Source organism: Pseudomonas sp. F007, assembly GCF_057814275.1.
Window position 1 is genome coordinate 456554 of record NZ_JBVATA010000004.1, and the last position, 56709, is coordinate 513262.

Below are 56709 nucleotides of genomic sequence, written 5' to 3' on the forward strand. Positions count from 1 at the left end.
GGTGAATGAGAGCAAACCGATCAGGGTCAAACGCAGTGGGGTGAACATAGGAAAACAACCTTGAAAATCCGCGCGCTCGCCGACTGACGAACACCAACACAAAAAATGCCGAGGCCTTGGAGCTTCGGCAGGTTGAGACCGATTGTCGGCGCTCGGCAAAGCGCAGGTTTTGCCCTGCGTGCCAGTTGTGTTGGTGCTTGTGCCAAATCCCCCCAAGGGTTCAGGCCAGCGAACAATCTGGCATGCACAACCAACTAATTGGCAAACAGGGACAAGGGCCGGGAAAAGTCGCGCCTTAGTATCTAAAAAGACCGCAACCCCACGCTCAAGAATAAGAACGGATGCCCCACCATGCTCAAGTCCCCCTTGTTTCGTCTCTCGACCCTCGCGCTGTTGATCGGTGCTGGCCAGGCCAACGCCTATGAGCTGTACGGCAACGACGACGGTCATTTGAACGCCACCCTCGAAGCGGCGTTCGGGATCTTCCACAGCCAGGAAAACTACGCGCCGTCCGGCCGCCTCAGCGAAGGTTCCTCGTCGTGGCGCGAGGGCTACATCAAGTACGGTTTGAGTTTCGACAAGGGCCTGGCGGGTGTGGGCACCGGCTACGGCGCGGCCAACCTGCTGAGTTCCGGCACCTGGGGTGACGGTGATGCCGCCGGCTTCAGCGACGGCTCGGAGCGCACCACCAAGTTTGAAGACGCTTACCTCGGCTGGCGCTCGGACGAACTGTTCGCGCCGTTGGGCAAGGATGGCGTCGACCTGTCCTTCGGCCGCCAGAACATCGCGATCGGTGACGGTTTCCTCATCAACGGCGACGCGTTGAACATGGGCAAGGGCCTGGCCGATGGCGAGTTCAACCGTGGCGGTTCGTACTACCTGGCGGCACGCAAGGCGTTCGACGAAACCGCGGTGTTGCGTCTCGGTGGCAAGGAAGGCTGGCGCAGCGACCTGATGTGGCTCAAATCCAACAACCGCGCCCAGGCCATGACCGAAATGTACGCCGGCACCCTCGAGCACGTGGCCGAAGCCGGCACCGTGGGCCTGACCTACATCAAGACCACCGACATCGACGAACAGTACGCCTCGCCGCTGCAACTGGAGCGCGACGGCATGCAAACCTACAGCCTGCGCGCCACCGGCAACGCCGGGGTCAAGGACCTGTTCCTGTCCGGCGAGTACGCCGAGCAGGACAAGCCCCACGCCAGCAACGAAGACGCCTGGTACCTGGAAGCTGGATGGACCTTCTCCGCCGCGCCCTGGACGCCGTATGTCAGCTACCGCTACAGCCGCTTCTCGGAAAACTACGACACCCTGTTCTACGGCATGAGCCGTGGCTACGGCACCTGGTTCCAGGGTGAAGTGGCAGGCAACTACGCCGGGCCGTTCAACAACAACTCGCGGATCCAGAACGTCGGCCTGAAAGTCTCGCCGCTGGAAAACCTCAACCTCGGCGCGCTGTATTTCAACTACGACACCATCGACCGAAACCTGGGCAACACCGACGGCCACGAAGTCGACCTGTACGCCGAATGGCACGTCAACGACCACCTGACCGTGATGCCGCTGGTGGGCTTCTACCAGCCGGACAAGAGCTTCGACAACGGCGGCACGCAACTGGGCAACAACAACCAGAACGTCTACGGCCAACTGCTGTTTGTCACCGGTTTCTAACGGCCGCCTGGGGCAACGGCGCATCCGTTGCCCCAAGGCAAAAAGGGATTTGCCATGCACCTCAACCTCCTGACGATCCGTCGCAAGATCACCCTTCTCGCCGGGCTCTGCCTGGTGCTGGTGGTCGCTTTGCTGATGGGCTTGTCGCTGTACCAGACCCATCAGAGCAGCCAGCACGTGGCCACGGCCAGCGGCGAGATGCTCGCCAAGGCCGCCCGCGAGCACATGCAGGCACTGGGCAACGTGCAAGCCATGCACGTGCAACGCACTTTCATGCAGACCCACGAATACGGCCAGGGCCTGTCCCGCTATCTGCTGTACCTGCGACAACTGCACCAACACGGCCGCCTGGACCGCGCGCAACTGCGCCAGCAACTGAGCGACCAGTTGCACCAGGCCCTGATCGACAAGCCCGACCTGCTCGGGCTTTATGTTATTTTCGAACCCGATGCCCTCGACGGCGGCGATGCCGGGTTCGCCAATCAGGCCGAACTGGGCAGCAACGAAACCGGACGCTTCGCCCAGTACTGGGTGCAGGGCAAACCCGGCGAACTGCAAGCGGTGATCGGCGACGAAGGCTTGCTCGCCAACACCGCGCCCGGCCCCAGCGGCGCCCCTTACAACGCGTTCTACACCTGCGCTCGCGACAGCCGTCAGGCCTGTGTGCTGGAGCCGTATTTCGACGAAGCCTCGGGCACGCGCAAGCTGGTGACCAGCATTGCCTTCCCGCTGCTGGAAAACGGCAAGGTGATCGCCGTGGTCGGCCTCGACATCAACCTCGCCGCGCTGCAACAGAACTCCGAGGCCAGCGCCCGGCAACTGTTCGACGGCAGCGGCCAGATCAGCATCATCAGCCCACGCGGGGTGATTTCCGCCAACAGCCAGGACGCCAGCCGGCTGGGTCAGCCGATGGAAAACCGCGAGGTGCTGGACAGCCTGCAGCAGGGTCAGGCGACCGTGTTGGTCGATGCGCAGCAGATCAAGGTGCTGGAACCCTTGGCGCCGATTCCCGGTGCTGCGCCATGGGGTGTGCTGGTGGGTGTGCCGCAGGGCGTCTTGCTGGCGCCGGTCACCAGCTTGCGCACCGCCCTCGACGATCAAGCCGTAAAAAGCACCGTCCTGGAACTGCTGTTGGGCGGCGGTTCGGCGTTGCTCGGCCTGTTGTTGATCGGCTACACCGCGCAACGCATCACTCGCCCCCTGCAAGAACTGACGCGGGTGATGGAGGACATTTCCCTTGGCGAAGGCGACCTGACCCGCCGCCTGCACGTGCAATCGCGGGATGAGATCGGCCAGTTGGCGACCGCCTTCAATCGTTTTGTCGAACGCATCCAGCAGTCGATGCGCGAAGTGTCATCGGCGGCCCAGGGCGTCAACGCCGGTGCGCAGCGGGTGCTGCTGGCATCCAATTCGTCGCTGGAGAATTTCGACGACCAGTCCAGCCGCACCAGCAGCGTCGCCGCCGCGATCAACCAATTGGGCGCCGCGGCCCAGGAGATTGCGCGCAATGCCTCCGACGCCTCGCATCAGGCATCCAACGCACGCCAGCAAGCCGAAGACGGGCGCCAGGTGGTGCAGCGCACCATTGAGGTGATGCACGAGTTGTCGGGCAAGATCAGCGCTTCGTGCGCCAACATCGAAGTACTCAATGACAAGACCGTGGACATCGGGCAGATCCTCGAAGTGATCAAGGGCATCTCCCAGCAGACCAACTTGCTGGCGCTCAATGCGGCGATCGAGGCCGCGCGGGCCGGGGAGGCAGGACGAGGTTTTGCAGTGGTCGCCGACGAAGTGCGCAGCCTGGCCGGACGCACCCAGACCTCGGCGCTGGAGATCCAGCAGATGATCGAGGCCCTGCAGATCGGCGCACAGCAATCGGTCGCGACCATGACCGAGAGCCAGCAGCACAGCGAAGAAAGCGTGAACATCGCCAACCTCGCGGGCACGCGCCTGGGGAGCGTCACCCAGCGCATTGGCGAGATCGACAACGTCAACCAGTCGGTGGCCGCCGCGACCGAGGAACAGACGGCGGTGGTCGAGGCGTTGAATGTCGACATCATTCAGATCAACACCCTCAACCAGCAGGGGGTGGAGAACCTGCAAGCGACCTTGCGCGCCTGTACCGAGCTGGAGCAGCAGGCCGGGCGGTTGAATCAGTTGGTGGGGAGTTTTCGGATTTGAAGCGTTGCCGGCGTTGGCTGTGAGCCTGACACACCGAGGTGATGGGTTCGCTGGCAAGCCAGCTCCTACAGGATCAGGTGCAGGCCCACTGGATTCGTGATCACCACAAAACCTGTAGCAGCTGGCAAGCCAGCGAACCAGGCGCCACGGCGTGTCGACAAGCCTTCCAATCCTGGCACCCACAACCAACCACCTGGCACGCACACTAACAACCCGCGCCGCAGCCCCGACGTAGTATCCAGTCAGCCCTCCACCCGGGGGCGCTGAACCCTTCTTTCCCCATCAAAAAAACAAATCGACCTTCGGGCTGCGGGAGACGCTTGTGCTCAAGAAAAGTGCGTTGGGTTGGCCGAAGATTGCCGGCCTCGGAATTGCGTTGGTGGTGGCCGGGCAGTTTTCCGGCTGGAACTTTGGCCTGATGGCCGGCGGCTGGATCAACATGCTGATCGCCACCGTGTTGATGGCCCTGCTGTGCGGTGGTCTGGCGCTGTGCGTGGCCGAGCTATCGACGGCCTTGCCCAGTGCGGGCGGGGTGTTCGTCTATGCGCAAAGCGCGTTCGGGCCGTTCGTGGGTTACCTGGTGGGCGTCGCCTGTGCTCTGGCGCTGACCATCGGCACCGGCGCTGCGGCGACCTTCATCTGCGCCTACACCGAATCGATCTTCGGCCTCGGCGGCTGGCCGGTGAAGATCGCCCTGTTCGCGGTGATCCTCGGCATTCACATGCGCGGTGTCGGCGAAGCCATGGGCCTGACGTTCATTGCGGGTGTGATTGCGGTCGTCGCCCTGCTGACCTTCGGCGTGGCCATGGCACCCCATGTCGAACTGCGCAACCTGCTGACCTTGCCGGCCAACGTCGCCACCCCGGTCAGCCTCGGCGGGATCTTCGCCTGCGTGCCGTTTGCGATCTGGTTGTTCATCACCGTCGAGCAGACCGGCTCGGCTGCCGAAGAGGCACACAACCCGGGGCGCACCATGCCACGGGGGATTCTCGCGGCGATCGGCACCTTGCTGGTGACCGCGTTGGTGGTGCTGGTCTGCGCCCCGGGTGCCGGCGGTGTCGAGCTGGTGGGTTCGGCGGGCGATCCACTGTACGCGGCAATGTCCGGCAACAGCGCGTTCGGCGACGACTCGTGGCTGGCGAAGGTGATTGGCTGCGGTGCGGTGTTTGGCCTGATCGCCACCTTCTTCTCGCTGGTGTACGCCGCCTCCCGCCAGGTGTTCGCCATGGCCCGCGACGGCCTGTTCCCGCACTGGCTGGGCAAGACCGGCCAGCGCGGCACGCCGTACCCGGCGCTGATGCTGATCGGCGCCATCGGCCTGCCGCTGTCGGCGGTCGACCCGGCCACCGTGATGCTCGCCGTGGTGCTGCTGCTCAACGTCTGCTACCTGCTGATTTTTGCCGCGTACCTGCACATCAAGCGCAATCAACCCGAGCTGGCACGGCCTTTCACCCTGCCCGGCGGCAAGCTGGTGGCATGGCTCGGCCTGGCCCTGACCCTGGTGGTGATCGCCGCCTGCTTCCAGCTCGATTTCAAAATGCTGATCGCCCTCGCCGCGATATTCAGCCTGTGCATTCTCAATTTCCTGTTGCGCAACCGTGCGCCAACCGCCGTCCTGGAGACTCCTGACCATGCTGCCTGAACCGACTCTGCTGCAACGCCGCCATCGCGTGCTGGGCAGCGCCTCGCCGCTGTTCTACGACACCCCCCTGCACCTGGTGCGCGGAGAAGGCGTGTGGCTGTTCGACGTCGATGGTCGACGCTACCTCGACGTCTACAACAACGTGCCCTGCGTGGGGCACTGCAACCCCCATGTGGTCGAAGCCATGCACCGTCAGGCGACGACCCTGAACATCCACACCCGCTACCTCGACGAACAGGTGGTGCGTTACGCCGAGCGCCTGACCGCCACCTTCGGCGAGCCGCTGGACACCGCAATGTTCACCTGCACCGGCAGCGAAGCCAACGAACTGGCGCTGCGCCTGGCACGCTTTGCCAGCGGCGGCACGGGGATCATCGTCAGCGACTACAACTACCACGGCAACTCGGCCTCGCTGGCCGAAGTCACCACCGCCCTGCCCTCGCCGGAACCCTTCGCCGCCCACGCCCGCGCGGTGCCGATCCCGTGCCTGTACCGGGCGCCGGCCGGCACCACCGAGGAACAGTTGGCCGAGCAGTACGCGGCCAACATCGCCGCCGCCATCGCTTCGCTGCGGGCCCAGGGCATCCGCCCCGCCGCGCTGCTGATCGACACCCTGTTCGCCAACGAAGGCTTGCCACGGGTCCCGGCCAGTTTCGTCAACAAGGCCGCGGCACTGATCCGCGCTGCGGGCGGGCTGTTTATCGCCGATGAGGTGCAGTCCGGTTTCGGCCGCACCGGCGATCATTTGTGGGGGCATCAGGCCCATGGCGTGGTGCCGGACATCGTCACCCTGGGCAAACCCATGGGTAACGGCTACCCCCTGGCCGGCCTGATCACCCACAAGGCGCTGGTCGAGTCGTTTGGCCGTCACGCCATGTACTTCAACACCTTCGGCGGCTCGCCGGTGGCGGCTGCGGTCGGCATGGCGGTGCTGGATGTGATCGAACAGCAACAACTGCTGCACAACGCCCAGAGTGTCGGCGCCTATGTGCAGCAACGCCTGCAGGCCCTGGCGCAGAAGCACTCGATTATTGGCGACGTGCGTGGCAAGGGGTTGTTCTTCGCCATGGAGCTGGTGCGCGATCACGCCAGCAAGGAGCCGGCCGGGCTGGAGGCGCGCAAGGTGGTCAACGACATGCGCGACAACGGCGTGCTGATCAGCAAGATCGGCGCCGGCGACAACATTCTCAAACTGCGTCCGCCACTGGTGTTCGGCCGCGAGCACGCCGACCTGTTCGTCAGCACCCTGGATAACGCGCTCAGCGCGATTTGAGGCCCGCCCATGACTGCATTCCACACCCTGCCCCACGACCAGCAAGTTGCCCATCTGCACGATCTGGCCCGCCATGCCCTGCAACATTGGGACGGCCAGTTCGGCGAGATCGAGCTGGTGAAATTCCGCGAGAACGCGGTGTTCTCGGCGCGCCGCGATGACGGTCAGCGCGTCGCCCTGCGCATCCATCGCAACGGCTATCACTGCGCGGCGGCGTTGCGTTCCGAGCTGCTGTGGATGGACGCGTTGGCGGGCGCCGGCATTACCGTGCCGCAGATCATTCGCGCCCAGGATCACAGCCACTTGATCGAAGTCACCCACCAGGCCATCGGCGAATCGCGCCACATCGACATGCTCGCCTGGTTGCCGGGTGCCACCGCCGGCACCTCGGAAAACGGCGTGCAGGCCGACACCGAAATCGATTTCCTGTTCAACGAAGCCGGGGCGCTGGCGGCGCGGATTCACTTGCACTCGGCGCAATGGCAGCAGCCGGACGAGTTTGTCCGGCATGCCTGGGACGAGGAAGGCTTGATCGGCGCCAATCCGTTCTGGGGCCGCTTCTGGGAGCTGGGGCAACTCAGCGCCGAGCAGCGCGACTTGCTGCAAGAAGCCCGGCGCACGGCGCGTCGGGACTTGCGCCAGTACGGTCGGCACCTGGGCAATTTCGGCATGATTCACGCCGACCTGGTTCCGGAAAACCTGCTGATCGAAGGCCCGCGCCTGCGCCTGATCGACTTCGACGACGCCGGGTTTGGCTGGCACATGTTCGAGCTGGCCACGGCGCTGTACTTCTGCCTCGACGATCCGCGTTATGAGCAGATCAAGTCGGCACTGCTCGAGGGCTACCACGCGGTCAAGCCGCTGACCGAGGCCGACCGCCGGACCCTGGCGCTGTTCCTGATGCTGCGCGGCACCACCTACCTGGGTTGGATTCACACCCGCCAGGGCACGCCGACGGCGATTGAAATGGCACCGATGCTGATCGATCGGGCGTGCCGGTTGGCGCGGATGTATCTGCAGGCCTGACCTCTGTAGGAGCTGGCTTGCCAGCGAAACGGACAACTCGGTGCATCAGACGCACCGCCTTCGCCGTCAAGCCGGCTCCTACATCAATCACAACATCCAATCCATCCTCAAACCCCTGTAGGAGCTGGCTTGCCAGCGAACCCGGCTCCTCGGTGTGTCAGACACGCCGCCTTCGCCGGCAAGCCGGCTCCTACAGGGTGACCGATTGCAGGAGCGGGCGAGCCCGCGATGAACAATAACGCGCTCTCAGCAATGCGCCCCGGCATGTTCCAGGCGATGGAACAGGCGGTTGAAATACACCAGGCTATCGCGTGGTTCGCGCACGCCAACCTTGGTCAGCTCAACGAACATCACCGAGTGCGAACCGACTTCCTTGCACTCGCTGATCCGCCCTTCCAGCTGCACCAGCGCATCACGCAACACCGGTACGTCGCTGGCGCCGTCGTCCCACAGGTCCCAGGCAAAACGCTCGGCCATCGGCACCTGGGTCATACCGGCGAAGTGGCGGGCCAGCTCTTCCTGCTCGCCACACAGCACGTTGACGCACAGATGGCCGTTGGTGCGGAACACATCGTGGGTGGCGCTGTTGCGGTTGACGCAGACCAGCACCGTGGGCGGCGAGTCGGTCACCGAACATACGGCGCTGGCGGTGATGCCGCAGCGTCCGCCAGGGCCATTGGTGGTGATGATGTTCACCGCCGCAGGCAGTTGCGCCATGGCGTTGCGAAAGTCGATTTGCTGCTGGCTCAAGTCGGCCATGTCGATGCCCCTCCTCTCAGGAGAGCCGCGCTCTTGCGGCCCGTAGGTGATGGAACAAGACTACGGCGACAGGCTCGACGCGACCATTCTGACGAATCCCATGCCAGGGTTGGCTTTCCGCTAGTCGACTAGGTGGTTTCTTTATCGCATGGGCCGCTGACAGCGGTTATTCTGCTGACTGGCTGCACAAGATCAGCCAACGCTCGCTGCGCGTGCCCGCAGACGACAACAATAAATAGAAAATACCGTGGCCGTCCCGATGGAAACCCGCAAACCGATTGTTTATATCGTTGATGACGACAAAGACCTGCGCACTTCGCTGGCCTGGTTGCTCGAGTCCGTCAGTGTCCAGGCGCAGTGCTTCTCCGGCGCCGAAGAATTCCTCAACCAGTACGACCCCAAGCAGCCCGCCTGCCTGGTGCTCGACGTGCGCATGCCGGAAACCAGCGGCTTCCAGCTGCAGGAAATCCTCAACCAGCGTGGCAGCAGCCTGCCGACCATTTTCGTCTCGGCCCATGGCGACATTCCGATGTCGGTGGCAGCGATGAAAAACGGTGCGCTGGATTTCGTCGAGAAGCCCTACAACCCGCAGCAGATGATCGACCGCATCCAGACCGCGCTGAAGACCGCCGTGCACGCCCAGGCCGATCAGGCGCAGCGGCAGCACATGCAAGGCAAGCTGGCGCTGTTGACCGCCCGTGAGCGTGAGGTGTTGATGCTGGTGATCGATGGCAAGGCCAGCAAAGTGATCGCCCGCGAGCTGGACATCAGCGTCAAGACCGTGGATGTGCACCGGACCAAGATCAAGGAAAAGATGGGCGTGAGCAGCATCGCCATGCTGGTGCGCGAGGTGCTGCATTTACCGGTTGAGGAGCCGGGGAGGCATTGAGATTTTTGGGGGCCTTAAGGGCCCCATCGCGAGCAGGCTCGCTCCTACAAGGGGTCACTCGATCCACTGTAGGAGCGAGCCTGCTCGCGATGAACGATAACGCGGTATTAGATCTGGCTATACCGCTTGCGATACGCCCCCGGCGACACCCCGAAGCGCGATTTGAACGCCGACGAGAAATAGCTCGAATCCGAGAATCCCCAGGCATAACACAGCGCCGAGAGCTTCTGCTCGCCGTCGGCACTGCGCAGGTTTTCCGCGCAGAAATCCAGGCGCCGGTGCTTGATGTACTGCGCCACCACCAGGCCGCGCTTGGAGAACATCCGGTACAGACCGCGCACCGACACTCCCACTTCCCGAGCAATCAGTTCCGGGCACAGCTCCTCGTCGCCAAGATGGGCATCGATGAATGCGATGATCTTGCGGAATTGCCGCTCATGGGGATCGGCAGCGCTGTCACGGGCGCTGATCCCGGGCAACAGCAGGCTGGCCAGGGCATCCAGCACTGCCTCGCTCTCCTGCATTTCCAGGCCTTCCTGCTGGCAGGTATCGAGCACCAGCTTGTTCGCCAGCGCCGCCAGCGGGGTGCTGGCCGACAGACGCGTGGCGCAGTTGATGCTGCTCAGGTGGGAGCCGCGTTCGAGCACCTGGCGCGGCAGGATCAGCGACAGCTGGCGCGAATCCTCGTTGTAGATCATGTCGCTGGGGCGGCTGGCGTCAATCAGGGCGATGTCGCCACAGCCGAGCAAGGCGCGGTTGTCGCCCTGCTCCAGTTGCGAGCTGCCGCGCATCTGGAACACCGCATAGTAATGGCCGTCGCTGCTGGTGCTGACGTCCTTGCTGGTGCGATACAGGTGCACGTGGGCCATGTCGACCACGCTGAGGTTGATCGCACCGCTGTGAAATTCCGTCAGTTCGCCATAGAAATCACTGTCCAGGGCCCGGGCATCGAAACGCCCACAGGCCTGGTTCACCTGGCTCAACCAACTTTCGAACGCCTCATTGCGCACCGTCGATGCTGTAATCATGATCGCAAGGCCTCAAGTCTCTTGTTGTTATTGTCGACCGCTTCAGCGAGCGGTTCGGTCACACGGTTATTGCTCTGGCCATCGCCTCCCTCGATGGCCGCCGGGCGCCTATTCAACAGGCACCGGCGTCGGCTTTCCAGCCTTCCCTGACTTAGATATCCAATACCAGACGAGCGGAGAGCGCCCGGGAAACACAGGCGCAGATCTGCTTGTTGGAGGCCTTTTCCTTGTTCGACAAACAGTTGTCGCGGTGCTCCGGCACGCCGTCGAGTACTTCGACGATGCAGGTGCCGCAGATGCCTTCGCGGCACTCGGTGTCGATGTCGCAGCCGTGGGCTTGCAGCACGTCGACCAGGCTGGTGTTGGCCGGCACTTGCAGGACCACGCCAGAGCTGGCCAGCTCCACTTCGAAGGTACCGGCCGGTGCGCTGTTGGCGGCCGGGTCGGCGGCGAAGTGTTCGAGGTGAATCGCGTCGTCGCTGCGGGTGCGCGCGGCCACTTCCACCACTTTGTTCATGAACGGCGCCGGGCCACAGGTGTAGACGTGGGCGGCGAGACTGGCGCGGTCGAGGCAGGCACTGAGGGCGCCATCGAGGTCAGCCGGTTCGATGCCGTAGTGGAACTCGACGTGATCGGCAAACTCGCTGGCCAACAGTTCGGCAAAGGCGGCGTACTGCGCCGAGCGGGCGAAGTAATGCAGGCGATACGGCTGGCCGCTTTCCGCCAGTCGATAGGCCATGCTCAGCAGCGGCGTGACGCCAATGCCGGCTGCGAACAGCACATGCTCGGCAGCACTGTCATCGAGGCGGAACAGGTTGCGCGGCGCGCCCATCTCCAGTTCCATGCCCTCTTCGACCTGCTCATGCAAGGCCAGGGAACCGCCGCGCGATTGCGCTTCTTTTTTCACCGCCACCAGGTAGGCGCGGCGATCCTGCGGTGGACTGCACAGGGAATACTGGCGGGTCACCCCGGTCGGCCCGGTCAGGTCGACGTGGGCACCCGGCTCATAGGTGTCGAGCGGCTGGCCGTCACTGCGCACGAGGCGAAAGGAACGGATATCCAGCGCTTCGTCGACGATCCTTTCGATCTTCACCTTCATCATTGCGTCACCTGAATACTATTTTTGTTGATAAACACAGCAACCTGTAGGAGCTGGCTTGTCGGGTCGCCGCATCGCAGCGAAGGCACACTTCGGATTTGTATCGCCTTTGCTGAAGCCTTCGCCGGCAAGCCGGCTCCTACAAGGGGCATTTTCCACGCCCCGGTTCAGCGCATGAACAAGCCGCCGTTGACGTCCAGGCACGCGCCGGTCACCGAGGTCGCGTTATCGGCGATCAGCAGCAGCACGCTGTCGGCGATGAACTCGGGATTACCGAGGGCGCCGGTCGGGATCATTTTCAGGATCTGCTCAAGGCGCTCCGGGGCCACGGATTCGCGGACCACCGGCAAGTCCAGCGGACCTGGCGAGATGCTGTTGACGGTGACGCCCTGCGGCGCCAGTTCGCGGGCGAAGACTTTGGTCAGGGTCGCCACGCCGCCCTTGGCCGCCGCGTAATGCGCGCCGGTGGCGGTGCCGCCGTTCTGTCCGGCCAGGGAAGCGATGTTGACGATGCGCCCGAAACCGCGCTCGGCGAAATGCGCACCGAACACCTGGCAGGCGACAAACGTGCCGCGCAGGTTGATCGCCATCGACTCGTCGAACTCTTCGGGGGTGATCTCCATCAGCGCTGCAACCTTCGACACGCCGGCGTTGTTCACCAGAATGTCGGTGCCGCCCCAACGCTCGGCGAGCAGGTCACGGGCACGTTGAAAGTCCGCCTTATTACGCACATCCAGCTCGATAGCGACGGCGGTAGCGCCGCTGCTGTCCAGCTCGGCGGCCAGTTGCTGCACGCCTTCAGGGCGTACATCGGCCAGGCCGACGCGATAACCCGCTGCGTGCAAGCGACGAGCGATGCATTCGCCCAATCCGCGGGAGGCACCGGTGATCAATGCGACTCGACTCATGATGCAATCCTCACAGCAGGAAACCGAGCGCGCTCAGGCTGTCGGTGGAGTTGATCAACCGCACCACCTTGCGCTCCAGCGATGGCACGCCGTCGGTGAAACGGATGCGGTGGTTGAGGTCGGCCACGAACGGCGTGTGCACCCCACGTTTGTAGGCGTACAGCAGCTGCGCCGAGTTGACTTCGACGATGTCGCCAGCGGCTTCCACCAGGCGGAAACGCGAGACGGTGCGGATGGTTTTTGCCGCGTCCACCGCCGACGGCGAATAGCCGGCGGTCAGGCGTTCGATGCGCAGCTCGCGCATGCGCGCATCGTCGTAGGCGTAGTTGAGGGTCGCCTCGAAATCCTCGGTATCCGGGTCGATCGGCACGATGTACTTGCCGCTCTCACTCCACAGGGTCGCCCACTCGGCGTAGTGCTTGTGATCGAGCAGCTCGGCTTCGCGCCAGATGAATTCGATGGCCTGGGCCAGCGGGCCGGTGAAGCCGTTCAGGGTGTCGTGATTGCTCATTGGCTCATCATCCTTTTCCACATGTCGTAGGCACCGCGCATGCCGCCTTCGTCGGTGGCGTGGCTGACTTTGTCGCCGTTCTCAGCGGTGATTTCCCGATTCAGGCCACGGTTGACCAGGATCGGCGCATCGACGCCGGCATACGAGCCGCGCTGCACGCGATCCCAGGCCTCGGCATCGTCAGGGCTGCCGAAACCGAACGGGCCCTGGAAGTGTTCGTGGATACGCATGCGTTCGCGGTTGGCGATTTCCGGGCCGCCGTCCATGCCCAGGGCCACGTGACGGATCTCGGTTTCGGTGACCGACACCGGGCGCAGCACGCGGAAGAACGACATCGACATCGCCACGTTGGGGAACAGGTTCAGGTTGAACCCGGCGCCGTGCAGCGAGCGCACGATGCGTCGAACCTGATCGGCCGGCATGCTTTTCGACAGCGCTTCGGTGACGTGGGCAAAGCGCTCCTGCAACTGCTCGGTGCCGTCGTCGTGATCGAGGTCGACGTGCTCCGGGACCATCACCATCACGCTGTGGCCGTTGCCCAGGGAGTGGGTCACCGCTTGTTCGTCGGTCATGAACGAGAGCATTTCCGAGGTTTCTTCATCCACCGACGACATGAACGACTTGTGCACGATCGGGAAGTGGTAACCGTCGGTGGTGTTTTCCAGCTGGATCTTCCAGTTGCCCTTGAAGCTGAACTTGTGTTCGCCCTGGGTCTTGATCGGGTAGCCGGCGCCCTGCTTCATGAACAGGTCCATCCAGTGTTTGGCGCCGTCGAGGAAGTCTTCCAGCGGCTCGATCTCGTCGTTGTAGCTGGCGAAGATCATGCCGGCGTAGCTTTCGACGCGCAGGCTGGTCAGCGGCAGTTCGGATTTCTCGAGGATACCTTCATAGCCGTCCGGATACGGCAGCGCGCGCAGCTTGCCGTCCAGGCCATAGGACCAGCTGTGGTACGGGCAGGTGAAACCGGTGGCGTTGCCCTTGTGCTTCTCGCACACCGTGGCGCCACGGTGACGGCAGCGGTTTTCCAGGACATTGATGGTGTTCTTCTTGTCACGCACCACGATCACCGGACGACGGCCGATGGTCGCGGTCTTGAAATCGCCGCTGTTGCGCACTTCGCTTTCGTGGGCAACCCACACCCAGGTGCGGTAGAAAATCTTCTCCAGCTCGGCTTCGAACAGCGCCGGGTCGTTGTACAGCGAAACGTCGACGCGGTCGTGCTGGACCAGCTGTTCGGGGCTTCTCGACGTCGCGATCAGCGGGTATTCATGAGTGCTCATGCGGTTCTCCTCATGGCTTGTTTTTATGATGAGTGTTGGTCCCGGGGGCTAACCGAGCATGCTCTGTTGCAGGTGCGCACCGAAGGCGCAGACCATTTCGTCCTGACCCTTGCGACCGACAATCTGCAGGCCGACTTTCAGCCCGCCACAGTCCAGCTCCACCGGCACCGACAGCGCCGGATGACCGCTCAAATTGAACGGCCGCACCAGCGGCGTCATACCGGCCACGGCCTTGCTGCCGGCGCGGGCTTCGCTGAGGGTCGGTGGCAGGCTCGGCAGTGTTGGCAAGAGCAATACGGCGAAATCTTCCAGCGCCGCATCCACCTGGCGAGTGAAGCGTTCACGTACCGTTTCGGCTTCGGCCAGGTCCTGGCGCGAGGTGCGGCTGGCCGCCAGCAAACGGCTTTCGACGTCGGCGCCGATCAGGCCTTTGCCGGTCAGGTGGCCGAAGGCGGCCCAGTTTTCAAAATTGATCACCGTCAGCCCGGCAATGAATGCCGCTTCGAATTCGCTCAACTGCAGGTGGCTGCGGCGCCATCCGGCACGGTCCGCAGCGGCGCCGAGGCTGGCTTGCAAATGGGCGTCGCAAGCGACATCGAGGAAGCCGACTTTGGCGCCATCGCCGGGCGAACCTTGTACGTTGAAGCCCGGACAGATCACCTGCATCGCGGCGATCAGATCGTCCATGTTCCGGGCGAACGGCCCGACGCAATCGAGGCTCGATTCCAGCGGGTGTGCACCGACGCGACTGACCCGCCCATAAGTCGGCTTCAATCCGGCCACCCCGCAGCAGGCCGCCGGTACGCGCACCGACCCCCCGGTGTCGGTGCCGATGGCGATGTCCGCCAGGCCCGCGGCAACTGCCGCGGCCGAGCCGCTGGAAGAACCGCCCGGCACCCGGTCAGGGGCTTGTGGGTTGATCGGGGTGCCGGTCCAGTCGTTGATCCCGGTCACGCCGAACGCCAGTTCGTGCAGGTTGGTCTTGCCGACGATCTGCCAGCCGGCGTCGAGAATCGCATCGACCACTTCGGCGTTTTTTATTGCCGGTGCAGCCTCGGCAAACACCCGGCTACCCGAGCGGGTTGGATGCCCGGCGATGTCGATCGAATCCTTGATCGCCACGCGCTTGCCGTGGCCCCCCAGGAGGAATTCGCTGATGAAGGTACTCATGGGCGCAGCTCCAGGTTCAACAGGCGCTGGGTGCGGAAATGCGCGATCTGCCAAGTGCCGTCAACGCAGTGGAAATCAATGTTCAACCGGGTGCCAAACAGCTCGTGGCGGCCATCGGCGTAGGTGGAAATCTGCTGCATGATCCACTGCCCCTGCGCGCCCTCGCCGTCGACCACAATCGACTCGCTGGTGAGGTAGTGCAGGTTCAGCTGGAAGTGATCGGACGGCGGCAGGTAACCGCCGACAAACGCCGCGATCGCCTCGCGTCCGCGGTGCTGGCCGAAGGTCTGCGCGGTCTGGGTGCCGAGGCCTTCCCAGATCGCGTCCTCGGTAAACAGGTGTGCCAGGTCACGGGCCTCGACCGGCGCCCGCGGCACATCGCACAGGTCCATGTAGCGCGCCATCAGGCGGCGCACTGCACTTTCCCCTTCGAGCGTCGCCAGACGCTGCAGCAAGGCCTCGTTCATGACTTACACCTTGGCCGCGTCAGGGATGGTCAGCGGACGGCCGATGCGCGCTTCGACCTTGGCATAGCGCCACAGGCTGTACTCGTTGACCGGCGTGGTGCGGAACAGGTTGCAGGCGTCGATCACCGTCTGGTGGCAGTCGACGTCGGCCATGATGTACACGGTCCAGGGCGAGGTGGTGGACGGGCCGACCATCAGGCGGTCGTCGTCCATGGCGCCGAGCACGGTGATCCCGGGCATCGCGCCGAGGTCGCCCATCATTTTGCTGAAGCCCTTCCAGACGCTCAGGCCTTCGCCGGTGGGCAGGTCGAAAAAGTTCTGGGTGATGCCGATGCAGAAGACGACGCGCAACGGTTCCTGGGTAACTTGGGACATGACGGTAATCCTTGAATGAGTGAAAGAAGTCAGATGTAGCCCGGGAACGGCTGGACGCCGAGAAACACCGAGCCGGCGCCGTCGTACAGGCCTTCGCTGAGGAAGGCGTGCTGGGTCACCACCATCGAGTCGCGCAGGTAGCGTTGCAGCGGATGGCGCAAGTAAATCGCGGTGGTCCCGGCCAGGCTGTAGGCGCTCTGCACCACAGCAGCGCCGGCCTGGGACACGTGAATCGCCGACAGACGCAGCAGGCTGGTCTGCTCTGCGGTGACCGGATTGCCGGCCAGAATCGAGTTCCACACCTGCTCAGTCGCGCCGTAGAAGAACGAGCGTGCGGCGCTGAGGGTGGCTTCGGCCTTGGCCACTTCGATGCGCACGTAGGCACGGTCGGCCAGTTTCGGCGCGCCGGTGATCCCGCCGCCGTTGGCCATGCGGCTGATTTCGTCGAGGGCGGCGCGGGCCAGGCCGAGGTTGACCACGGCCAGCACTTGCGCGGCGTAGGCAATCGAGGGGTAGCGGAACAGCGGCTCGTCGATGGTGGCGGCGCCGCCACGAATGAAGGTCCAGCGGTCTTCGACGAATTGCTCGCTGACACGCAGGTCGTGGCTGCCGGTGCCTTTGAGGCCGACCACGTCCCAGTTTTCGATGATCTCGACCTGGCTGGCCGGGAACACGGCGGTGCGAGGCTTGCCGCCGGCGGCGCTGGCGCCAATGCCGACACCGAGCAAGTCCGCGCCCTTGCAGCCGCTGGCGAATTTCCAGGTGCCGTTGACCTGCCAGCCGCCTTCGACCACCTGCGCCGGTTGCAACGGGAACAGGCCGCCGGCGAACACCAGGTCCGGGCTGTCGGCGTAGAGTTCGGCGAGGGTTTCCGGGGGCAAGGCCGCCAGGTACACGCCGGCGCTGCCGAAGCTGGCAACCCAACCGGCGGAGCCGTCGGCTTCGGAGATGCGCTCGATCATCTGCAGGAACAGGCCCGGCGCCAGGGCGTCGCCGCCGAAGCATTTTGGCGTGGCGGCACGATAGATGCCGACCTGCTTGAAGCGCTCGATCATGTCCCGAGGCACGTGTGACAAGGCGTCGAACTCTTCACGACGTTCACGCACCTCGGCCAGCACCTGCTGAAACAACGGACTGTCGAGCATCGGCTCGACCGGATCGCAAACCTGATCTTGTTGGACGACAGCTGAGCGCAGCATGGGCGAATTCTCCGTTGTGCTTATTCTTGGAAGGCCCCACCTGTCCCTGTAGGAGCGAGCTTGCTCGCGAAAAACTTCCAGACGGCGCGCCGAATCAGACAGAACGCGTAATCGTTGACGTCCATCGCGAGCAAGCTCGCTCCTACAAGGGGGAAAGGTGAAGTCAGGGATGGTGACCCTTGCATTGCGGCCCAGTGTAAAAACCCCGCCCACGCCCAACTATTGGTGCGTGCAGCCCCCCGCCTAAAGAAAACCCCTAGTGCGACAGCGGTTACTTCTGAGCGCATCCCCAGGCGCGAGCGGGTATAAAAAGCCATACTTGGCCCACCCCGGCCGGAACCCGCTGCTGCAAAGGGCTGCGCAATGTATTTGCCAAAACCGAACGACTTTTATGCGCTGATCGAGGCCATGCCGCTGTGCATCATTCTTCATGACGCGCACACCAAGGAGATCCTCTGGGCCAACGCCGCTGCCCTGGCGGCGCTGGGCTTTACCCTGGAAGAACTGACCCCGCTCAAGGCCCCGGACATGACCCGCGATGCGCCGAAGTACCGCCGTTCCGTGGGCCTGCGCTGGCTGGAGGGCGCCGCGCGCACCGGGCAGCGGGCCATCGAGTGGTGCTATCGCTCCAAGCAGGGGGTGGAGATTCTGTCCGAGGCGGTGGCGACCCTGGTTCATCTGGACGGCCGCGATGTGCTGATGGTGCAGTTCCGCGACATCTCCAAGGAAGACAAGGTCAAGCGCGACCTCAAGCGCTTCGAAAGTCGCCTCAAGGCTTTTATGCAGGACCTGGCCGAAGGCGTGGCGGTGCTTGGGGCCGAGGGTGAGATCCGCTTTATCAGCGACTCTGGCGCCCATCTGCTCAATGGCGAAGAACAGCACCTACTGGGCGAAAACTTCCTTGACTGGTGCGACGAGACTTCGCGCCAACGCCTGCTCCAGCAACTGGGCAACGTGTCGCCGGAGCACGCGCCCTTCGCCGTGCACTATCGGGTGCAACGGCGCGACGGCGAATGGCGCTGGCACGACGCGACCTGCCGCTACATCGAAATCGAAGACGACCTGGCCGGCCACCTGCTGCTGTTCCGCGATGTCACCGAACAGGTGCAGGCGGAAGAAGCGCGGCGCCTCAGCGAGCAGAAACTCGAATACCTGGCGCGCTACAACGCCATGGGCGAAATGGCCGTGGCGATTGCCCACGAACTCAGCCAACCGCTGGCCGCCACCCGCAACTTTATCGAGGGCGCGGTGATTCGCCTCGGTGCCAGCGCCGACACCGATCAGGGCGTGACCTGGGGTCTGCAGAACGCGGTGCGGCAGATCGAACACGCCTCGGTGATCATCAAGAGCGTGCGCGACTACGTGGTCAAACTCGAACAAAGCGAAGAGCAGGTCGACCTCAACGAGCTGCTGCGTGAAACCCGGTACTTCATCAGTTTGCGCGCCGACCCGAGCCGGGTCCGGGTGGAAATCGTCCCCTCGCCCACGCCACTGCGGGTCAGTTGCGAAAAAGTGCTGATCGGCCAGGTGATCCTCAACCTGGCCTTCAACGCCATCGAAGAAATGGCCGACTTGCCAATTGAGCGCCGGCTGTTGCGGATTCATGCCAGCCAGGACCAGGACGTCGCGCTGGTGCGCATCGAAGACTGCGGCCGGGGCATCCAGGCCCAGGCGCAGGAGAAGCTGTTCGACGGCTTTTTCTCGTCAAAAGTCAGCGGCAACGGCATCGGCCTGGCGCTGTGCAAAAACATCATCGGCCGCCACCGGGGCGATATCTGGGCACAAAACCTCGAGCCCTGCGGCGCGGTCTTCAGCTTCTCCCTGCCCCTTTCAGCCCCGTGCTGAGCCTGTCCTGCCAGGCGCTTGTGCCGGTTTGATGACACTGGCACAGACACACAAACACTTGGCAGGCAGGGCAATTCTCCCGCCGGCGGCGCGGACTAGAATCAAACCGTGAAAATCTGCCAAAGCACCCGCGATCCGCGTTACCAACAATTCAGGAAGTTCCCCTTATGCGAACAAACAGGATCTCCGTACAGTCAGCGCTAGGCCTGAGCCTGCTTGTACTCGGTTTGAACAGTGCCCGCGCGGATCTGCCGCCGGACACCATTGGCCAGACCGTGCTGGCGTTTCCGCCGGAAGCGCACCGCGCATTCGTGGTCGACGTCGAGTTCGAAAGCTTCGTCGCGGGCCGCGTGACCGTGGTCGACCCGGACCAGAAACGCGTGCTGGGCATGGTGCCGACCGGTTTCGCCGCACCATCGGCCTTGAGCCACGACAAGAAGACCCTCTACAGCGCCGACATCTGGTATTCCCGTGGCACCCGCGGCGTGCGCACCGACGTGCTGACCGCCTGGGACAGCTCGACTCTGTCGCCGGCCTGGGAAGTGCTGATCCCGAACAAGCGAGCCGAGTCGCTGACCCAGCGCTACGGCCTGAAGACCAGCGGCGACGACAAGTTCGTCTATGTCTACAACTTCACCCCGTCGACCTCGGTGACCGTGGTCGACACCCAGGCCAAAACGGTGGCGACGGAAATCGCGATCCCTGGATGCGTGCTCAACTACCCGGTGGGCAACCGCCGCTTCGCCTCGCTGTGCGGTGACGGCAGCCTGCAGGTGGTGACCCTCAACGACCAGGGCCAGGAAACCGCGCGCAGCCGCACGCCGTTCTTCGACCCGAACGCGGAGCGACTGGTGGAACGCGCGGTCAACGTCGGCGACACCTACTACTTCACGACCACTACCGGCACCGTGCGCCCGGTGGATTTCGCCGGCGATGCGCCGAAGATCCTGCCGGCCTGGTCGCTGGTGTCCGAGGAAGAGCAGAAGGCCGGCTGGGCCCCCGGTGGCTGGCAGCTGATGGCCGTGGCGCCTAAGCTGGATCGTCTGTATGTGCTGATGCACGACGCCCACGAACCGATGAAGTGGGAAGACCCGAGCACGCTGATCTGGGCGTTCGATCTCAAGACCCACAAAAAGGTCGGCACCCTGGAAGCGCCGGTTCCGGTATGGAGCATGCAGGCCACTGGCGACGACAAACCGCTGCTGCTCGGCGCCGACGTGGAAGGCGGTCTGCAGATCTTTGACCTGAAGACCAACACACACACCGGCAGCATGGCCAAGGTCGCAAAAACCGCGACTCAGGTCATGAGCTACTAAGAGGTTCGGCCATGCACATCGATCCGATCTTCATCATTGCCAGCGCCATCGCCATCGCGGTGTTGCTGGCCAGTGCCGCGACCCACAAGGTCCGTGCACCGGCGCGCTTCGCCCGGCAACTGGCGGATTACCAACTGCTGCCCCAGGCGCTGGTGCGTCCGAGCGCACGCCTGGTGCCGGTAGTGGAGCTGGGCATTGCCTTCGCCCTGCTGGTGCCGCTCAGCCGCAACTGGGCCGCACTCGCGGCGGCGGGCTTGCTGGCGCTGTACGCCGCCGCCATCGGCATCAACCTGTGGCGCGGTCGCGCCGACATCGACTGCGGCTGCGCCGGCCCCGACCAGGCCCAGCCATTGCGTCCGGTGCTGCTGGTGCGCAACAGCGCCCTGGTGGCCCTGGCGCTGCTGGCCAGCGTGGCACCGGTGGCCCGCGACCTGACCCTGTTCGACGGTTTCGTGACCCTCGCCGCTGCCGCTGTCGCGCTGCTGATCTACGCCGCCGCCGATGGCTTGCTGGCGAACTCCCCTCTTCTGCTCAAATTGATTGGTAGGTAATCAAAATGGAAGGCTTGATCGTTTCCAACATTCTGCTCTGGGTTTTATTGGTGGTCGTGGCGTTTGTCGTCATGGGCCTGGTTCGTCAGATCGGCGTCCTCCACGGTCGCCTGGCGCCAGCCGGCGCGCTGATGGTCGACAAAGGCGTGGCGGTCAACGAACCGGCGCCGCAAATCACCGCCAGCGACCGCAAGGGCCGTCCGGTGAACTTCGGTTATGCCGGCGAGAAATCGCAACTGCTGTTCTTCCTCTCGCCGACCTGCCCGATCTGCAAGTCGCTGCTGCCGGCGATCAAATCCATCGCCAAGGAACAGGCCGGCACCCTCGACGTGGTGTTCGTCAGCGATGGCGACATGGACGCCCAGCAAGCGCTGATCCGCGAGCACAAGCTCGAAGACGCCACCTACGTGGTCGGCCCGGAAGTCGGCATGACCTACCAGATCGGCAAGCTGCCGTACGCCGCGCTGATCGACAAGGCCGGCACCCTGCGCGCCAAGGGCCTGGTCAACTCCCGCGAGCACCTGGACAGCCTGTTCGAAGTCGAGCACCTGAAGCACGCCACCCTGCAGCAGTACCTCAACGCGCAGCCCCACGACCACGACCATAGCCACGGCCACAGCCACTGATAAGGCAGGGAGACCTTTATGAAACTGCTGGATCTGTTGTTTGAGCGCTCCACCCGCCGTGTCGCCGACACCACCTCGCGGCGCAAATTGCTGTCGCGCATGGGCTCGCTGATGGTCGCCGGTGCTGCCCTGCCCTTGCTGCTGCCACTGGACCGCACCAGCAAGGCACTGGCCGCCACCGACCCGAAAGCCGGTGACCCGGGCGATCCGAACAGCTGCGACTACTGGCGCTACTGCTCCATCGACGGCTTCCTGTGCAGCTGCTGCGGAGGTTCGGTGACGTCCTGCCCACCGGGCACCGAAGCCTCGCAGGTGACCTGGATCGGCACCTGCCGCAACCCGGCCGACGGCAAGGACTACATCATTTCGTACAACGACTGCTGCGGTAAGCAAAGCTGCGCCCAGTGCGCCTGCACCCGCAACGACAGTGAAGAACCGGCCTACCGCCCGTTCAACAACAACGATGTGAACTGGTGCCTGGCCGCCAAATCCCACATCTACCACTGCACCGTCTCGATCATACGCGGCGTCGCCGTGTAAACCGGCTCGTTTCGCCGGGGGCACCTACTCCCGGCTTTTTTTTCAGTCCTGCATCGTTTTTTTATTGGTTACACAGACCAGGGGTTTGTCATGGGTAAATTGCTCCTCATCGCGCTGATCTGCTCCCTGAGCGCCCCGACCGCCTTCGCCCGCGCCATCCCCGTCCCGGGCCAGCGCCACGCACCGGGCAACGAAGCGCCGCAAACCCCGATCGCCCAGGCCGGCTACAGCGTCGGCGTGAACTACCAGTTGCAGTGCGCCGGTTGCCATCTGGGCGACGGCAGCGGTTCGGCGGCCAACGACACGCCACGCATGAAGGGCTTCGTCGGCAACTTCCTGAAAGTCCCCGGTGGCCGCGAGTTTCTGGTACGGGTGCCGGGCATGTCGCAATCGGCCCTGGACAACGCGCAACTGGCCGACCTGCTCAATTGGCTGATGCGTGAAGACGGCATGGCCGGCAGCAGTCGCCCGGCGGATTACCAGCCGTACACCGCTGACGAAGTGACGAAACTGCGCGCCCAGACCATGCTCAATTTGCCCGGCACTCGCAGCGAATTGATCAAGGCCATGCGCGCGCAGGGCATCGCGATTGATGACGGGATGAATTACTGAGGCTGATGCACCGGCGCGACGGCAAACGGGTCTTCACTTGACGCCCCCGCTGCCGGCGCCAACCGCACTGCGTTGCGCCCCAACTCCTTCGCCTCGTACAGCGCCGCATCGGCCCTGGCCAACAGGCTCGCCGGGCTGTCGCCGGCAGCCGGTATCACGCAACACACGCCGATACTGATGCGCACCGCAATACTTGCCTGATCGTACTGCGCCGGGTGCTCGGCCAATGAGGCGCGCAGGTCGTCGAGGACACTCATGGCGCCTTCGGCATTGGCGCAGGGCAGCAACAGCAGGAACTCCTCGCCGCCGTAGCGACCGATGCTGTCGGACTTGCGTAGGCGTCGGGTGAGATGATTGACGCAGTGGCAAATCACCTCATCGCCCGCCAGATGACCGTACTCGTCATTGATTTGCTTGAAGTGGTCGATGTCGATCATCGCCACCGCCAGGCAGGATTCTTCGCGGCGCGAACGCTCCACTTCCTTGGCGAACTGCTCGATGATCGCCCGCCGGTTGAGAATGCCGGTCAGCACATCGCGCAAGGCCATGTGCTGCAGCAACGACTCGCTACGTTCCTTGGCCAACAGCACCAGGCCGAGGGAAATCATCATCGCGGTGAAGGTGCCGATACTCACCGAGATGGTCTGCTTGAGGTTGCTGACGTCGTAGCGCATCTCGGCAGCGCCACCGCCGAGCACGGCAACGATGCGCATGCCCAGGCCGATCAGGCTGATGCTCGACCCAATGATCAACAGCATCCGCGCCCGCCCCTGGGCCGGCACATAGCGCCGCGTCCAGTGGATGATCAGCGCGCATTGCAGCATCAACACCAGGGTGGCGGCGAGCATGCGCGGTTCCAGGGTATCGATCAGGCTGATCATCGCCAGCAGCATCACCGCCGGCGGCGCGAACACCCGCCACCAGGGCACCGGCAACTCGACAATGCGAAACACACTGGCGCTGTAACAGGCCAGCGCCAGCGCCAACAGGCTGTTGGCCAGGCCGTAGGTAAACCACAGCGGTGCATGTCCGTAGAAGGTGTAGCCGACGTAGGCCAGCGCATGGGCGAGCAAACCGAAACCAATGGTCAGCAAGCCATCACGCCGGTTGAACTGACCCACCAGAATCAGACAGAACGCCATGATCGTCGCCACGAGCGCGACACAGGCAAACAAGGTGGGGGTATGGGCAATCATCGGGCTTCACCGGGCGCTGGCATTTACCTCAGGTTAGGCCAATCGGCTGGACTGGCTGCAGGACCTGAGCCACAGGCAGAACAAACCGGCCGTCAACGGCGGCCAGACAAGGAAAGCCGCCTCGCGGTAGTCGAACATTTCGTAGATGACCCGCGACAGATCGATGTCCGCGCTGATTGCCACCTGAAATAGCGCGTTGCCCATGATGAGGCAAAACATCCCCACGCCCATGGCCCCCAACACAAACAGCGTCCTTTCCAGCAGGATCTTTTGACCATCGTTCATCGCAACGTCCCTGATTGAAGTGTGGGGCATGAGTCCTTTCTGGCCAGCGTCACGGGCCGTGCCGAAGGTGGGCGACGGTAAAATATCAGAACGCCATTAGTGCAGACAGTAGTTCATTGCGGATGCGGGGGAGTATTTTTTGACGTCAGAAAGGCACACGCAGTGGTCGTTCCGCCTTCGCGGTTCAAGCGTTGCGCAATGCCTCGATCAACTGCGCCTTGCGCATCGTCGACCGCCCGGCAATCTGCTGCGCGCCCGCCCGGCTCATCAATTCAGCCTTGGTCAGATCCTCAAGACGTTGGCCTGCCCTCGCCTCGCCCCGGCGGCTGACACTGGCACGACGGGCAGAGGATTTGCGGGCCTTGGCCTTGGTTTCGATACTGGTCTTCTGCCCCGAACCACCTTTGCGCTCACCACCGCCGGACTGCTTGTTGAGTGTCGCCCAGGCACGACTCTGCGCTTGCGCTGTAGAAAGCCCCTTGGCCTCGTAGCTTTCCTCGATGTATTCGGCTGTGCGCTTTTACTTGTCTGTGTACTTGGCTTTGTCACCGCGCGGCATGAGTGAGTCCTCCGGATTTAAAGTCATAGCGACTTATGCGCTGGAAACTCTTTTTGCGGGTCTGTTCGGATGGGGTGACCGGTGGTGTGGGGAATTCGGAGGTGGGTGGCGTTTTGACGTGTAAAGAAGGGTTTTGCAAATCGCAGAAAGCAAAAAGGGGTCACCGTTTCCGGTGACCCCTCTAGACCGCCCAGCAGAGCGGATTTTGTTTGGTAGGCGCGATTGGACTCGAACCAACGACCCCCACCATGTCAAGGTGGTGCTCTAACCAACTGAGCTACGTGCCTGCTGTGAGGCGGCATTCTACGGAATTCCGGAGGGGTGTCAACACCTTTTTTCAGCTAACCCTATGAATATGCAAAATATTTAATTTCGACCCGACAAACTCGGATTTCCGCTGGCTGGCCGTGGGTTTTCAACTCGGGTAGGATCACTGCACTCGTAAAATATATTCAACAGAGGCTGCAGGAATGGCGAACACTCCTTATCCGCAATCCTATTATGCCGCGTCGGCCAACCCTGCCCCGCCGCGCCCCTCCCTGCAGGACGAGGTGGAAACCGACGTGTGCGTGATTGGCGCCGGTTACACCGGGTTGTCCAGTGCACTGTTCCTGCTGGAGAACGGTTTTCGGGTGACGGTGCTGGAGGCGGCCCGGGTGGGGTTCGGGGCGTCGGGGCGTAATGGCGGGCAGATCGTCAACAGCTACAGCCGTGACATTGATGTCATCGAGCGCAGTGTCGGCCCCAAGCAGGCGCAGTTGCTCGGGCAGATGGCGTTTGAGGGCGGGCGGATCATACGCGAGCGGGTGGCGCGTTATCAGATTCAGTGCGACCTGAAGGATGGCGGGGTGTTCGCCGCCATCACCAGCAAGCAGATGGCCCATCTGGAAGCGCAGAAGCGTCTGTGGGAGCGTTTCGGTCACACCCAGCTCGAACTGCTGGACCAACGACGCATCCGCGAAGTAGTGGCCTGTGAGCAGTATGTCGGCGGCATGCTCGACATGAGTGGCGGGCACATCCACCCGCTCAACCTGGCCTTGGGTGAAGCGGCGGCGGTCGAATCCCTGGGTGGCACTATTTACGAACAGTCGCCGGCAGTGCGCATCGAGCGCGGCGCCAATCCGGTGGTGCATACTCCTGGCGGCAGGGTGCGGGCCAAATTCATCATCGTCGCCGGCAACGCCTATCTGGGTAACCTGGTGCCTGAGCTGGCAGCCAAATCCATGCCGTGCGGCACCCAGGTAATTACTACCGAACCTCTGGGCGATGCCCTGGCCAACAGCCTGTTGCCACAGGATTATTGCGTCGAAGACTGCAATTACCTGCTCGATTACTACCGCCTTACCGCTGACAAGCGCCTGATCTTCGGGGGTGGCGTGGTGTACGGCGCGCGGGATCCGGCGAACATCGAGGCGATCATTCGCCCGAAAATGCTCAAGGCCTTCCCGCAACTCAAGGACGTGAAGATTGATTACGCCTGGACCGGCAATTTCCTGCTGACCTTGTCGCGTTTGCCTCAGGTTGGACGCCTGGGCGATAACATCTATTACTCCCAGGGCTGCAGCGGCCACGGGGTGACCTATACCCACCTGGCGGGCAAGGTGCTGGCCGAAGCCCTGCGCGGCCAGGCCGAGCGTTTTGATGCCTTTGCCGATCTGCCGCACTACCCCTTCCCTGGCGGTCAATTGCTGCGCACGCCGTTTGCGGCGTTGGGGGCCTGGTATTACGGGTTGCGGGACAGGTTTGGGGTTTGATTGACTGTGCCGGCGGCGGGCCCCAGGGAGTTGGGTCGCCGCACCGCAGCGAAGGGGCCATCAGCGATACCGCATTAAATTCATCGCTAGCAGGCTCGCTCCTACAGGGCGATGCTTCCTGAGGCCATGAACCTCAGCTGTAAACCGGCCAGCTCTCGACGATCTTGCCGCCGCGCACACCCAGCAGATCGCCGAACTGCAGCAACACCGACTCGGTTTGCGTCGGTCGCAGGAACACCTGATCGTCCACGTCCAAGCCAACCGCGCTCGAGCCGTTGACCATTTCCTGATTGGAACTGCGCCCGTACAGGCCGTTGCTCTGCAAGCCGGCCGGTGATTCGTACTCGGCCATCCAATTGCCGCCATAAATGAAATAGGTCTCACGCTGGTTGGTGTCCCACCACGAAAACAGCTTCGACTTACCGTCCAGCGCCGGAATTCGCACCGCGCCGGTACGCTTCAACACCGGTGTGGCAATCCAGGTTGCCGGCACATGGTCGGTCAGTGACGGCAGATCGTAGTGGGTTGGCTTGAGCATCGCCGTCCCCACCGACACCTCGCTACTCAGCGACTCGCGTTCATGTATGCGGTAGCTCGGGCTACCGGCGGTATTGAGCGTGAGATCAGCACGCCACAGGTCGGCGAACTGCTGCCGGGTGAAGTCCACGGCACTGCTGTACTGCTGCATGACCTTGGCAAACAACTCCTCGGCGCTGCCGAGAATGCCCGGCACGCCCATGCCGACAAAGGGGTCGTACCCCATGAAACCGGCAAACGCCAGGTGCTGTGGATTGGCGCGGATCAAACCGAGCATCTGCCCCAGCGTGGCGTTGTCGGCGACGCCGCCTCGGTGCAGGCCGACGTCCAGTTCGATGTTGATCCGCAGCCGCGTGCCCAAGCCCTGGGCCAGCGTCAGGTATTGCTGCAGATGCGCCGGGGTATCGAGCAGCCACTGCAATTGGCGCGCGGGATCGAACGGCCCTTTGTGATTCTGGTAGAACAACTCGGCGGAACGCACCGGTAGGGGCTTGCCCAGCAGGATGTCGGACTGAGGGAAAGTCTGCGCATCGTGGTTGAGAAATGGCTGATGAAAGGACATCAAGCGCTGTGTACCAGCGCGCTCGCAGATGTAGGCTAACAGCCCCGGCGCTGGCAGGGATTTCTCCACCAGGCGCAGGTGCTTGCCGCCACGCTGCACCGACTGCATGACCACATCGATGTTGTGATCGAGCCGATCGAGGTCGATCAACAGCACCGGGCGCATCGGTCCGTGTTTTTTCAGCTCTTGATTCAAGACGCTGAAGTAATCGTTATAGGCGGCGCCTCGATCCCCCGGACGCAGCAGCGCGCCGACACCAACCAGCAATGCACCGGCGCCCACGGCGCCACCGATGAAACGTCTGCGATTGAGGGCCATCAGCTCACTCCCAGGATCGAGGACAGATGGGCGTTGAGGAATTTGCCCTGCGGGTCCAGTGCCTGGCGCACCTCGCGGAATTCCTCCCAGCGCGGGTACAACGCCTGCAGGTGGCGCGCATTCAGACTGTGCAGCTTGCCCCAGTGCGGGCGGCCGGCGTACTTCCAGAAAATCGGCTCGATGGCGGCGAAGAAATTGTGATGGTCCATCTGGTAGTGCTGGTGCACCGAGATCGAACAGCTGTCGCGGCCCTCGAACATGCTCAAGGCAATGTCGTCGGCTTTCACATAGCGGTATTCGATCGGAAACCAGGTGCGCAGGTCCTTGTCGGTGATCAGCTTGATGATCTCGCGCAGGCATGCCGGGCCGTGCTCGGCGGGCACTGAATACTCCATTTCGTTGAAACGTACTGTGCGCACGTTGGCGTAGATATCGTAGGAATCCCCGACCCGATCCTCGAAATCAGCGATGTGCCGCAAGCTGTTGAGCAAAGTGCGACGGGTGTCCGGGAAGTCACTGACGTACTTGTCGAACTTCTCGATCAGATTGACGAACTCGTTGCCACCCTCCTCGTCTGGACTGACCGGTGGCGTGGCCGGGTCGGTGGTTTCGTTGAGGGCCATCGACAGCGCGTAGTCGGAATGGGTCACCACCAGCATTTCCCAGTGCTGGTTTTCGCGGGTGTTCTTTTCCACGTCTTCCAGCAGTTCTTCGGTCCTGGCGATCCATTGGTGCTCGCGCAGGCGGTACGCCGGGCGGTTTTGCATGCGCACTCTGGTGACAATGCCCAGGGCGCCCAGCGATACCCGCGCGGCATTGAACACCTCCGGGTGATGCTGGCTGTCGCAATCGAGCACCTGGCCGCTCGCCGTCACCAGTTGCAGGCCCGCAACATAAGCCGAATAGGACTGGAAGTTTTTCCCGGTGCCGTGGGTCGAGGTGGCGATTGCGCCAGCCAGGGTCTGGTAATCGATGTCGGCCATATTGCTCAGACCCTGGCCGACCTCTTTCAGCGCCAGGCCCATGCGCGACATGGGTGTGCCGGCGCCAAACTCGGCTTGCAGGGTGGCCGCGTCATGACTCAGCAGGCCGCTGAAATTGCTCAGCGACAACAGCGTGCCATCGGTGGGCACCAGGGCGCTGAAGGAATGCGCCGATCCTACCGGGCGAATCTTGCCCGGTGCGCTGCCAATGACCTGCACCAGTTCATCCAGATCCTTGGGCGCCAAACGCGCTTCGGGCAGGCAGCTCTGGGCGCCCGACCAGTTGCGCCAGGGGATCAACCTCGGCGCACGCGCCAGTTGGGCCAGCACCGGGTTGCTGCTCAAGGCCGTGAGCGCCCCGACGATACTGGCGCGCTGCAAAAGCTGACGTCGCGTGAGGTCCATCGTCATCCATCCTGGCTGTGGGACTTATTGGAGTTGTTGGCCGGACATGAAGCTGATCAGCGCGAGGAAATCTTCCTCGGAACACTGCATGCACATACCCATCGGCGGCATGCCGTTGTGGCCATTGATCGTGTGGTCCAGCAACGTATCGGCGCCCTGCGCGACACGCGGTTTCCACGCGGCCAGGTCGCCGGTCAGCGGCGCACCGGACGCCGGATTGGCGTGACACAGCTTGCAACTGGTGTCGTAGGTGCGTGCCAGCGCGGTGTCGACGGGCACGGCGCTGGCCGCCTGGACACGGGCGTCGGTATTTTTCGGCTCCTCGCCACAGGCGCCCAACACGCCGATCAGGAGCAGCAGGACCCACTTGGCGGATGATCGCTGGCGTGCTGCTCGAATCGCTCTGCCCATGATTTTCCCCACTGGTTGCGGTGCTTTGGCGGTGATGACCGGTGAAGCTGAACACTAAGCCAGTCGCCGCGTCCGGTTGAGGTCATTGTGGGTCATCGAGGGGGGCTTTAAAGGCCAGCGACAAGGGTGAGGATGTGACGGTTTGTTACATCTACGACCCTGGAATTGGACTACGCTTGCTCCACGCTCTTTCCGCACAACCCCTCTAGCCTGCGCTTTAGCGGGTCATTCTGGTAAAAAACCGCGCCCAAGGCGTATAACCCATGTAGCGATTTCCTGCCTGCAAAACAGCCCATCGACCTTGCGTCGCCATCTTCAGTACGGGGTAGTCCCATGAGCACCGAAAGTATTCTCAGCACACTGTTTCCGGCCCTCGCCGACATCCCAGAACAGTACCGCCCGGGCCAGCCCGTCGAACAACGCGACTATCTGGTCGACGGCACCCTGCGCACCTGGAACGGCCCGCTGGCCACCGTGCGCAGCCCGGTGTACCTGGACGTCGACGGCGTCGATGAACAAGTGATCCTCGGCAGCACGCCGCTGCTCGATGCCGAGACCGCACTCACCGCCCTCGACGCCGCCGTGCGCGCCTACGACCGCGGCCAGGGCAGTTGGCCGACCATGCGGGTGGCCGAGCGGATCCAGCATGTCGAAACTTTTCTGACGCGCATGCGCGAACAGCGAGAGGCTGTAGTCAAGTTGCTGATGTGGGAAATCGGCAAGAACCTCAAGGATTCCGAGAAAGAGTTCGATCGCACCTGCGACTACATCGTCGACACCATCAACGCCCTCAAGGAGCTCGACCGTCGCTCGAGCCGCTTCGAGCTGGAGCAGGACACCCTCGGCCAGATCCGCCGCGTGCCACTGGGCGTTGCCCTGTGCATGGGGCCCTACAACTATCCGCTGAACGAGACCTTCACCACCCTGATTCCGGCGCTGATCATGGGCAACACCGTGGTATTCAAGCCAGCCAAACTCGGCGTGCTGTTGATCCGTCCGCTGCTGGAAGCCTTCCGCGACAGCTTCCCGGCAGGGGTGATCAACGTCATCTACGGCAGCGGCCGCGAGACCGTCAGCGCGCTGATGGCCAGCGGCAAGATCGACATCTTTGCGTTTATCGGCACCAACAAGGCCGCCAGCGACCTGAAGAAACTCCACCCCAGGCCGCACCGCCTGCGCGCCGCCCTGGGCCTGGACGCGAAGAACCCCGGCATCGTCCTGCCGGAGGTGGACCTCGACAACGCGGTCACTGAAGCCGTCACCGGCTCGCTGTCGTTCAATGGCCAGCGCTGCACGGCGCTGAAAATTCTCTTTGTGCATGAGGACGTGGTCGACGCCTTCATCGACAAATTCAACCGCAAACTCGCCAGCCTCAAGCCCGGCATGCCGTGGGAAAACGGCGTAGCACTGACCCCACTGCCCGAGTCGGGCAAGGTCGACTACCTGCATGGGCTGGTGGACGACGCCGTGCGCAACGGTGCCAAGGTGATCAACGCCAACGGCGGTCAGGCCCGTGGCTCATTCTTCTACCCAGCAGTGCTGTACCCGGTCAGCAGCGAGATGCGCATCTACCATGAAGAACAATTCGGCCCGGTGGTGCCAATCGTGCCTTATCGTGATCTGGATACGGTGATTGACTACGTACTTGAGTCAGACTTCGGACAGCAGTTGAGCCTGTTCGGCAACAACCCCGCCGAAGTGGGGAAACTGGTCGACACCTTTGCCAACCAGGTCGGACGGATCAACATCAATGCCCAGTGCCAGCGCGGCCCGGATACCTTCCCGTTCAATGGACGGAAGAATTCGGCCGAGGGCACCTTGTCGGTGCATGATGCATTGCGCACCTTCTCGATTCGCACGCTGGTGGCGACCAAGTTCCAGGAGCGCAACAAGGATTTGATCAGCGACATCATCCGCGGCCGGGAGTCGAGTTTCCTGACAACCGACTACATTTTCTAGATCAGCCACAAAGGAACCACTGCCCCGCCGATGACTGCCCTATCGTCCCGCTTGCCAGCGCTGCTGCGGCGCCTGCTCCGCCCGGTGCTGGACCCGTACCGGCGCTACCGCAACGCCCGGGTGATCCACGCCGTACGGGTCTCGCTGGGGCTGCTGGCGACCATCCTGCTGACCACCGGGATCAACCTGCCCCATGGCGAGTGGGCCTCGGTGACCATGCTGGTGGTCATCGGCGGCCTGCAGCATCACGGCAACATCGGCAAGAAGGCCGCCGAGCGCGCCCTTGGCACCTTGATCGGTGCCGGTGTCGGCCTGCTGCTGGTGCTGCAGCAAGCCTGGCTCGGCCTGCCCTGGCTGACCTACTTCTGCATGTCGGTGGTGTGCGGGTTCTTTTCCTACCACGCCATTGGCAAAGGCGGATACACCGCCCTGCTTTCAGCGATTACCGTATTCATCGTCGCCGGGCATGGCGACAACGTGGTCACCGACGGCCTGTGGCGCACGGTGGACATCCTGATCGGCATCGTCCTCGCCCTGGCGTTCTCGTTTGCCCTGCCGCTGTACGCGGTGTACTCGTGGCGCTACAAACTCGCCGGTGCGTTGCGCGACTGCGCGAGTCTCTACAGCCGCATCATCAGTGGTGGATCGGTGACGGACGATCACTACCTCAAGCTGCTCGCCGGCCTCAATGGGGCGATGGTGCAACTGCGCTCGCTGATGCCGTCGGTGTCCAAGGAGGTGCGCATGTCCATGACCCAGCTCGACGCCCTGCAACGCAATCTGCGCCTGAGCGTCAGCACCCTGGAGATCCTCGCCAACACTCGCCCCGACCCTCGAGATGAACAAGCGTTGGCACAGATGCAACTGGCGTTGAAAGCCGAACACGGGGAGATTCGCCGCTTGCTGATCGGCATGGCCCGCGCCCTGCAGTCGGGGTCGACCGAGCGTCTGCAGCGCAGCGTCGAGCAACCGCCCTTGCCGAGCGCGATGGATACGCCGGTGTACAGTGCCCTCGACGGTTATCGACTGCTGACCCGACAACTGGCCAACAACCTCAACGACATGGCGGGACGCCTGGTGAAGTCGGCGCCGGACTGGAAGATCTGAGCACCGTTTACTGCGTCACGGCCTTGCGTATACCGCTGCCCCAGCCTTGTTGCATCCCGGCCGCCGCCAGCAGGATCGCGACAACGCCGGCCCACTGCAGCAGCTCCAGACGATGGCCAAAGGCAAACCAGTCGACGAAAATCGCCGCAATCGGGTAGATAAATGACAGGGCGCCGGTCAGGGCGGTCGGCAGCTTCTGAATGGCCCCGTAGAGCAGCACATACATCACACCGGTGTGGACGATCCCCAGGGTCAGGAGGCTGGCCCAGGCACCCGATTGTTGCGGCAAGGCCGACCAGTTGGCCCAGGGCGCCAGCAACAATATCCCGGTGCACACCTGGATCAGCGCGATCAAATGCGGCGGCGTGCCGGTCAGGCGCTTGATGATCAGCGCGGCAAAGGCGTACAGCAGGGCGGCGCCCAGGGCCAGGGCGATCCCCAGCAAGTACTGCCCACCACCCTCACCCTGCTGGCCATGGGCGCTGACGATTGCCAGCATGCCGAGAAACGAAATACCGAGCCAGAACAGCTTTTGCGCGGTGATTTTCTCGCCGAGAAAGATCGCTGCCAACCCGACCAACATGAACGGCTGCACGTTGTACACCGCCGTGCCGATGGCAATCGAGGCCCGGGAATAGGAGGCGAACAACAGCACCCAGTTTCCGACAATCGCCACGCCACTGAGCACGGCGAGCAAAAAGGTGGTGCGACTCAGAATCCCCGGACGCAGGAAGCCGAACACCGCGCAGATCAACAGCAAGGTTGCGGCACCGAACACGCAGCGCCAGAACACCACGTCCAGCACCGGCTGGCCCGAGACCAACACGAACCAGCCAATGGTCCCGGAAATCAGCATGGCGGCAGTCATTTCCAGCGAGCCGCGACGTAAGGTGTTGTCCATGATCAAATCCTCGGAGTGAGCCTACAGTATGCTCATCCAACACCCTGCTGCTCCATGGCAGAATGCAGGCTAAAATACGATTTCACCTTTTTTATCAAGGCATACCAGGCTTTTTGCCTTACCGAGGTTCAGATGACCGACGATATCGATCAAATGCTGATTGCCGCCCTCATGGAAGATTCGCGGCGCTCGCTCAAGGCCCTGGCGCAGATCAGCGGCCTGTCTTCTCCCAGCGTCGCCGAGCGCCTGCGCCGCCTCGAAGAGCGCGGCGTGCTCAAGGGCTATACGGTGGAGATCGACCCCAAGTGCTTTGGATATCAATTGCAGGCCATCGTGCGCATCCGCCCGCTGCCCGGGCAGTTGCAGAACGTCGAACGGCAGATCCAGGGTATTGCCGAGTTCACCGAATGTGACAAGGTCACCGGCGAAGACTGTTTCATCGCCCGCCTGCACGTGCGCTCGATGGAGCAACTCGACACCCTGCTCGACCGCCTCAACAGCTACGCCGAGACCAACACCGCCATCGTCAAGAAGACCCCGGTCAAACGCCGCCTGCCGCCCATGGCCTGACGCAGCGCGCAAAAAAAAAGCTCCGTACCTGAAGATACGGAGCATTTTTTTGCTCGACCCAACGCAAAACGCCCCGAACAAGTCGGGGCGTTTGCAGGGTGTAGCCAATATGGCGCAGCGGACGGGACTCGAACCCGCGACCCCCGGCGTGACAGGCCGGTATTCTAACCGACTGAACTACCGCTGCGTATCGCTGTGGACTTGCGTCCGATGAACTGGTCTGACTGTAAAGCCTTGAGGCTTCGCAATCGCAAACCGGTGTCAGCCGATCTGGAAAATATGGCGCAGCGGACGGGACTCGAACCCGCGACCCCCGGCGTGACAGGCCGGTATTCTAACCGACTGAACTACCGCTGCGTATCGCTGTGGACTTGCGTCCGGTGAACTGGTCAGACTGTAAAGCCTTGAGGCTTTGCAATCGCAAACCGGCTTCAGCCGATCTGGAAAATATGGCGCAGCGGACGGGACTCGAACCCGCGACCCCCGGCGTGACAGGCCGGTATTCTAACCGACTGAACTACCGCTGCGCGTCGGTGGAGGCATTTCAGCATCCGCCCTGCTTGCGCAGGACTCTCGGGAGTGGTGGGTGATGACGGGATCGAACCGCCGACATTCTGCTTGTAAGGCAGACGCTCTCCCAGCTGAGCTAATCACCCGTTTGCTTCTCCGAGGCCGCGAAATTTACGCAGATACCGAAGCTAAGTCAATAGCAGCGTTAGGTTTTTTTCAAAAACAGCTAAAAGCTACCAAGCTGCAAGCTACAAGTTGAAATGCGCACGGAGACCCAACACCGAACGGCTGTTACTTGCCGCTTGCAACTGGTCACTTATGAGCTCTACGTCTCGTAGATCATTTTCTTGGTCATGCCGCCGTCCACCACAAACTCTTGCCCAGTGACGAAACCGGCATTCCTCGACAGCAACCACGCCACCATCGCCGCCACATCCTCGACCGTGCCTACCCTGCCCGCTGGATGCTGGGCGTGGTCGGCGTCGCTGAGGGGGTCGGCACGGCGCGCTGACGGATCCCGAGCGTCAATCCAGCCCGGGCTGACCGCATTGACCCGAATCTCCGGGCCAAGGCTGATGGCCAGGGCGTGGGTCAAGGCCAGCAGGCCGCCCTTGCTCGCGGCATAAGCCTCGGTATCTGGCTCCGACTGCCCGGCACGGGTCGACGCCAGATTGACGATGGCCCCGTTGTGCGCGCGCAGGTACGGCGCGCAGTGCTTGGCCAGGAGCATCGGCCCGCTGAGATTGACCGCCAGCACTCGATTCCAGTACGCCAGGTCGAGGCTTTCCAGAGTGATGTTGCGTGGCTCGGCGACCGCCGCGTTGCACACCAACGCGTCGAGGCGACCAAATTGCCCCAGCACCTCGGCCACGCCACGGGTCACCTGCTCCTCGTCGGCCACGTCCATGGTGATGAACCAGGCGTGCTCGCCGAGGGCCTTGGCGACTTTGGAGCCACGCTCACGGTCGAGGTCGGTCAGCACCACCTGCCAGCCTTCGCTGATCAGCCAGGCGGCGATGCCCAGGCCGATGCCGCGGGCGGCACCGGTAACCAGGGCGACCCGGCCGTTAACGCCACTGATCGGCGCAGACAACTCGATCACAAGGCAGCCAGCCCGCGCGCCAGGTCGGCTTGCAGGTCGACCACGTCTTCCAGGCCCACGGCAATGCGGATCAGGCTGTCACGAATCCCCGCTGCTTCACGCTCCTGCGGCGCCAGGCGGCCGTGGGACGTGGTGCTTGGGTGGGTGATGGTGGTCTTGCTGTCGCCCAGGTTGGCGGTGATCGAAATCAGTCGGGTAGCGTCGATGAAGCGCCAGGCGCCCTCTTTGCCGCCCTTGACCTCGAAACTCACCACGGCACCGAAGCCCTTCTGCTGGCGCTGGGCCAGTTCGTGCTGCGGATGGCTCTTGAGGCCGGCGTAGTGGACCTTCTCGATGCCGTCCTGCTGCTCCAGCCATTCGGCCAGTTGCTGGGCGTTGGCGCAGTGCGCCTTCATCCGCAGGTTCAGGGTCTCGAGGCCCTTGAGGAAGATCCAGGCGTTGAACGGGCTGAGGGTCGGCCCGGCGGTACGCAGGAAACCCACCACTTCTTTCATCTGCTCGCTGCGACCGGCGACTACACCGCCCATGCAACGACCCTGGCCGTCGATGAACTTGGTCGCCGAATGCACCACCACGTCGGCGCCCAGCTTCAGCGGTTGCTGCAAGGCCGGGGTGCAGAAGCAGTTGTCGACCACCAGCATCGCGCCCTTGGCGTGGGCCACTTCCGCCAGCGCGGCAATGTCCACCAGTTCGGCCAACGGGTTCGACGGCGATTCGACGAACAGCAGTTTGGTGTTGGCCTTGATTGCCGCATCCCAGCCCGACAGGTCGGCCAGGGGCACGTAATCGACTTCGATGCCGAAGCGCTTGAAGTACTTCTCAAACAAACTGATGGTCGAACCGAACACGCTGCGCGATACCAGCACGTGATCGCCGGCGCTGCACAGGCTCATGACCACTGCAAGGATGGCCGCCATGCCGGTGGCTGTGGCCACCGCCTGCTCGGCGCCCTCGAGGGCGGCGATCCGCTCTTCGAATGCGCGCACGGTGGGGTTGGTGTAGCGCGAATAAACGTTGCCCGGCACTTCACCAGCAAACCGCGCGGCAGCGTCGGCGGCCGTACGGAATACGTAGCTGGAGGTGAAGAACATCGGATCCCCGTGCTCACCTTCCGGCGTACGGTGCTGACCGGCACGAACGGCCAGGGTATCGAACGCTACGCCTTCGAGGTCGCTGTCCAGCCGACCGGCATCCCAATCCTGACTCATGCTGTCACTCCTTGCCTTGCTCTTGAAATAAAGGTCTTTGATCGATACAAAAACCGGCCCCTGGGGGCCGGTTTTTACTCAGTTGTTGTACAGATCGATGATCGCACTGACCGCCTGGGTCTTGACCTTGGAGGCATCGTTGCGTGCCTGCTCGATCTTGTTCAGATAAGCCTCGTCGACGTCACCGGTCACGTACTTGCCGTCGAACACTGCGCAATCGAACTGCTCGATCTTGATCTTGCCGCCACCGACCGCTTCGATCAAGTCAGGCAGGTCCTGATAGATCAGCCAGTCGGCACCGATCAGGTCGGCCACGTCCTGGGTCGAACGGTTGTGCGCGATCAGCTCGTGGGCGCTTGGCATGTCGATGCCGTACACGTTCGGATAACGCACGGCCGGCGCCGCGGAGCAGAAGTAGACGTTCTTCGCGCCTGCTTCTCGAGCCATCTGGATGATCTGCTTGCAAGTGGTGCCGCGCACTATCGAGTCGTCCACCAGCATCACGTTCTTGCCGCGGAATTCCAGTTCGATGGCGTTGAGCTTCTGGCGTACGGATTTTTTCCGTGCAGCCTGGCCCGGCATGATGAAGGTCCGGCCGATGTAGCGGTTCTTGACGAAACCTTCGCGGAATTTCACGCCCAGGTGGTTCGCCAACTCCAGGGCCGCGGTGCGGCTGGTGTCCGGAATCGGGATGACCACGTCGATGTCGTGTTCCGGACGCTCGCGCAGAATCTTCTCGGCCAGCTTCTCACCCATGCGCAGACGGGCCTTGTACACCGATACGCCATCGATGATCGAGTCCGGACGCGCCAGGTAGACGTGTTCGAAGATGCACGGGGTCAGGGATGGGTTGGTCGCGCACTGACGGGTGTGCAGCTTGCCGTCTTCAGTGATGTAGACCGCTTCGCCTGGCGCGAGGTCGCGAATCAGGGTGAAGCCCAGCACGTCCAGGGAAACGCTTTCCGAGGCGATCATGTACTCGACGCCTTCGTCGGTGTGACGCTGGCCGAACACGATCGGGCGGATGCCGTGCGGGTCGCGGAAACCGACGATACCGTAGCCGGTGATCATGGCCACGACCGCGTAACCACCGACGCAACGGTTGTGCACGTCGGTGACGGCGGCAAACACGTCTTCTTCGGTTGGCTGCAACTTGCCGCGCTGGGCCAGTTCGTGAGCGAACACGTTGAGCAGGACTTCCGAGTCGGAGCTGGTGTTGACGTGGCGCAGGTCAGATTCGTAAATCTCCTTGGCCAGCTGTTCAACGTTGGTCAGGTTGCCGTTGTGCGCCAGGGTGATGCCATACGGCGAGTTGACGTAAAACGGCTGAGCTTCGGCCGAAGTCGAGCTACCAGCGGTCGGATAACGCACATGACCGATACCCATCTGACCGACCAGGCGCTGCATGTGACGCTGCTGAAACACGTCACGCACCAGGCCATTGTCCTTGCGCAGGAATAACCGGCCATCGTGGCTGGTCACAATACCGGCAGCGTCCTGGCCGCGGTGCTGGAGGACGGTTAGCGCGTCATACAGCGCCTGATTGACGTTCGACTTACCGACGATACCGACGATGCCACACATGCGACGCAACCCCTACTTAATGAAACTGAACTGAACACGACTCACTGCGGCGTTTTCGCCGTCGGCAAGAGGTGCTCCTTGAACGGTATTTCAGCGGGTACGCTGATACCGCTGGCCAGCCACTGACTGCTCCACCCCAATATGAGGTTTTTGGACCAGTCTGCAACCAATAGAAATTGTGGCACGAGCCTCGACTCCTGCCACCAGGCATCCTGCTGTACCGGGCCCAGGCTCAACAGCCCGACGGCGGTGACCACCAGCAACGCGCCACGCGCCGCGCCGAAGGCCATGCCGAGAAAACGATCGGTCCCGGAGAGGCCGGTGACGCGAATCAGTTCGCCGATAAGATAATTGATCATGGCGCCAACCACGAGGGTCGCGACAAACAGGATGGCACAGCCCGCGATGATGCGGGCCGACGGAGTTTCGATGTATCCGGCGAGGTACTCGGACAGTGAACCACCAAACATCCAGGCAACGACTCCTGCGATGATCCAGGTCACCAGCGATAGTGCTTCCTTTACGAAGCCGCGGCTCAGACTGATCAATGCGGAGATGGCGATGATTGCAACGATCGCCCAGTCAACCCAGGTAAATGGCACAGTACAGCCTACAGACGGATAAGGCGGCGCATTTTAGCAGAGCCCATGGCTATCGGTAAGCTGCGATTTTCACTGCATTTCACATTGGGACGATAGTTTCAGCCACGCTCAGGCTGGAAGCGCACCACAAAACCCTTGAGGTTCTGCTTGCGATTGAGCACATCGCGCAAACGGTCGGCTTCGGCGCGCTCGATCAGCGGCCCGACAAACACCCGATTCTTGCCATCGGCGGTGCGGATGTAGGCGTTGTAGCCCTGGCTGCGCAGGGTTTTCTGCAGGCTTTCGGCGCTTTCGCGATTGGACAGGCTGGCCAATTGCACTGACCAGCTGACCGACAGGCCGTTGGCATCGACCCGGCTCTGGGTGGTGTCGGGCTTGGCCGTCGCGACCGGAGCAGGCGCAGGTGCAGGTGCCGGTGCAGGTTTCGATACTGGCGGTGCAACCGGCTTGGCAACCACCGGGGCCGGCGCCGCAGCGATAGGCGCGCTCGGTGCCGCGACTGGCGTGCTCGGGGTGGGCGGCACGGTATCGCCAATGGCGATCTCGTCATCGCCTGGCACCGGCTCCTGCGGCAGCGCTTGCGGCTCAGGAACCGCCACTGGCTCGACCTGCACTTGCGGCATTACGGGCGCTTGAGGCGCGGCCGGAGCCTGGACCACCACCTGGCGCTGCTCGTCTTCCCGGGAAAACAGCATCGGCAGGAAAATCACCGCCAGCGCCACCAATACCAGGGCGCCGACCATCCGCTGCTTGTACGCGTTATCCAGCAATGCCATCTGCCGCTTCCTCCGTGGAGCGCCGGGCCAGCCATTCAAGGGCCTCGGCGACACAATAAAATGATCCGAACAGCAGAATCTCGTCGTCTGCCGTCGCCTGCGCGCTCTGCCCTTCCAGGGCCTCGGCCACGCTGGCATAGGAACTCACCGAAGCACCAAGGTTCTGCAACGCCGTCTGCAAATCCTCTACCGGGCGAGCGCGCGCAGAATCGAGCGGAGCAACCGCCCAATGCGCGACACTAGCATTCAATTCGCCGACCACGCCATCCAGGTCCTTGTCGGCCAGCAAGCCGAACACCGCCAGGCGTCGACCGGCCACCGGGCGACTGGCCAGGCGCTGGGCCAGATACTGCGCGGCATGCGGGTTGTGACCGACATCCAGCATCAGGTTCAGGCGCTTGCCGTGCCAGCTGAACTGGCGCCGATCGAGGCGACCGATGACCTTGGTTGCCGTCAGTGCGGCCGCCAGTTGCCCAGGCACCCAGGGCAGGCCCAGCAATGCGTAGGCCTGCAGCGCGAGGGCGGCGTTTTCCATCGGCAGGTCGAGCAACGGTATATCCTGCAGCTCGATCGGCTGACCCTTTGCGTCGACACCGCGCCATTGCCAGTGTTGCTCGGTCATAGCCAGATCGAAGTCGCGGCCACGCAGGAAGAATGGACACGCCAGCTCGCGCGCCTTGTCCAGCAGCGGCTGCGGCGGATTGAGGTCGCCGCACAGCGCCGGCGCGCCCTGACGGAAGATCCCGGCCTTCTCGAAGGCCACGGATTCACGGGTATTGCCCAGGTAGTCGGCGTGATCGACGCCAATGCTGGTGACCAGCGCGATGTCGGCATCCACCAGATTGACCGTGTCCAGACGCCCGCCCAGGCCGACTTCGAGTACCACCGCATCGAGCCCGGCCCGCTGGAACAGCCAGAACGCCGCCAGGGTGCCCATTTCGAAGTAAGTCAGGGTGGTCTCGCCGCGACCGGCCTCTACCGCAGCAAAGGCCTCGCACAGCTGGGCGTCAGTGGCTTGCACGCCATTGACCTGCACCCGCTCGTTGTAATGCAGCAGGTGCGGAGAATTGTAGACACCGACGTTCAGGCCCTGCGCACGCAGCAACGAAGCCACGAATGCACAGGTGGAACCCTTGCCGTTGGTGCCGGTGACCGTGATCACCCGAGGCGCCGGCTTGCCCAATCCCATGCGGGAGGCTACCTCTTGCGAGCGCGCAAGCCCCATGTCGATGGCGGACGGATGCAGTTGCTCAAGGTAGGCGAGCCATTCGCCAAGGGTACGCTCGGTCATAGGTTGGCAGGTGCCGGTGGAACCACGATTGGCTCGATAGGCGCAGCGACGAACACTGGCGTCGGCAGACCCATCATTTGCGCCAGCAGGTTGCCCAGGCGTGGACGCAGTTCGGCGCGCGCGACGATCATGTCGATGGCACCGTGTTCCAGCAGGAATTCGCTGCGCTGGAAGCCTTCCGGCAGTTTTTCACGCACGGTCTGCTCGATCACCCGCGGACCGGCAAAGCCGATCAGGGCTTTCGGCTCGCCGACGATCACGTCACCGAGCATTGCCAGGCTGGCGGATACGCCGCCGTAGACCGGGTCGGTCAGTACCGAGATGAACGGGATGCCTTCTTCGCGCAGACGCGCCAGCACCGCCGAGGTCTTGGCCATTTGCATCAGCGAGATCAGCGCTTCCTGCATCCGCGCACCGCCGGAAGCGGCGAAGCAGATCATTGGGCAACGGTGTTCCAGGGCATAGTTGGCCGCGCGCACGAAACGCTCGCCGACGATGGCGCCCATCGAGCCACCCATGAAGGAGAATTCGAAGGCCGAAACCACCACCGGCATGCCCAGCAGGGTGCCGCTCATGGACACCAGCGCGTCTTTTTCGCCGGTCTGCTTCTGTGCGGCCGTCAGGCGGTCCTTGTATTTCTTGCCGTCGCGGAACTTCAGACGGTCAACCGGCTCCAGGTCAGCACCCAGCTCGGCACGGCCTTCAGCGTCGAGGAAGATGTCGATCCGCGCGCGGGCGCCGATACGCATGTGGTGATTGCACTTGGGGCAAACATCCAGGGTCTTTTCCAACTCCGGACGGTAGAGCACCGCCTCGCACGATGGGCACTTGTGCCACAGACCTTCAGGCACCGAGCTTTTCTTCACCTCGGAACGCATGATCGAAGGGATCAGTTTGTCTACTAACCAGTTGCTCATGCTTTCTTTCTCCAGTACCGGCGGCCCGAACACTCTGGTTCGCAGCCCCGCGTATGCCCTTGAGCTAAATTCATGTGTGCGGCGATGATCGGTTCGTTGCGGGGTCGGCACTCGACCTGCCTGCAACGCACTCGATCCTCAGCCATCCAGGCAACCGGCGCTGCGCGGTTGCCCCTGTCGGTTTCGGCTCGCCCGAGGGCGGCGCCCGCCTGCTGTACGCAGCGCGTGTTTTGTACCATGCAGTGGACGGCGGCAGACTGCCAGCCGTCACATCATCACGCGCTACCGCGCACGGCCTGCATAAAAGCGTGAATTTTCGCGTGATCCTTGATGCCCTTGCCCTGCTCCACCCCGCCACTGACATCCACTGCATAAGGCCGGACCCGTGCAATCGCCTCGGCAACATTGGCCGGAGTCAAGCCACCCGCGAGAATGATTGGTTTGCTCAGGCCCGGCGGTATCAGTGACCAGTCGAAGGCCTCCCCGGTTCCACCGGGCACACCTTCCACGTAGGTATCGAGCAATACACCGCTGGCAGTGGGATAGGCGTTGCAGGCGGCGGCGATATCATCGCCGGCCTTCACCCGCAGGGCCTTGATGTAGGGACGATGCCAGCTTTCGCAAAAGTCGGCCGGCTCGTCGCCATGGAACTGCAGGAGGTCGAGCGGCACCGCATCGAGAATCTCGCCCAACTCGCAGCGACTGGCGTTGACGAACAGGCCCACGGTGGTCACGAACGGCGGCAACACAGCGATAATCGCCCGCGCCTGCTGCACCGTGACTGCCCGCGGACTCCTGGCGTAGAACACCAGGCCGATGGCATCGGCCCCAGCCTCGACTGCCGCCAGCGCATCTTCTATGCGGGTAATCCCACAAATCTTGCTGCGAACGGCTGGCATGTCGTTGGAACCTCAGTGCAAATCGGGGAAAGTTCCGGATGGTAGCAAATGCATTCGCAGGCGTCAGCCGTCAAGTTCCGAGAAACCCGTGAGGAAATGTGGACCGATGTAACGCTCGGGCAACGGGAACTCCTCGCGGTATTCCACCTGCACCAGATACAGCCCGTAAGGGTGCGCCGTAACACCGCCAGTGCGGCGGATCCGGCTTTCCAGTACTTCTTTGGCCCACTCCACCGGACGCTCGCCGGTACCGATGGTCATCAGCACTCCGGCGATATTTCGCACCATGTGGTGCAGGAAGGCGCTGGCGCGGATATCCAGCACGATCATCTTGCCGTGGCGGGTAACGCGCAGGTGATGGATTTCCTTGATCGGCGACTTGGCCTGGCACTGCCCGGCGCGAAACGCGCTGAAGTCATGCACGCCCAGCAGATACTGCGCGGCCTCGGCCATGCGTTCGACATCGAGCGGCCGATGGTTCCAGGTGATTTCTTCGTTGAGGTGCGCCGGGCGAATCTGATCGTTATAGATCACGTAGCGGTAACGCCGGGCGATCGCCTTGAAGCGGGCATGGAAATGCGCCGGCATGACCTTGGCCCAGCTGACGCTGATGTCGTGGGGCAAGTTGATGTTGGCGCCCATGACCCAGGCCTTCATCGAACGCTCGACCTGGGTGTCGAAATGCACCACCTGGCCACAGGCGTGCACGCCGGCGTCGGTGCGCCCCGCGCAGTGCAGGGACACCGGCGAGTCGGCGACTTTCGACAGGGCATTCTCCAGGGCCAACTGCACCGTGGCCACGCCAGAGGCCTGGCGCTGCCAGCCGCGATAACGCGAGCCCTTGTATTCAACGCCCAGGGCGATCCGGAAGAAGCCTTCGGCGGCCATTTCGGCAGCCGGGTTATCAATATTTGCCAAGGGGTAACAGCCTGCTGGTAGACGCAAAGGCGGGCATTATAAGGCGCTCATGCCGGGATGCCAGCCGCACCAACAAAAACGGCAGCCTTCAGGGGCTGCCGTTTTCGATCAACTGCAAGAAACGATCATCACGCCAGGCGTGCGAGCATCTCCCGGGCTTCGTTTTTCTGCCCTTCACTGCCTTCGCTGATGACTTCGCCAAGGATGTCCCGCGCGCCGTCCTGGTCACCCATGTCGAGGTAGGCCTGGGCCAGGTCGAGCTTGGTGGCGACCTCATCGGTGCCAGCGAGGAAATCGAACGACTCATCATCGCCGTCCATCGCCAGCGCTGCATCGTCAGCGGTAAAGCTCGGCTCGGAGATTGGCGGGTCCTGCAGATCCGCGGAAAACCGATCCAGCTCGTCGTGCATGTCATCCAGATCAGCGATGAAATCGTCCGACTTGGCAGGTGTTGCCATTTCATCGGCCAGAGACAGGTCGAAGTCGGCCGGCAGATCCAGATCATCCGGCGTCGGTTCATCGATGACCGGCGCCTCGGCTACAGGCTGATCGTCGAGATTCAGCACGGCCTCGTCTGCGGCCAGGGTGGCCTCGGGCACATCGCCCGCCAGGTCGAGATCGAAATCGGCCAGCTCACCGACAGTGTCCGTGACCTCTGCCTGCTGCAAGGCCGAGTCGAAGCTCAGGTCGTCGTCCAGCGGAAAGTCTTCCAGATCGGCGACTGGCGTGCTGGCAACCACCGCTGGCGACACCGCTTCCAGTTGGTCCAGATCGAGGTCGAAGGCGGCGTCGAAGTTCTCGTCCGGCACTGCAGCCTCGGCGACTGGCGACTCCTGGGTGACTTCCGGTTGATCAAGGTCGAGATCGAACGCAGCATCGAAGTCCTCATCCAGCGCCGCAACGTCGAGCGGCGGCGTGGACTCGGTGGCCACCTGCGGCGGCTCTTCGGTCACTGCGGGTTGATCCAGATCGAGGTCAAATGCAGCATCGAAGTCTTCGTCCAGTGCCGCAACTTCGGCAACAGGCGCTACTGGCGACAACTCTTCAGTCACCTCGGGCTGATCCAGATCCAGGTCGAACGCGGCGTCGAAATCCTCTTCGCTGGCGCTTGTCGCTTCAGGCTCCGCAACCGGCGCCTCTGGCTGATCAAGCAGCAGCTCCTTGACGTATTGGGCGTCCAGCTCGGCGGTGGCCGCTGCGGCAGCGATCCCGCCCACGACAGCGGCAGCCGCCATGGCCGGAAAACGGCCTTTGAGCTCCTCGACCTTGGCGAAGTTATCGCCATTGGCGATCAACTGGCGCTCCTGGACCACGAACGCATCGCGATCGCCCTGCAAGCCATGGACTTCCATGAGCTTGAGGCGCAGATCACTGCGCTGCGGCTCTTGCTTGATGCCCTCTTCGAGCAGGCTGACCGCCTGGTTCAAACGGCCTTCATCGATATGCGTCTGCACATGGCCGAGTACGTCATCGACACGCTCGCTGGCCGGTGTCACCAGCGGCGCGGCGATCGGCGCGGTCATCACCACCGGGGTTACCGCAGGGGCCGGCGTTGGTGCTGCGGGCGCAACCGCAGCCGGCGCTTCAGCAACGACCGACGGGGTCACCAGCTTGGGCGCTGGCTCCGGCACTTCGAGGCCTTCGAAGCTGCTTTCCGGCAGGTCGAGGTCCTCGGCGAACGCCGGCTCTTCAGCCAGTGCCTTGGCCATGCGCAGGTGCTTCTCGGCTTCCTGCTGGGCCTTGCGTCGACGCGCCAGCAACAGCAACACCAGCGCCAGCAGCACGGCGCCGCCACCGATCAGACCCATCAGCAGCGGATTGGTCAGCAGTTCGTTGTAGGTTTGTTCCGGCGTCTGTTTGGCAGGCACCTCGGCCGGTGCCGCTGGCGCAACTTCAGCGGCCGGTTCGGGAGCAGGGGCAGCTGTTTCGGCCGGCGCTACTGCGGGCTGGGCTGCCAGCTCGGCCGGCATGGCGGCTGCCGGATCGGTGCTGGCATCCGCCGGTGCACCGCCTTCGGTCTGCAGCTTGGCCAATTGGTTGTTCTTCAGTTCGATCAGACGCTGCAGCTTGTCCATCTGGCTCTGCAGATCAGCCATGCGACTTTTCAGCTCGGCGTTGTCACGCCGGGTGGTGTCGAGGCTTTCCTGGGTGACCGCCAGTTGGTTGCCGATCCCCTTGCTATCGCCGACCGCTCCTTTGCCGGCTTTCTTGCCGGATTCAGCCGATACCAGGCTCAAGTTGTCCTGGGCGGCGCCGCGAGCCGGGGCCGGTTGGCGAGCACGGCCGGTTGCATCGAGTTGCTGCGCTTGAGGCGGCACATAGCGGCGACCTTCACGCCAGGCCTTGTTCTGCGCCGCCACCTGGGCAATGGCCTGGGACTGCGCCAGGCTGGTGCTTTGCGTGGCATCCGGCAGGCGCAGGACCGCGCCGGCCTTCAAGCGGTTGATGTTGCCATCGATGAATGCATCGGGGTTCAAGGCCTGGATCGCCAGCATGGTCTGCTGGATCGAGCCACCGTTGCGCGCCTTGGCGGCAATTTCCCACAAGGTGTCGCGCGGTGCGGTGACATGCTGGGCAGTCGCCCCGGTCACCGGCGCATTGATCGCCGGCGCGCCTTGTGCAGCGGCATCGGCCGTCTCTGGCGAGAACTTCGAGGGATCAAGCAATACGCTGTAGTCGCGCAGCAGGCGGCCGTTGGGCCACATCACCTGAACCAGGAATTTCACCATGGGTTCGGACAAGGGCTGGCTGGAGGTGACCCGCAACACGCTCTTGCCGCTGGCATTGAGCACTGGAGTGAAGGTCAGGTCGTTGAGGAAGGCCTGGCGATCCACGCCCGCCTTGGCGAAATCATCGGCCGAGGCCAGGCTTGGCACCACTTCCGCCGCCGTGAGGTCTTTGACATCGAGCAGCTCGATCTCGGCCACCAACGGCTGGTTCAGGGTCGACTTCAGGGTCAGTTCCCCGAGCCCGAGGGCATGCGCCATACCGGAGGACAGCGCCGAGGCGGCCGCTATTGCTAACACCAGTTTGCGAACTTGAACCATAGCCTCTTCCTTTGTTTGAACATTCCTCGGCCAGCGAGAAGGTGTTATTTGTCGCTGCCAAAAGGCATAGCGCACGAGCCTCGGATGAGTCCGTGCGCGATTAAGTCACGAGTGTCTGTACAGGCCGCGCATGGCGGCCCGTGTGCAAGCATAGCGTCGAGTTGAAATCATTCGACAAATTGTTGCCAAGTATCTTTTACACAAGGCGTTTTATCAACAATTCGGCCACCTGAACCGCGTTCAACGCGGCCCCCTTGCGCACGTTATCTGACGTCAGCCACAGATTAAGTTCCGACGGCTCGTCGATTCCATGGCGAACCCGGCCGACATAGACCACGTCCTGACCCACCGCGTCGCCCACCGGGGTCGGATAATCGTCGGCGTCCACCAGCTCGATGCCCTCGCCCGCCTCCAGCGCTGCGTTGACTGCCGCCAGGTCGACCGGCCGCGATGATTCCAGCGTCACGCTCAGGCTATCGCCAAAAAACACCGGGGCTTGAATGCAGGTCACAGATATTTTCAGCGCTGGCTGCGCCACCACTTCGCGCAGTTCACGCACCAGGCGTTTTTCCAGCAGGGTGTGGCCCTGCGCATCCGGTGTGCCAACCTGAGCCAGCAGGTTGAACGCCATCTGCCGATCAAAGAACCGTGGTTCCAGTGGGCGCGCGTTGAGCAGCTCAGCGGTCTGCCGCGCCAGTTCGGTCACCCCTTCCCGACCCAGGGCCGAAACCGCCAGGCTGGCAGTGACGGTAACTCGCTGCAGATCGAGCAACTGACGCAGGGGCGCCAGCACCACCGCCAGGTGCGTCGCCGCACTACTTGGACTGCTGACCTGAAAGGGTTGTTTCAGGTTTGCCAGCACCTCGGGGTTGGCCTCGGGTACCACTTGCGGCGCCTGTTCCGCCGGCAAGGCGCCGGACAGATCGATCAGCGCGCAACCGGCAGCGGTCGCCCTTGGCGCAAAGCTCAAGGTCGCTGCGGGACCGGCGGCGAAGAACACCAACTGGACCTTGGCAAAATCAAACTCGTCGACCTCCCGCACCCGCACGTTCTTGCCCCGGTACAACACCGAACTGCCGGCCGACTCACTGCTGGCCAGCAGATGCAGGTTGCCAACCGGGAAATCGCGCTCTTCAAGTATCTGCACGAGGGTTTCGCCAACCGTACCGGTGGCGCCGACAACGGCGATATCAAAGGTCTGGCTCATGGTTCTACCTCAGGTGAAACGGGGGGAGCGGCACTTTACCGGGTGGCTGGCTGGCGGGCAATTTCTGTGGCGTATGAGCCACCGTCATAGTGAGCAGGCACGCTAAATACAAAAAGCCCAGCGCGGGGCTGGGCTTTGGCGTTTGGAGTCGAGTTATTTACATTCTGGAGTTTGGGGTTCGCGTGTTTTCGCCGCGCGAATGACATCGTTCTGCTCGTTTATGGCCACGCTGGCAGCCAATTGATAGACCGCACGTCTTTCCTCCACGGAGTAGTGGCGGAAGAAATCAGACATCGCAGAAGAGGCATAGGCCTTCTTCGAACCGCCTGCCACCTTTTCGCCCTTCATTGGGATACTCCATTCAAAATTCTTTCGAGTTGAGCCAGATCATATGGCTGCATGACAAACCCGTCAATTTCGCTGGCTGAAAGGTCGATACCGATATCCTCGTTTCCGCCATCAATGTCCTTGATGATGACATCTACCTGCAAAAAATCAGCTGCAAACTCTCGCTTCAATGCACAAACAGTAGCTTTTGCCGCATAGAACTGCCTGACAAACTCAGAACAAGGGATGTTCCTTCCATCCCTTTTTTCCCTCGCCAATACAAATTCCCAAGCAAGTTCAGGCCTCTGGTAGACGTAGATAATCTGAGCAGACCTGTTCTCTTTATCAAGGGCTCGGGAAATATTACGCCGCGCCACCTCAATATTGGCCAGTGTCCCGTCCAGCAGGAAGGACTGCCGCTGCTGGTAGACCAGGTCCAGAGTGCGCTCGACAATCGAGGTGACACCACGCTGGAAAAGGCTGGAGTTTCGGCCGGTGTATTCAGGGAAATATTCTCGGAAGTCATCTGGATCGATACGCAACGCATTCGATCCACCTGCCTGCATCATTTTTACAAACGCTTTGGAGACCTCTGTTTTTCCAGCTCCTGGCGACCCAGCCATGAACACAGAAACCGGGTATTCATCACTCCCATATGAATCCAGGGACGTCAGTTCCCGCGCGATACGAGTCCTGTTCAGCTTTGCAAAAGCCACTGCGCGCTCGGAAACTGCCTGCTCTTCCTCGGTCATGATCCACTCCTTGTGATGCCGAAGACTTTATCAGCTAACGCCCGGGGGCGAGCGTGCATCTTGACTGGCGCTCCCATAAAAAAACCCGCGCCTCTCACAAGGCGCGGGTTCTTTCATTGCATGACTCGATCAACGCTCGAGCAGGATCCGCAGCATGCGACGCAGCGGTTCGGCCGCGCCCCACAGCAGTTGGTCGCCAACGGTGAACGCGCCCAGGTATTGGGTACCCATGTTCAGCTTGCGCAGACGGCCGACCGGGATGTTCAGGGTGCCAGTGACCTTGGTTGGGCTCAGCTCCTGCATGCTGATATCACGGTTGTTCGGCACCAGCTTGACCCATGGGTTGTGCTGGCTGATCAGCCCTTCGATGTCGGCGATCGGTACGTCTTTGTTCAGCTTGATGGTCAGCGCCTGGCTGTGGCAACGCATCGCGCCGACACGTACGCAGATGCCGTCCACCGGGATCGGACTCTTGAAGCGACCGAGGATCTTGTTGGTCTCGGCCTGGGCCTTCCACTCTTCGCGACTTTGACCGTTCGGCAGCTCCTTGTCGATCCACGGGATCAGGCTGCCGGCCAGCGGTACGCCGAAGTTTTCGGTCGGGTACGCGTCGCTGCGCATGGCTTCGGCCACACGACGGTCGATGTCGAGGATCGCGCTGGCCGGATCGGCCAATTGATCGGCGACAGCGCCGTGGGTCACACCCATTTGCTTGATCAGTTCACGCATGTGCTGCGCGCCGCCACCGGAGGCTGCCTGGTAGGTCATGGCGCTCATCCACTCCACCAGACCGGCTTCGAACAGACCGCCAAGGCCCATCAGCATCAGGCTGACGGTGCAGTTGCCGCCGATGTAGTTCTTGGTGCCCGCGTCCAGCTGCTGGTCGATGACCTTGCGGTTCACCGGGTCCAGCACGATCACCGCGTCATCCTGCATGCGCAGGCTGGAAGCGGCGTCGATCCAGTAACCCTGCCAGCCGGCTTCGCGCAGCTTGGGGAAGACTTCACTGGTGTAGTCGCCGCCCTGGCAGGTCAGAATCACGTCAAGGGTCTTGAGCTCTTCAATGCTGTACGCGTCCTTGAGCGGAGCAATGTCCTTGCCCACGGACGGGCCTTGGCCACCGACATTGGAAGTGGTGAAAAACACCGGCTCAATGAGATCGAAATCCTGCTCTTCCAGCATCCGCTGCATGAGCACGGAACCGACCATACCGCGCCAACCGATCAGACCTACACGTTTCATCGCAACTACACCTTTTACAAAAAGTGGGCTCGCTTGCCGACATCAACGACAAGCGGGGCCCGAGAGATTACAGATTCCGCAGCGCCGCGACTACTGCGTCGCCCATTTCCTGCGTTCCGACTTTGGTGCAACCGTTCGACCAGATGTCACCGGTGCGCAAGCCCTGATCCAGCACAAGACTCACCGCTTTCTCGATGGCATCGGCCGCCGCCTGCTGATTGAAGCTGTAACGCAGCATCATCGACACCGACAGAATGGTCGCCAACGGGTTGGCAATGCCTTTGCCGGCGATGTCCGGCGCCGAACCGTGGCAAGGCTCGTACATGCCCTTGTTGTTGGTGTCCAGGGACGCCGAAGGCAGCATGCCGATGGAGCCGGTGAGCATCGAGGCCTGGTCGGAGAGGATGTCGCCGAACATGTTGTCGGTGACGATCACGTCGAACTGCTTCGGCGCGCGCACCAGTTGCATGGCGGCGTTGTCGACGTACATGTGGCTCAGCTCGACCTCAGGGTAATCCTTGGCCACTTGCTCGACGATTTCGCGCCACAGTTGGCTGGATGCCAGGACGTTGGCCTTGTCCACCGAGCACAGCTTCTTGCCACGGACCATGGCCATGTCGAAACCGACGCGGGCGATGCGGCGGATTTCGCTTTCGCTGTACGGCAGGGTGTCGTAGGACTGGCGTTCGCCGTTTTCCAAAGTGCGGGTGCCGCGAGGCGCGCCGAAGTAGATACCGCCGGTCAGCTCGCGAACGATCAGGATATCCAGACCCGCGACGATTTCCGGCTTCAGGCTCGAAGCCTCGGCCAGTTGCGGGTAAAGGATGGCCGGACGCAGGTTGCCGAACAGGCCCAGTTGCGCACGGATTTTCAACAGGCCGCGCTCAGGGCGGATATCACGCTCGATGGTGTCCCATTTCGGGCCGCCCACCGCACCCAGCAGCACGGCGTCGGCAGCGCGGGCGCGCTCCAGGGTTTCATCGGCCAGTGGCACGCCGTGTTTGTCGATGGCGGCGCCGCCGATCACGTCGTGGCTCAGCTCGAAGCCGAGGGTGAACTTGTCGCTGGCCAGTTCCAGGACCTTGACCGCTTCGGCCATGATTTCCGGGCCAATACCGTCACCTGGGAGAATCAGAATCTGCTTGCTCATGCTTTCCTCGTGTCATCAGTCGGTGCGCCCTCGGGCACACCCGGAAAAATTCTAGCGCTCTGCCATCAGTACCAGCACATCGGTACTGAACGAGCCATCGGCTTCAATCTGGAAATACTCGCGCACTTCGTTGCCCATCGCCTGCTGCAACTCGCGAATCGCCCCGCGCATCACTTGCGGTGTGCGCATGCGCTCGACCCAGGAGCTGTATTCAAGGCGCAGGCGCTGGCGCGTGGTAGTACGGGTATGCAACCCCGCCTCGCTGACCTGGCGCAACCATTCGCCGGCGGAATAATCACGCACATGGCTGGTGTCGCGCAGCACTTCGACGCTCTGCAGGTAAGTGTCGAGCAATGGGCTACCCGGTGACAAGACGTCAACGAACGCCGCCACACCACCGGGCTTCAATACCCGACGCACTTCACGCAGCGCCAGGCCGAGATCGCTCCAGTGGTGCGCCGAATAACGGCTGAACACGAAGTCGAATTCGCCATCGGCGAACGGCAGGCGCTCGGCGGCACCGTTGACCGTGGTGATGTTGCCCAGGCCACGTTCAGCGGCAGCAGCCGCCACCACGTCGAGCATCTGCTGCGACAGGTCGTAGGCCACCACTTCCTTGACCAGCGCGGCGACGTGAAAGCTCACGTGGCCGGCGCCGCACCCCAGGTCCAGGACCCGGGCATTGCCCTGCCCTGCCAGTTCGGCCTGCAGCAGGGCAAATTCGGTGCCTTGAGCGTGCACGGCACTGCTCAGGTAGGCCGAGGCCTGCTCACCGAATTGTTTCTGGACTACCTGGCTGTGCTGGGCGGTGCTGGTCATGGGGGACTTCCTTTTGGGGGTGAGTCTTGGGGTGTCTGAACCGACCCCTTCGCTGGCAAGCCAGCTCCTACGGGTACAACGCTGCCCTTGTAGGAGCTGGCTTGCCAGCGAAGGGGCCGGCCCTGCCTACATCAATCTCAGATCAATCACGCGTCGCGAAACAACCACGGCTGGCTCGCCCGGTGCTTGGCTTCGAACGCGGCAATCGCCTCGTCGTCCTGCAGGGTCAGGCCGATGTCGTCGAGGCCGTTGAGCAGGCAGTGCTTGCGGAACGCGTCGATCTCGAAGCTCAGCACCTTGCCGTCGGGACGGGTTACGGTCTGGGCCTGCAGGTCGACCTGCAGCTGGTAGCCCGGATTGGCTTCCACTTGCTGGAACAACTCATCGACTTCAGCGTCGCTCAAGATGATCGGCAGCAAGCCGTTCTTGAAGCTGTTGTTAAAGAAGATGTCGGCATAGCTCGGCGCGATGATACTGCGGAAACCGTACTCTTCCAGCGCCCATGGCGCGTGTTCACGGCTGGAGCCGCAACCGAAGTTTTCGCGGGCCAACAACACGCTGGCACCTTGATAACGCTCGGCGTTGAGCACGAAATCCTTGTTCAACGGACGCTTGGAGTTGTCCTGATACGGCTGGCCCACGTCCAGGTAACGCCACTCGTCGAACAGGTTCGGACCAAAACCGGTGCGTTTGATCGACTTCAAGAACTGCTTGGGAATGATCTGGTCGGTGTCGACGTTGGCACGATCCAGAGGCGCGACAAGACCAGTGTGCTGGGTAAAAGCTTTCATGCTGCGCTCCTTCAGATCAATTCGCGGACGTCGATGAAACGACCGTTTACGGCGGCGGCGGCGGCCATGGCCGGGCTGACCAGGTGAGTACGACCACCGGCACCCTGACGGCCTTCGAAGTTACGGTTGGAGGTCGAGGCGCAGTGCTCGCCCGACTCCAAACGGTCCGGGTTCATTGCCAGGCACATCGAGCAACCCGGCTCGCGCCATTCAAAACCGGCTTCGAGGAAAATCTTGTCCAGGCCTTCGGATTCGGCCTGCGCCTTCACCAGGCCGGAACCCGGAACCACAATGGCTTGCCTGATGGTCGAGGCAACTTTGCGGCCCTTGGCTATCACTGCCGCGGCGCGCAGGTCTTCGATCCGCGAGTTGGTGCAGGAACCGATGAACACGCGATCGAGCTGGATGTCGGTGATCGCCTGGTTGGCGGTCAAACCCATGTATTTCAAGGCACGGACGATGGAATCACGCTTGACCAGGTCCATTTCCTGCTCTGGATCCGGCACGTTCTGATCAACCGCCAACACCATCTCCGGCGAAGTACCCCAGCTGACTTGCGGCTTGATCTGCGCAGCGTCCAACTCGACCACGGTATCGAACACCGCATCGGCGTCGGACACCAGGTCCTTCCAGGCTTCGACAGCCAGGTCCCACTCGGCGCCTTTCGGGGCAAACGGGCGACCCTTGACGTAGGCCACGGTCTTTTCATCCGCCGCCACCAGGCCGACACGGGCACCGGCTTCGATGGACATGTTGCAGATGGTCATGCGGCCTTCGACCGACAACTCGCGGATTGCGCTGCCGGCGAACTCGATGGCGTGGCCATTGCCGCCGGCGGTGCCGATCTTGCCGATCACCGCCAGCACGATGTCCTTGGCGGTCACGCCGAACGGCAAGGTGCCTTCGACGGACACCAGCATGTTCTTCATTTTCTTGGCGACCAGGCACTGGGTGGCGAGCACGTGCTCCACCTCGGAAGTGCCGATACCGTGGGCCAAAGCACCAAAGGCGCCGTGGGTCGAGGTATGGGAGTCACCGCAGACCACGGTCATGCCCGGCAAGGTGGCGCCCTGCTCAGGGCCGATCACGTGGACGATGCCCTGGCGCACGTCATTCATCTTGAACTCGACGATGCCGTACTCATCACAGTTGTCATCGAGGGTCTGAACCTGCAAACGCGAGACCTGATCGACAATCGCCTCGATACCGCCCTTGCGCTCCGGGGTGGTCGGGACGTTGTGGTCCGGGGTCGCGATATTGGCATCGATCCGCCATGGCTTGCGCCCGGCCAGGCGCAGGCCTTCGAAGGCTTGCGGCGAGGTCACTTCGTGAATGATGTGACGGTCGATGTAGATCAGCGCCGAACCATCGTCGCGCTGCTTGACCAAATGCGAATCCCAGAGCTTGTCGTAGAGCGTTTTGCCGGCCATCAGACGTTTCCTCATCAGCTTGTTTCTATGCCCTGGGTCTTGAGCGATTCAATAACCCCTTGGCTTGTGAGGTCGATGCTATGGGGTTACATTAAATAACTCAAATTCATAATTTTTATGCTTTGGATAACCAACTGGAATACGAGCATGGACCTGGCCAACCTCAATGCCTTTATTGCCATCGCCGAGATCGGCAGCTTCTCCGGCGCCGGCGAGCGCCTGCACCTGACCCAGCCGGCCATCAGCAAGCGCATCGCCGGGCTCGAGCAGCAACTCGACGTACGCCTGTTCGACCGCCTGGGCCGGGAAGTCAGCCTGACCGAGGCCGGGCGCGCCCTGCTGCCACGGGCCTACCAGATCCTCAATGTGCTCGATGATACGCGCCGCGCCCTGACCAACCTGACCGGCCAGGTGACCGGTCGTCTGACCCTGGCCACCAGTCATCACATCGGCCTGCACCGCTTGCCTCCTTTATTAAGGGCGTTTACCCGCCAGTACCCGGATGTCGCCCTGGACATCCAGTTCCTCGACTCGGAGGTGGCCTATGAGGAAATTCTCCACGGTCGTGCCGAACTGGCGGTGATCACCCTGGCGCCCGAGCCTCATGCGTTGGTGCAGGCCACGCCGGTCTGGGACGACCCGCTGGATTTCGTGGTGGCACCGGAACATTTGCTGCTGAGCAATGACGCGACCCTGGCTGACATTGCCCGGCACCCGGCGGTTTTCCCCGGCGGCAATACCTTTACTCATCACATCGTGCAGCGCCTGTTCGAGACCCAGGGGCTGACGCCGAATATCGCCATGAGCACCAACTACCTGGAAACCATCAAGATGATGGTGTCCATTGGCCTTGCCTGGAGCGTGCTGCCGCGTACCATGCTCGATGAGCAGGTCGCGCGCATCCCGTTGCCGGGCATACAACTCACGCGCCAGCTAGGCTATATCGTGCACACTGAAAGGACGCTGTCGAATGCTGCGCGGGCCTTCATGGCTTTGCTGGATGCACAGATCGATTGGCCAGGGAATGATGGCTGACTTGTGCTACTCCTATAGAGCCGCAAAACCCGTGCCTAACGCCCAATTCAGCCCAAGGCCTGTTGCCAATGCCCAAATCCGTTGACCGTAGTCGCCCCCATACGCCGCGCATGCCGCGTATCCAGGCGCTTGACCCACGCACTTCGGAGCAGAGCTGGGAGAGCGCACCGCAGTTGCTCGCAGCCCTCAACGGTGCGCGCCTGGGTGCCTGGTACTGGGACATCGAGCGGGGGCAGATCAGTTGGTCGCGGGGCACGCAGGCGTTGTTCGGTTTCGATCCCCATCACCCGCTGCCGGAAGACCTGGAATACCTCGACCTGCTGCCCCCCGAGGACCGGGCGAAAACCCTGCGCGCCTTCCATGCGGTAATGGCCGGCGCGCCGCTGGAACAGGCCATGCACCACCGCATCCGCTGGCCGGACGGCAGCCTGCACTGGCTGGAAATCAACGGCAGCCTGCTACCGGACAAGAACGGACGGCCCCGAATGATCGGGGTGATCCGCGAGATCACCCACCAGCGCCAGCGCGAACAGGCCCTCACCAGCTCGGAAAAGCGCTTCGCCACGCTGTTTCACCTGTGCCCG

Annotated in this window: 53 protein-coding genes, 5 tRNA genes and 2 pseudogenes (2 of these 60 only partly in view); 19 read left to right on the forward strand and 41 right to left on the reverse strand. The window is 62.6% G+C overall.

The window, feature by feature from the left end; translation table 11 throughout:
* A protein-coding gene (locus ACZYR5_RS12325; protein WP_489089657.1) for a c-type cytochrome crosses the window boundary here: on the reverse strand, positions 1-48 show its 5' portion. The gene continues 342 nt to the left of window position 1, outside the view; 48 of the gene's 390 nt are visible here — the first part of the coding sequence; its start codon is at positions 46-48; its stop codon lies beyond the left edge, outside the window.
* 303 nt (positions 49-351) lie between these two features.
* Here ACZYR5_RS12325 and ACZYR5_RS12330 point away from each other — a divergent pair, with 303 nt between their 5' ends.
* The 6 genes and pseudogenes from ACZYR5_RS12330 (at position 352) to ACZYR5_RS12355 (ending at position 7796) form a co-directional block, all read left to right on the forward strand.
* Positions 352-1674 (forward strand): alginate export family protein, encoded by a 1323-nt coding sequence (locus ACZYR5_RS12330; RefSeq protein WP_489089656.1) that lies wholly within the window; start codon positions 352-354, stop codon positions 1672-1674.
* 273 nt (positions 1675-1947) lie between these two features.
* Positions 1948-3000 (forward strand): annotated as a pseudogene (locus ACZYR5_RS12335) (methyl-accepting chemotaxis protein); the annotation flags it as partial.
* Positions 3001-3255: 255 nt separating this feature from the next.
* Positions 3256-3855: pseudogene (locus ACZYR5_RS12340) on the forward strand (methyl-accepting chemotaxis protein); the annotation flags it as partial.
* A 322-nt stretch (positions 3856-4177) separates the two neighbouring features.
* On the forward strand, positions 4178-5497 hold the full coding sequence (locus ACZYR5_RS12345) for an amino acid permease (protein ID WP_489089655.1): 1320 nt from the start codon (positions 4178-4180) through the stop codon (positions 5495-5497).
* A complete protein-coding gene (locus ACZYR5_RS12350) occupies positions 5490-6770 on the forward strand; it encodes an aspartate aminotransferase family protein (protein ID WP_489089966.1) in 1281 nt (426 codons plus the stop codon). Before ACZYR5_RS12345 ends, ACZYR5_RS12350 begins: the two co-directional genes overlap by 8 nt.
* A gap of 9 nt (positions 6771-6779) precedes the next feature.
* Complete coding sequence (locus ACZYR5_RS12355) at positions 6780-7796, forward strand: phosphotransferase enzyme family protein (protein ID WP_489089654.1); 1017 nt, start codon at positions 6780-6782, stop codon at positions 7794-7796.
* 246 nt (positions 7797-8042) lie between these two features.
* Here ACZYR5_RS12355 and hpaC read toward each other — a convergent pair whose 3' ends face one another.
* Positions 8043-8555 (reverse strand): 4-hydroxyphenylacetate 3-monooxygenase, reductase component, encoded by a 513-nt coding sequence (gene hpaC / locus ACZYR5_RS12360; RefSeq protein ID WP_489089653.1) that lies wholly within the window; start codon positions 8553-8555, stop codon positions 8043-8045.
* Positions 8556-8814: 259 nt separating this feature from the next.
* Between hpaC and ACZYR5_RS12365 the strand changes: the two genes are divergently transcribed.
* Positions 8815-9444: a response regulator transcription factor gene (locus ACZYR5_RS12365; RefSeq protein ID WP_489089965.1), complete on the forward strand. Its 630-nt coding sequence runs from the start codon at positions 8815-8817 to the stop codon at positions 9442-9444.
* Between the two features lie 107 nt (positions 9445-9551).
* Here the strand turns inward: ACZYR5_RS12365 and feaR are convergent, their stop codons facing one another.
* From feaR to ACZYR5_RS12410, 9 genes are all read right to left on the reverse strand, one after another.
* Positions 9552-10472: a transcriptional regulator FeaR gene (gene feaR / locus ACZYR5_RS12370; protein ID WP_489089652.1), complete on the reverse strand. Its 921-nt coding sequence runs from the start codon at positions 10470-10472 to the stop codon at positions 9552-9554.
* Positions 10473-10623: 151 nt separating this feature from the next.
* Positions 10624-11574, reverse strand: coding sequence for a PDR/VanB family oxidoreductase (locus tag ACZYR5_RS12375; RefSeq protein ID WP_489089651.1), 951 nt, complete (start codon positions 11572-11574; stop codon positions 10624-10626).
* 164 nt (positions 11575-11738) lie between these two features.
* Positions 11739-12479, reverse strand: a complete 741-nt coding sequence (locus ACZYR5_RS12380; RefSeq protein ID WP_489089650.1) for an SDR family NAD(P)-dependent oxidoreductase — start codon at positions 12477-12479, stop codon at positions 11739-11741.
* A gap of 10 nt (positions 12480-12489) precedes the next feature.
* Positions 12490-12990, reverse strand: coding sequence for an aromatic-ring-hydroxylating dioxygenase subunit beta (locus ACZYR5_RS12385; RefSeq protein ID WP_489089649.1), 501 nt, complete (start codon positions 12988-12990; stop codon positions 12490-12492).
* A complete protein-coding gene (locus ACZYR5_RS12390) occupies positions 12987-14270 on the reverse strand; it encodes an aromatic ring-hydroxylating oxygenase subunit alpha (RefSeq protein ID WP_489089648.1) in 1284 nt (427 codons plus the stop codon). Before ACZYR5_RS12390 ends, ACZYR5_RS12385 begins: the two co-directional genes overlap by 4 nt.
* 48 nt (positions 14271-14318) lie before the next feature.
* Complete coding sequence (locus tag ACZYR5_RS12395; RefSeq protein WP_489089647.1) at positions 14319-15440, reverse strand: amidase; 1122 nt, start codon at positions 15438-15440, stop codon at positions 14319-14321.
* Positions 15437-15907, reverse strand: a complete 471-nt coding sequence (locus tag ACZYR5_RS12400; RefSeq protein ID WP_489089646.1) for a nuclear transport factor 2 family protein — start codon at positions 15905-15907, stop codon at positions 15437-15439. The genes ACZYR5_RS12395 and ACZYR5_RS12400 overlap by 4 nt, the downstream gene beginning before the upstream one ends.
* 3 nt (positions 15908-15910) lie before the next feature.
* Positions 15911-16282 carry a hypothetical protein gene (locus tag ACZYR5_RS12405; RefSeq protein ID WP_489089645.1) on the reverse strand — a complete coding sequence of 124 codons (372 nt, stop codon included), beginning with the start codon at positions 16280-16282 and terminating at the stop codon, positions 15911-15913.
* A gap of 29 nt (positions 16283-16311) precedes the next feature.
* Positions 16312-17481 (reverse strand): acyl-CoA dehydrogenase family protein, encoded by a 1170-nt coding sequence (locus tag ACZYR5_RS12410; RefSeq protein ID WP_489089644.1) that lies wholly within the window; start codon positions 17479-17481, stop codon positions 16312-16314.
* A 363-nt stretch (positions 17482-17844) separates the two neighbouring features.
* Here ACZYR5_RS12410 and ACZYR5_RS12415 point away from each other — a divergent pair, with 363 nt between their 5' ends.
* The 6 genes from ACZYR5_RS12415 (at position 17845) to ACZYR5_RS12440 (ending at position 22971) form a co-directional block, all read left to right on the forward strand.
* Positions 17845-19326, forward strand: a complete 1482-nt coding sequence (locus ACZYR5_RS12415) for a sensor histidine kinase (RefSeq protein ID WP_489089643.1) — start codon at positions 17845-17847, stop codon at positions 19324-19326.
* A gap of 167 nt (positions 19327-19493) precedes the next feature.
* Entirely contained in the window at positions 19494-20642 is a 1149-nt protein-coding gene (locus tag ACZYR5_RS12420) for an amine dehydrogenase large subunit (RefSeq protein WP_489089642.1), read from the forward strand.
* Between the two features lie 11 nt (positions 20643-20653).
* Positions 20654-21193 (forward strand): MauE/DoxX family redox-associated membrane protein, encoded by a 540-nt coding sequence (locus ACZYR5_RS12425; RefSeq protein ID WP_489089641.1) that lies wholly within the window; start codon positions 20654-20656, stop codon positions 21191-21193.
* A 5-nt stretch (positions 21194-21198) separates the two neighbouring features.
* Positions 21199-21819: a methylamine dehydrogenase accessory protein MauD gene (gene mauD, locus ACZYR5_RS12430; RefSeq protein WP_489089640.1), complete on the forward strand. Its 621-nt coding sequence runs from the start codon at positions 21199-21201 to the stop codon at positions 21817-21819.
* 18 nt (positions 21820-21837) lie between these two features.
* Positions 21838-22359, forward strand: coding sequence for a methylamine dehydrogenase light chain (locus ACZYR5_RS12435; protein ID WP_027620621.1), 522 nt, complete (start codon positions 21838-21840; stop codon positions 22357-22359).
* A 90-nt stretch (positions 22360-22449) separates the two neighbouring features.
* Positions 22450-22971 carry a cytochrome C gene (locus ACZYR5_RS12440; RefSeq protein ID WP_489089639.1) on the forward strand — a complete coding sequence of 174 codons (522 nt, stop codon included), beginning with the start codon at positions 22450-22452 and terminating at the stop codon, positions 22969-22971.
* Here the strand turns inward: ACZYR5_RS12440 and ACZYR5_RS12445 are convergent.
* The 4 genes from ACZYR5_RS12445 to ACZYR5_RS12460 all read right to left on the reverse strand — a co-directional run bounded on the left by ACZYR5_RS12445 (position 22965) and on the right by ACZYR5_RS12460 (position 25298).
* Positions 22965-24167 (reverse strand): GGDEF domain-containing protein, encoded by a 1203-nt coding sequence (locus ACZYR5_RS12445; protein ID WP_489089638.1) that lies wholly within the window; start codon positions 24165-24167, stop codon positions 22965-22967. The two genes, ACZYR5_RS12440 and ACZYR5_RS12445, sit on opposite strands and share 7 nt — an antisense overlap.
* Positions 24168-24200: 33 nt before the next feature.
* Complete coding sequence (locus tag ACZYR5_RS12450; RefSeq protein WP_489089637.1) at positions 24201-24452, reverse strand: hypothetical protein; 252 nt, start codon at positions 24450-24452, stop codon at positions 24201-24203.
* A 184-nt stretch (positions 24453-24636) separates the two neighbouring features.
* On the reverse strand, positions 24637-24954 hold the full coding sequence (locus ACZYR5_RS12455; RefSeq protein ID WP_489089964.1) for a termination factor Rho: 318 nt from the start codon (positions 24952-24954) through the stop codon (positions 24637-24639).
* Positions 24955-25221: 267 nt separating this feature from the next.
* Positions 25222-25298, reverse strand: a tRNA-Val gene (locus tag ACZYR5_RS12460).
* A gap of 183 nt (positions 25299-25481) precedes the next feature.
* On the opposite strand from ACZYR5_RS12460, the gene ACZYR5_RS12465 reads away from it, so the two are divergent.
* Entirely contained in the window at positions 25482-26765 is a 1284-nt protein-coding gene (locus ACZYR5_RS12465; RefSeq protein ID WP_489089636.1) for an NAD(P)/FAD-dependent oxidoreductase, read from the forward strand.
* Positions 26766-26898: 133 nt separating this feature from the next.
* Here the strand turns inward: ACZYR5_RS12465 and ACZYR5_RS12470 are convergent, their stop codons facing one another.
* From ACZYR5_RS12470 to ACZYR5_RS12480, 3 genes are all read right to left on the reverse strand, one after another.
* Complete coding sequence (locus ACZYR5_RS12470; RefSeq protein ID WP_489089963.1) at positions 26899-28107, reverse strand: DSD1 family PLP-dependent enzyme; 1209 nt, start codon at positions 28105-28107, stop codon at positions 26899-26901.
* Positions 28108-28181: 74 nt separating this feature from the next.
* A complete protein-coding gene (locus tag ACZYR5_RS12475; protein WP_489089962.1) occupies positions 28182-29510 on the reverse strand; it encodes a D-arabinono-1,4-lactone oxidase in 1329 nt (442 codons plus the stop codon).
* An 84-nt stretch (positions 29511-29594) separates the two neighbouring features.
* The gene (locus ACZYR5_RS12480) at positions 29595-29981 is read right to left on the reverse strand and encodes a c-type cytochrome (RefSeq protein ID WP_489089635.1); all 387 of its coding nucleotides are present in this window, start codon (positions 29979-29981) and stop codon (positions 29595-29597) included.
* Positions 29982-30314: 333 nt separating this feature from the next.
* On the opposite strand from ACZYR5_RS12480, the gene ACZYR5_RS12485 reads away from it, so the two are divergent.
* Both ACZYR5_RS12485 and ACZYR5_RS12490 read left to right on the forward strand, forming a co-directional pair.
* Positions 30315-31940: an NADP-dependent glyceraldehyde-3-phosphate dehydrogenase gene (locus tag ACZYR5_RS12485; protein ID WP_489089634.1), complete on the forward strand. Its 1626-nt coding sequence runs from the start codon at positions 30315-30317 to the stop codon at positions 31938-31940.
* A 30-nt stretch (positions 31941-31970) separates the two neighbouring features.
* Positions 31971-33047 carry an FUSC family protein gene (locus ACZYR5_RS12490; RefSeq protein ID WP_489089633.1) on the forward strand — a complete coding sequence of 359 codons (1077 nt, stop codon included), beginning with the start codon at positions 31971-31973 and terminating at the stop codon, positions 33045-33047.
* Between the two features lie 7 nt (positions 33048-33054).
* Here the strand turns inward: ACZYR5_RS12490 and ACZYR5_RS12495 are convergent, their stop codons facing one another.
* On the reverse strand, positions 33055-33948 hold the full coding sequence (locus tag ACZYR5_RS12495; RefSeq protein WP_489089632.1) for a DMT family transporter: 894 nt from the start codon (positions 33946-33948) through the stop codon (positions 33055-33057).
* 132 nt (positions 33949-34080) lie between these two features.
* On the opposite strand from ACZYR5_RS12495, the gene ACZYR5_RS12500 reads away from it, so the two are divergent.
* Entirely contained in the window at positions 34081-34518 is a 438-nt protein-coding gene (locus ACZYR5_RS12500; RefSeq protein ID WP_489089631.1) for an Lrp/AsnC family transcriptional regulator, read from the forward strand.
* A gap of 110 nt (positions 34519-34628) precedes the next feature.
* Here the strand turns inward: ACZYR5_RS12500 and ACZYR5_RS12505 are convergent.
* The 22 genes from ACZYR5_RS12505 to leuC all read right to left on the reverse strand — a co-directional run bounded on the left by ACZYR5_RS12505 (position 34629) and on the right by leuC (position 55090).
* A tRNA-Asp gene (locus tag ACZYR5_RS12505) sits at positions 34629-34705 on the reverse strand.
* Positions 34706-34798: 93 nt separating this feature from the next.
* Positions 34799-34875: transfer RNA gene (locus ACZYR5_RS12510), tRNA-Asp, on the reverse strand.
* Positions 34876-34968: 93 nt separating this feature from the next.
* Positions 34969-35045: transfer RNA gene (locus ACZYR5_RS12515), tRNA-Asp, on the reverse strand.
* 53 nt (positions 35046-35098) lie between these two features.
* Positions 35099-35174, reverse strand: a tRNA-Val gene (locus ACZYR5_RS12520).
* A 179-nt stretch (positions 35175-35353) separates the two neighbouring features.
* Complete coding sequence (locus ACZYR5_RS12525) at positions 35354-36130, reverse strand: SDR family oxidoreductase (protein ID WP_489089630.1); 777 nt, start codon at positions 36128-36130, stop codon at positions 35354-35356.
* Entirely contained in the window at positions 36127-37338 is a 1212-nt protein-coding gene (locus ACZYR5_RS12530) for an O-succinylhomoserine sulfhydrylase (protein WP_489089629.1), read from the reverse strand. Before ACZYR5_RS12530 ends, ACZYR5_RS12525 begins: the two co-directional genes overlap by 4 nt.
* A 78-nt stretch (positions 37339-37416) precedes the next feature.
* Complete coding sequence (gene purF, locus ACZYR5_RS12535) at positions 37417-38922, reverse strand: amidophosphoribosyltransferase (RefSeq protein ID WP_027616077.1); 1506 nt, start codon at positions 38920-38922, stop codon at positions 37417-37419.
* Positions 38923-38963: 41 nt separating this feature from the next.
* The gene (locus tag ACZYR5_RS12540; protein ID WP_489089628.1) at positions 38964-39524 is read right to left on the reverse strand and encodes a CvpA family protein; all 561 of its coding nucleotides are present in this window, start codon (positions 39522-39524) and stop codon (positions 38964-38966) included.
* Positions 39525-39622: 98 nt separating this feature from the next.
* The gene (locus ACZYR5_RS12545) at positions 39623-40300 is read right to left on the reverse strand and encodes an SPOR domain-containing protein (protein WP_489089627.1); all 678 of its coding nucleotides are present in this window, start codon (positions 40298-40300) and stop codon (positions 39623-39625) included.
* Positions 40284-41591, reverse strand: coding sequence for a bifunctional tetrahydrofolate synthase/dihydrofolate synthase (folC, locus tag ACZYR5_RS12550; protein ID WP_489089626.1), 1308 nt, complete (start codon positions 41589-41591; stop codon positions 40284-40286). The genes ACZYR5_RS12545 and folC overlap by 17 nt, the downstream gene beginning before the upstream one ends.
* Positions 41588-42508, reverse strand: a complete 921-nt coding sequence (accD, locus tag ACZYR5_RS12555; protein WP_489089625.1) for an acetyl-CoA carboxylase, carboxyltransferase subunit beta — start codon at positions 42506-42508, stop codon at positions 41588-41590. Before accD ends, folC begins: the two co-directional genes overlap by 4 nt.
* Before the next feature lie 275 nt (positions 42509-42783).
* Positions 42784-43407: a phosphoribosylanthranilate isomerase gene (locus ACZYR5_RS12560; protein WP_489089624.1), complete on the reverse strand. Its 624-nt coding sequence runs from the start codon at positions 43405-43407 to the stop codon at positions 42784-42786.
* 63 nt (positions 43408-43470) lie between these two features.
* Entirely contained in the window at positions 43471-44295 is an 825-nt protein-coding gene (gene truA / locus ACZYR5_RS12565) for a tRNA pseudouridine(38-40) synthase TruA (protein ID WP_489089961.1), read from the reverse strand.
* Positions 44296-44453: 158 nt separating this feature from the next.
* Positions 44454-47372 (reverse strand): motility hub landmark protein FimV, encoded by a 2919-nt coding sequence (locus ACZYR5_RS12570; RefSeq protein WP_489089623.1) that lies wholly within the window; start codon positions 47370-47372, stop codon positions 44454-44456.
* 196 nt (positions 47373-47568) lie between these two features.
* The gene (locus ACZYR5_RS12575; protein ID WP_489089622.1) at positions 47569-48579 is read right to left on the reverse strand and encodes an aspartate-semialdehyde dehydrogenase; all 1011 of its coding nucleotides are present in this window, start codon (positions 48577-48579) and stop codon (positions 47569-47571) included.
* Positions 48580-48732: 153 nt separating this feature from the next.
* Positions 48733-48927 carry a hypothetical protein gene (locus ACZYR5_RS12580; RefSeq protein WP_489089621.1) on the reverse strand — a complete coding sequence of 65 codons (195 nt, stop codon included), beginning with the start codon at positions 48925-48927 and terminating at the stop codon, positions 48733-48735.
* Complete coding sequence (locus ACZYR5_RS12585) at positions 48924-49658, reverse strand: zeta toxin family protein (RefSeq protein ID WP_489089620.1); 735 nt, start codon at positions 49656-49658, stop codon at positions 48924-48926. The genes ACZYR5_RS12580 and ACZYR5_RS12585 overlap by 4 nt, the downstream gene beginning before the upstream one ends.
* 129 nt (positions 49659-49787) lie before the next feature.
* Positions 49788-50900: an aspartate-semialdehyde dehydrogenase gene (gene asd, locus ACZYR5_RS12590; RefSeq protein WP_027616068.1), complete on the reverse strand. Its 1113-nt coding sequence runs from the start codon at positions 50898-50900 to the stop codon at positions 49788-49790.
* A gap of 67 nt (positions 50901-50967) precedes the next feature.
* Entirely contained in the window at positions 50968-52050 is a 1083-nt protein-coding gene (leuB, locus tag ACZYR5_RS12595; RefSeq protein ID WP_489089619.1) for a 3-isopropylmalate dehydrogenase, read from the reverse strand.
* A 51-nt stretch (positions 52051-52101) separates the two neighbouring features.
* Positions 52102-52869: a class I SAM-dependent methyltransferase gene (locus ACZYR5_RS12600; RefSeq protein WP_489089618.1), complete on the reverse strand. Its 768-nt coding sequence runs from the start codon at positions 52867-52869 to the stop codon at positions 52102-52104.
* Positions 52870-53015: 146 nt separating this feature from the next.
* On the reverse strand, positions 53016-53660 hold the full coding sequence (gene leuD, locus ACZYR5_RS12605; RefSeq protein WP_489089617.1) for a 3-isopropylmalate dehydratase small subunit: 645 nt from the start codon (positions 53658-53660) through the stop codon (positions 53016-53018).
* 11 nt (positions 53661-53671) lie between these two features.
* On the reverse strand, positions 53672-55090 hold the full coding sequence (gene leuC, locus ACZYR5_RS12610; RefSeq protein ID WP_489089616.1) for a 3-isopropylmalate dehydratase large subunit: 1419 nt from the start codon (positions 55088-55090) through the stop codon (positions 53672-53674).
* Between the two features lie 147 nt (positions 55091-55237).
* Here leuC and ACZYR5_RS12615 point away from each other — a divergent pair, with 147 nt between their 5' ends.
* Both ACZYR5_RS12615 and ACZYR5_RS12620 read left to right on the forward strand, forming a co-directional pair.
* On the forward strand, positions 55238-56125 hold the full coding sequence (locus ACZYR5_RS12615) for a LysR family transcriptional regulator (protein ID WP_489089615.1): 888 nt from the start codon (positions 55238-55240) through the stop codon (positions 56123-56125).
* Between the two features lie 68 nt (positions 56126-56193).
* Positions 56194-56709, forward strand: the start of a protein-coding gene (locus ACZYR5_RS12620) for a PAS domain S-box protein (RefSeq protein ID WP_489089614.1). Its footprint extends 2775 nt past the window's final position; 516 of the gene's 3291 nt are visible here — the first part of the coding sequence; it begins with the start codon at positions 56194-56196; its stop codon lies off the right edge, out of view.

Bases quoted from the DNA above. Each gene is read 5' to 3' on its own strand.
- ACZYR5_RS12330 (WP_489089656.1), top strand. From the start codon at position 352: ATGCTCAAGTCCCCCTTGTTTCGTCTCTCGACCCTCGCGCTGTTGATC.
- ACZYR5_RS12355 (WP_489089654.1), top strand. From the start codon at position 6,780: ATGACTGCATTCCACACCCTGCCCCACGACCAGCAAGTTGCCCATCTG.
- hpaC (WP_489089653.1), bottom strand. From the start codon at position 8,555: ATGGCCGACTTGAGCCAGCAGCAAATCGACTTTCGCAACGCCATGGCG.
- ACZYR5_RS12365 (WP_489089965.1), top strand. From the start codon at position 8,815: ATGGAAACCCGCAAACCGATTGTTTATATCGTTGATGACGACAAAGAC.
- feaR (WP_489089652.1), bottom strand. From the start codon at position 10,472: ATGATTACAGCATCGACGGTGCGCAATGAGGCGTTCGAAAGTTGGTTG.
- ACZYR5_RS12375 (WP_489089651.1), bottom strand. From the start codon at position 11,574: ATGATGAAGGTGAAGATCGAAAGGATCGTCGACGAAGCGCTGGATATC.
- ACZYR5_RS12380 (WP_489089650.1), bottom strand. From the start codon at position 12,479: ATGAGTCGAGTCGCATTGATCACCGGTGCCTCCCGCGGATTGGGCGAA.
- ACZYR5_RS12385 (WP_489089649.1), bottom strand. From the start codon at position 12,990: ATGAGCAATCACGACACCCTGAACGGCTTCACCGGCCCGCTGGCCCAG.
- ACZYR5_RS12390 (WP_489089648.1), bottom strand. From the start codon at position 14,270: ATGAGCACTCATGAATACCCGCTGATCGCGACGTCGAGAAGCCCCGAA.
- ACZYR5_RS12395 (WP_489089647.1), bottom strand. From the start codon at position 15,440: ATGAGTACCTTCATCAGCGAATTCCTCCTGGGGGGCCACGGCAAGCGC.
- ACZYR5_RS12400 (WP_489089646.1), bottom strand. From the start codon at position 15,907: ATGAACGAGGCCTTGCTGCAGCGTCTGGCGACGCTCGAAGGGGAAAGT.
- ACZYR5_RS12405 (WP_489089645.1), bottom strand. From the start codon at position 16,282: ATGTCCCAAGTTACCCAGGAACCGTTGCGCGTCGTCTTCTGCATCGGC.
- ACZYR5_RS12410 (WP_489089644.1), bottom strand. From the start codon at position 17,481: ATGCTGCGCTCAGCTGTCGTCCAACAAGATCAGGTTTGCGATCCGGTC.
- ACZYR5_RS12415 (WP_489089643.1), top strand. From the start codon at position 17,845: ATGTATTTGCCAAAACCGAACGACTTTTATGCGCTGATCGAGGCCATG.
- ACZYR5_RS12420 (WP_489089642.1), top strand. From the start codon at position 19,494: ATGCGAACAAACAGGATCTCCGTACAGTCAGCGCTAGGCCTGAGCCTG.
- ACZYR5_RS12425 (WP_489089641.1), top strand. From the start codon at position 20,654: ATGCACATCGATCCGATCTTCATCATTGCCAGCGCCATCGCCATCGCG.
- mauD (WP_489089640.1), top strand. From the start codon at position 21,199: ATGGAAGGCTTGATCGTTTCCAACATTCTGCTCTGGGTTTTATTGGTG.
- ACZYR5_RS12435 (WP_027620621.1), top strand. From the start codon at position 21,838: ATGAAACTGCTGGATCTGTTGTTTGAGCGCTCCACCCGCCGTGTCGCC.
- ACZYR5_RS12440 (WP_489089639.1), top strand. From the start codon at position 22,450: ATGGGTAAATTGCTCCTCATCGCGCTGATCTGCTCCCTGAGCGCCCCG.
- ACZYR5_RS12445 (WP_489089638.1), bottom strand. From the start codon at position 24,167: ATGATTGCCCATACCCCCACCTTGTTTGCCTGTGTCGCGCTCGTGGCG.
- ACZYR5_RS12450 (WP_489089637.1), bottom strand. From the start codon at position 24,452: ATGAACGATGGTCAAAAGATCCTGCTGGAAAGGACGCTGTTTGTGTTG.
- ACZYR5_RS12465 (WP_489089636.1), top strand. From the start codon at position 25,482: ATGGCGAACACTCCTTATCCGCAATCCTATTATGCCGCGTCGGCCAAC.
- ACZYR5_RS12480 (WP_489089635.1), bottom strand. From the start codon at position 29,981: ATGGGCAGAGCGATTCGAGCAGCACGCCAGCGATCATCCGCCAAGTGG.
- ACZYR5_RS12485 (WP_489089634.1), top strand. From the start codon at position 30,315: ATGAGCACCGAAAGTATTCTCAGCACACTGTTTCCGGCCCTCGCCGAC.
- ACZYR5_RS12490 (WP_489089633.1), top strand. From the start codon at position 31,971: ATGACTGCCCTATCGTCCCGCTTGCCAGCGCTGCTGCGGCGCCTGCTC.
- ACZYR5_RS12495 (WP_489089632.1), bottom strand. From the start codon at position 33,948: ATGGACAACACCTTACGTCGCGGCTCGCTGGAAATGACTGCCGCCATG.
- ACZYR5_RS12500 (WP_489089631.1), top strand. From the start codon at position 34,081: ATGACCGACGATATCGATCAAATGCTGATTGCCGCCCTCATGGAAGAT.
- ACZYR5_RS12530 (WP_489089629.1), bottom strand. From the start codon at position 37,338: ATGAGTCAGGATTGGGATGCCGGTCGGCTGGACAGCGACCTCGAAGGC.
- purF (WP_027616077.1), bottom strand. From the start codon at position 38,922: ATGTGTGGCATCGTCGGTATCGTCGGTAAGTCGAACGTCAATCAGGCG.
- ACZYR5_RS12545 (WP_489089627.1), bottom strand. From the start codon at position 40,300: ATGGCATTGCTGGATAACGCGTACAAGCAGCGGATGGTCGGCGCCCTG.
- folC (WP_489089626.1), bottom strand. From the start codon at position 41,591: ATGACCGAGCGTACCCTTGGCGAATGGCTCGCCTACCTTGAGCAACTG.
- accD (WP_489089625.1), bottom strand. From the start codon at position 42,508: ATGAGCAACTGGTTAGTAGACAAACTGATCCCTTCGATCATGCGTTCC.
- ACZYR5_RS12560 (WP_489089624.1), bottom strand. From the start codon at position 43,407: ATGCCAGCCGTTCGCAGCAAGATTTGTGGGATTACCCGCATAGAAGAT.
- truA (WP_489089961.1), bottom strand. From the start codon at position 44,295: ATGGCCGCCGAAGGCTTCTTCCGGATCGCCCTGGGCGTTGAATACAAG.
- ACZYR5_RS12570 (WP_489089623.1), bottom strand. From the start codon at position 47,372: ATGGTTCAAGTTCGCAAACTGGTGTTAGCAATAGCGGCCGCCTCGGCG.
- ACZYR5_RS12575 (WP_489089622.1), bottom strand. From the start codon at position 48,579: ATGAGCCAGACCTTTGATATCGCCGTTGTCGGCGCCACCGGTACGGTT.
- ACZYR5_RS12580 (WP_489089621.1), bottom strand. From the start codon at position 48,927: ATGAAGGGCGAAAAGGTGGCAGGCGGTTCGAAGAAGGCCTATGCCTCT.
- ACZYR5_RS12585 (WP_489089620.1), bottom strand. From the start codon at position 49,658: ATGACCGAGGAAGAGCAGGCAGTTTCCGAGCGCGCAGTGGCTTTTGCA.
- asd (WP_027616068.1), bottom strand. From the start codon at position 50,900: ATGAAACGTGTAGGTCTGATCGGTTGGCGCGGTATGGTCGGTTCCGTG.
- leuB (WP_489089619.1), bottom strand. From the start codon at position 52,050: ATGAGCAAGCAGATTCTGATTCTCCCAGGTGACGGTATTGGCCCGGAA.
- ACZYR5_RS12600 (WP_489089618.1), bottom strand. From the start codon at position 52,869: ATGACCAGCACCGCCCAGCACAGCCAGGTAGTCCAGAAACAATTCGGT.
- leuD (WP_489089617.1), bottom strand. From the start codon at position 53,660: ATGAAAGCTTTTACCCAGCACACTGGTCTTGTCGCGCCTCTGGATCGT.
- leuC (WP_489089616.1), bottom strand. From the start codon at position 55,090: ATGGCCGGCAAAACGCTCTACGACAAGCTCTGGGATTCGCATTTGGTC.
- ACZYR5_RS12615 (WP_489089615.1), top strand. From the start codon at position 55,238: ATGGACCTGGCCAACCTCAATGCCTTTATTGCCATCGCCGAGATCGGC.